The 44,009-nt window shown below is 53.0% G+C and carries 39 protein-coding genes; 28 read left to right on the top strand and 11 right to left on the bottom strand.

All coding sequences use genetic code 11. From position 1 onward, the window contains the following. Nucleotides 1-145 precede the first annotated feature (145 nt). Genes B2U47_RS08075 through B2U47_RS08090 form a run of 4 tightly spaced genes read left to right on the top strand, consistent with a single transcriptional unit; the run spans nucleotide 146 to nucleotide 6,709 of the window. The gene (locus tag B2U47_RS08075) at nucleotides 146-4,264 is read left to right on the top strand and encodes a hypothetical protein (RefSeq protein WP_296677169.1); all 4,119 of its coding nucleotides are present in this window, start codon (nucleotides 146-148) and stop codon (nucleotides 4,262-4,264) included. 11 nt (nucleotides 4,265-4,275) lie between these two features. Further along, nucleotides 4,276-4,959, top strand: a complete 684-nt coding sequence (locus B2U47_RS08080; RefSeq protein ID WP_296677171.1) for a hypothetical protein — start codon at nucleotides 4,276-4,278, stop codon at nucleotides 4,957-4,959. 3 nt (nucleotides 4,960-4,962) lie between these two features. Then, nucleotides 4,963-5,568, top strand: coding sequence for a DUF1461 domain-containing protein (locus B2U47_RS08085; RefSeq protein ID WP_296677174.1), 606 nt, complete (start codon nucleotides 4,963-4,965; stop codon nucleotides 5,566-5,568). Beyond that, the gene (locus tag B2U47_RS08090) at nucleotides 5,549-6,709 is read left to right on the top strand and encodes a GNAT family N-acetyltransferase (RefSeq protein ID WP_296677177.1); all 1,161 of its coding nucleotides are present in this window, start codon (nucleotides 5,549-5,551) and stop codon (nucleotides 6,707-6,709) included. The genes B2U47_RS08085 and B2U47_RS08090 overlap by 20 nt, the downstream gene beginning before the upstream one ends. Before the next feature lie 56 nt (nucleotides 6,710-6,765). Here the strand turns inward: B2U47_RS08090 and B2U47_RS08095 are convergent, their stop codons facing one another. The 6 genes from B2U47_RS08095 to B2U47_RS08120 form a co-directional block, all read right to left on the bottom strand. Then, nucleotides 6,766-7,989, bottom strand: a complete 1,224-nt coding sequence (locus B2U47_RS08095; RefSeq protein WP_296677180.1) for an N-acetylmuramoyl-L-alanine amidase — start codon at nucleotides 7,987-7,989, stop codon at nucleotides 6,766-6,768. Between the two features lie 173 nt (nucleotides 7,990-8,162). Further along, complete coding sequence (gene tsaE / locus B2U47_RS08100) at nucleotides 8,163-8,576, bottom strand: tRNA (adenosine(37)-N6)-threonylcarbamoyltransferase complex ATPase subunit type 1 TsaE (protein WP_296677185.1); 414 nt, start codon at nucleotides 8,574-8,576, stop codon at nucleotides 8,163-8,165. Then, the gene (locus tag B2U47_RS08105) at nucleotides 8,573-10,045 is read right to left on the bottom strand and encodes an NAD(P)H-hydrate dehydratase (RefSeq protein ID WP_296677187.1); all 1,473 of its coding nucleotides are present in this window, start codon (nucleotides 10,043-10,045) and stop codon (nucleotides 8,573-8,575) included. Before B2U47_RS08105 ends, tsaE begins: the two co-directional genes overlap by 4 nt. Nucleotides 10,046-10,199: 154 nt before the next feature. Further along, nucleotides 10,200-11,138 (bottom strand): 4-hydroxy-3-methylbut-2-enyl diphosphate reductase, encoded by a 939-nt coding sequence (ispH, locus tag B2U47_RS08110; RefSeq protein WP_296677191.1) that lies wholly within the window; start codon nucleotides 11,136-11,138, stop codon nucleotides 10,200-10,202. A gap of 59 nt (nucleotides 11,139-11,197) precedes the next feature. Further along, nucleotides 11,198-11,632 carry an FKBP-type peptidyl-prolyl cis-trans isomerase gene (locus tag B2U47_RS08115; RefSeq protein WP_296677194.1) on the bottom strand — a complete coding sequence of 145 codons (435 nt, stop codon included), beginning with the start codon at nucleotides 11,630-11,632 and terminating at the stop codon, nucleotides 11,198-11,200. A gap of 47 nt (nucleotides 11,633-11,679) precedes the next feature. Then, a complete protein-coding gene (locus B2U47_RS08120) occupies nucleotides 11,680-12,015 on the bottom strand; it encodes a hypothetical protein (protein WP_296677196.1) in 336 nt (111 codons plus the stop codon). A 119-nt stretch (nucleotides 12,016-12,134) separates the two neighbouring features. Between B2U47_RS08120 and purD the strand changes: the two genes are divergently transcribed. Next, nucleotides 12,135-13,421: a phosphoribosylamine--glycine ligase gene (gene purD / locus B2U47_RS08125; protein ID WP_296677199.1), complete on the top strand. Its 1,287-nt coding sequence runs from the start codon at nucleotides 12,135-12,137 to the stop codon at nucleotides 13,419-13,421. A 43-nt stretch (nucleotides 13,422-13,464) separates the two neighbouring features. On the opposite strand, the gene B2U47_RS08130 is transcribed toward purD, so the two are convergent. From B2U47_RS08130 to B2U47_RS08140, 3 genes are read right to left on the bottom strand one after another with little or no spacing between them, the layout of a single operon-like run. Continuing rightward, the gene (locus B2U47_RS08130; protein WP_296677203.1) at nucleotides 13,465-13,764 is read right to left on the bottom strand and encodes a hypothetical protein; all 300 of its coding nucleotides are present in this window, start codon (nucleotides 13,762-13,764) and stop codon (nucleotides 13,465-13,467) included. Between the two features lie 16 nt (nucleotides 13,765-13,780). Further along, on the bottom strand, nucleotides 13,781-14,410 hold the full coding sequence (locus B2U47_RS08135; protein WP_296677204.1) for a hypothetical protein: 630 nt from the start codon (nucleotides 14,408-14,410) through the stop codon (nucleotides 13,781-13,783). An 11-nt stretch (nucleotides 14,411-14,421) separates the two neighbouring features. Next, nucleotides 14,422-15,411, bottom strand: coding sequence for a LysR family transcriptional regulator (locus B2U47_RS08140; protein WP_296677207.1), 990 nt, complete (start codon nucleotides 15,409-15,411; stop codon nucleotides 14,422-14,424). Nucleotides 15,412-15,529: 118 nt separating this feature from the next. Here B2U47_RS08140 and B2U47_RS08145 point away from each other — a divergent pair, with 118 nt between their 5' ends. The 7 genes from B2U47_RS08145 (at nucleotide 15,530) to B2U47_RS08175 (ending at nucleotide 19,966) form a co-directional block, all read left to right on the top strand. Further along, nucleotides 15,530-15,769 (top strand): hypothetical protein, encoded by a 240-nt coding sequence (locus tag B2U47_RS08145; protein WP_296677210.1) that lies wholly within the window; start codon nucleotides 15,530-15,532, stop codon nucleotides 15,767-15,769. Next, a complete protein-coding gene (locus tag B2U47_RS08150) occupies nucleotides 15,766-16,710 on the top strand; it encodes a sodium-dependent bicarbonate transport family permease (protein WP_296677212.1) in 945 nt (314 codons plus the stop codon). The genes B2U47_RS08145 and B2U47_RS08150 overlap by 4 nt, the downstream gene beginning before the upstream one ends. A gap of 4 nt (nucleotides 16,711-16,714) precedes the next feature. Next, nucleotides 16,715-17,017 (top strand): P-II family nitrogen regulator, encoded by a 303-nt coding sequence (locus tag B2U47_RS08155; protein WP_296677217.1) that lies wholly within the window; start codon nucleotides 16,715-16,717, stop codon nucleotides 17,015-17,017. A 7-nt stretch (nucleotides 17,018-17,024) separates the two neighbouring features. Beyond that, entirely contained in the window at nucleotides 17,025-17,942 is a 918-nt protein-coding gene (locus B2U47_RS08160; RefSeq protein WP_296677220.1) for a LysR family transcriptional regulator, read from the top strand. A 43-nt stretch (nucleotides 17,943-17,985) separates the two neighbouring features. Continuing rightward, entirely contained in the window at nucleotides 17,986-18,792 is an 807-nt protein-coding gene (locus tag B2U47_RS08165; protein WP_296677283.1) for a CbbQ/NirQ/NorQ/GpvN family protein, read from the top strand. 123 nt (nucleotides 18,793-18,915) lie between these two features. After that, nucleotides 18,916-19,479, top strand: coding sequence for an L-threonylcarbamoyladenylate synthase (locus B2U47_RS08170; RefSeq protein WP_296677224.1), 564 nt, complete (start codon nucleotides 18,916-18,918; stop codon nucleotides 19,477-19,479). Beyond that, nucleotides 19,445-19,966 carry a hypothetical protein gene (locus B2U47_RS08175; protein WP_296677228.1) on the top strand — a complete coding sequence of 174 codons (522 nt, stop codon included), beginning with the start codon at nucleotides 19,445-19,447 and terminating at the stop codon, nucleotides 19,964-19,966. Before B2U47_RS08170 ends, B2U47_RS08175 begins: the two co-directional genes overlap by 35 nt. Before the next feature lie 48 nt (nucleotides 19,967-20,014). On the opposite strand, the gene B2U47_RS08180 is transcribed toward B2U47_RS08175, so the two are convergent. Next, nucleotides 20,015-20,398: a hypothetical protein gene (locus B2U47_RS08180; RefSeq protein WP_296677231.1), complete on the bottom strand. Its 384-nt coding sequence runs from the start codon at nucleotides 20,396-20,398 to the stop codon at nucleotides 20,015-20,017. 235 nt (nucleotides 20,399-20,633) lie between these two features. On the opposite strand from B2U47_RS08180, the gene B2U47_RS08185 reads away from it, so the two are divergent. The 13 genes from B2U47_RS08185 to B2U47_RS08245 all read left to right on the top strand — a co-directional run bounded on the left by B2U47_RS08185 (nucleotide 20,634) and on the right by B2U47_RS08245 (nucleotide 33,863). After that, the gene (locus tag B2U47_RS08185; protein WP_296677234.1) at nucleotides 20,634-23,273 is read left to right on the top strand and encodes a cation-translocating P-type ATPase; all 2,640 of its coding nucleotides are present in this window, start codon (nucleotides 20,634-20,636) and stop codon (nucleotides 23,271-23,273) included. 148 nt (nucleotides 23,274-23,421) lie between these two features. Further along, entirely contained in the window at nucleotides 23,422-24,840 is a 1,419-nt protein-coding gene (locus B2U47_RS08190; protein WP_296677236.1) for a form I ribulose bisphosphate carboxylase large subunit, read from the top strand. 18 nt (nucleotides 24,841-24,858) lie between these two features. Further along, nucleotides 24,859-25,188 carry a ribulose bisphosphate carboxylase small subunit gene (locus tag B2U47_RS08195; protein ID WP_296677239.1) on the top strand — a complete coding sequence of 110 codons (330 nt, stop codon included), beginning with the start codon at nucleotides 24,859-24,861 and terminating at the stop codon, nucleotides 25,186-25,188. Between the two features lie 22 nt (nucleotides 25,189-25,210). Beyond that, the gene (locus B2U47_RS08200) at nucleotides 25,211-27,607 is read left to right on the top strand and encodes a CsoS2 family carboxysome shell protein (protein ID WP_296677241.1); all 2,397 of its coding nucleotides are present in this window, start codon (nucleotides 25,211-25,213) and stop codon (nucleotides 27,605-27,607) included. Nucleotides 27,608-27,616: 9 nt separating this feature from the next. Continuing rightward, complete coding sequence (locus B2U47_RS08205; RefSeq protein ID WP_296677244.1) at nucleotides 27,617-29,176, top strand: carboxysome shell carbonic anhydrase; 1,560 nt, start codon at nucleotides 27,617-27,619, stop codon at nucleotides 29,174-29,176. After that, a complete protein-coding gene (locus tag B2U47_RS08210; RefSeq protein WP_093066212.1) occupies nucleotides 29,173-29,424 on the top strand; it encodes a carboxysome peptide A in 252 nt (83 codons plus the stop codon). The genes B2U47_RS08205 and B2U47_RS08210 overlap by 4 nt, the downstream gene beginning before the upstream one ends. Before the next feature lie 10 nt (nucleotides 29,425-29,434). Continuing rightward, nucleotides 29,435-29,680: a carboxysome peptide B gene (locus B2U47_RS08215; RefSeq protein ID WP_093066214.1), complete on the top strand. Its 246-nt coding sequence runs from the start codon at nucleotides 29,435-29,437 to the stop codon at nucleotides 29,678-29,680. Between the two features lie 49 nt (nucleotides 29,681-29,729). After that, nucleotides 29,730-30,047, top strand: coding sequence for a BMC domain-containing protein (locus B2U47_RS08220; RefSeq protein ID WP_210229965.1), 318 nt, complete (start codon nucleotides 29,730-29,732; stop codon nucleotides 30,045-30,047). Between the two features lie 41 nt (nucleotides 30,048-30,088). After that, nucleotides 30,089-30,376 carry a BMC domain-containing protein gene (locus B2U47_RS08225; RefSeq protein WP_296677260.1) on the top strand — a complete coding sequence of 96 codons (288 nt, stop codon included), beginning with the start codon at nucleotides 30,089-30,091 and terminating at the stop codon, nucleotides 30,374-30,376. A gap of 138 nt (nucleotides 30,377-30,514) precedes the next feature. Then, nucleotides 30,515-30,775, top strand: a complete 261-nt coding sequence (locus B2U47_RS08230) for a 4a-hydroxytetrahydrobiopterin dehydratase (protein WP_296677262.1) — start codon at nucleotides 30,515-30,517, stop codon at nucleotides 30,773-30,775. A 26-nt stretch (nucleotides 30,776-30,801) separates the two neighbouring features. Then, nucleotides 30,802-31,026: a hypothetical protein gene (locus B2U47_RS08235; RefSeq protein ID WP_296677264.1), complete on the top strand. Its 225-nt coding sequence runs from the start codon at nucleotides 30,802-30,804 to the stop codon at nucleotides 31,024-31,026. A gap of 16 nt (nucleotides 31,027-31,042) precedes the next feature. Beyond that, nucleotides 31,043-31,510: an SgcJ/EcaC family oxidoreductase gene (locus B2U47_RS08240; RefSeq protein ID WP_296677267.1), complete on the top strand. Its 468-nt coding sequence runs from the start codon at nucleotides 31,043-31,045 to the stop codon at nucleotides 31,508-31,510. Between the two features lie 19 nt (nucleotides 31,511-31,529). Beyond that, nucleotides 31,530-33,863 carry a nitric oxide reductase activation protein NorD gene (locus B2U47_RS08245; RefSeq protein WP_296677269.1) on the top strand — a complete coding sequence of 778 codons (2,334 nt, stop codon included), beginning with the start codon at nucleotides 31,530-31,532 and terminating at the stop codon, nucleotides 33,861-33,863. A 16-nt stretch (nucleotides 33,864-33,879) separates the two neighbouring features. Here B2U47_RS08245 and B2U47_RS08250 read toward each other — a convergent pair whose 3' ends face one another. Next, a complete protein-coding gene (locus B2U47_RS08250; protein WP_296677272.1) occupies nucleotides 33,880-35,028 on the bottom strand; it encodes a hypothetical protein in 1,149 nt (382 codons plus the stop codon). Nucleotides 35,029-35,219: 191 nt separating this feature from the next. Here B2U47_RS08250 and B2U47_RS08255 point away from each other — a divergent pair, with 191 nt between their 5' ends. From B2U47_RS08255 to B2U47_RS08265, 3 genes are read left to right on the top strand one after another with little or no spacing between them, the layout of a single operon-like run. Beyond that, nucleotides 35,220-36,686 (top strand): complex I subunit 4 family protein, encoded by a 1,467-nt coding sequence (locus B2U47_RS08255; RefSeq protein ID WP_296677274.1) that lies wholly within the window; start codon nucleotides 35,220-35,222, stop codon nucleotides 36,684-36,686. Beyond that, nucleotides 36,683-39,931: a DUF2309 domain-containing protein gene (locus B2U47_RS08260; RefSeq protein ID WP_296677277.1), complete on the top strand. Its 3,249-nt coding sequence runs from the start codon at nucleotides 36,683-36,685 to the stop codon at nucleotides 39,929-39,931. The genes B2U47_RS08255 and B2U47_RS08260 overlap by 4 nt, the downstream gene beginning before the upstream one ends. Further along, the gene (locus B2U47_RS08265) at nucleotides 39,924-43,943 is read left to right on the top strand and encodes a HEAT repeat domain-containing protein (protein WP_296677279.1); all 4,020 of its coding nucleotides are present in this window, start codon (nucleotides 39,924-39,926) and stop codon (nucleotides 43,941-43,943) included. Before B2U47_RS08260 ends, B2U47_RS08265 begins: the two co-directional genes overlap by 8 nt. Nucleotides 43,944-44,009 lie beyond the last annotated feature (66 nt).

Genomic DNA, 44,009 nt, shown 5'->3' on the forward strand with positions numbered 1-44,009 from the left:
GATGGGTTCAGGGTAGGGAAAGGGCTGCTTGCTTCCTCAAGCAAGGCAACGTTTCAAGCAAAAATGTTACAGTTGCATAAATTTTGACAATCATTAGATTTTCTGCAATTGTAACAAAATGTTTTATTGCGAGGGAGTCAGGGTCATGACAACGCTGTCAGGCTACCGTTTTTGGTGGGTATCTGTTTGTCTGCTCATGCTGGCGGGTTGCATATCACCCGACAATGCTACCGTTGAGGGGGCTGGCACTCCCGATGTTACCCAGTGCAGCACCATCCCCGGTGTGGCTGATGGCGCAGACTTTGAGCCGCAAACAGCAACGGTACATGGCAGTGACGGGCGAACCCACCCCGACCTGTTCTATATTGCCTGGGCGCAACTGGATAACCGCACCGACCTGCGATTCCCCGGCAAAGGTTATGACGATGTGGGCTTTGAAGACAAACTGCTGGTTAGCCGTCGTGATCCTGAAGGCAAATACAATACCTGGCAGGTATGGCCGCCGCTGGACAATGACTGCAAGGATACTGAAAAAGTCCGTATCCACAGTTTTGATGTAGCCCCTGATGGCAAAAGCCTGTTTGTGTCCATGAGCCGCGAGGAAGCGGATAATCCGAACCGCAAGCTGGCGATTTACCGCATGGATATTGCCGCCCAAACCATCAGCAAACTGTCCAAAGACAATTCGGTGGATTTCATGTACCCCACCTACATCGGCAATGACGCGGCAAGCGGGCATGAAATGTTGCTGGTAGCCAAAACCGTGCAGGACAATGAAATCCCCATCAACTATGCCGCCCGCAGCACGCTGGCTGATGAGTATGACCGCGCCCCCACGCCACTGATCCACAAGATGGATACGCAAACCGGCGATGTTACCCGGATCGGTTTCAACAATTCCCACCAAACTGAACCAATGGTCATGACAGGCCCCGATGACACCAAACTGGTGGTGTTCAACCAGTGGGAACATCAAGAGACCACCAACCGCTTCAGTTTGTGGAAAATGCAGATTGATGGCAGTGACAATTTCACCTTTTTCGGACAAGAAGCCTCCACCGATCGTGGCAACCAGGATTTGTACTCGCCACGGGTGGTACGCTCCGGCAAATACGCAGGTTACGTGCTGATGGGGCAAAGGGCGCGTAGCAACCACCCCTTTGTGTCGGAAGGCCATATCCTCATGACCAAGCGCGAGCATCTGGATTTGCGCAGCGACAAGGTGTTTCTGGGGAAAATGGATGGCAGCAGCGGTGTTGACCAACATATTGCCCGCACGCCGGAACATTACAACGACCAGAGTTTTACGTATGCCTACCGGGCGTCGTCTGACCACAGCTATGGCATTTACGTGAAAGATTTTCCGGCGAATGTCACTGACCCACTGGATAACACGCCAGGCACGCTGATCATCCAGAATAATGACTACCATTTTATGCAGCCGCGCAGCTTCTATCCCCCGACCAGCCAGACGGTTGCACCGGGCGAAGGTGACATCGGTGAAAACCGGGTATCGTTTACCAACACCCATTTGAATGGCAAATCCGGTTTTCTGGTGCAGAACCTTGGGCAATCGGACAATGGCGTGCAACATCAGCTCGATAATATCCCGCCCACTGATTTGCGTTTGCAATTCTTCATTCCATCCCACCACTTTGCCCATTCCAATGCAGTTGGCATGAAAAACAGCCAGGAAATGAGTATTCCTGCCAGTGATTTCATTCAGCCGGAAACCGATGGCTCACTTGGTGTGGTGATGAAAAACGGCTTGTATGTATGGAAAGTACACAAACGCTTTGAGCATACCGATGCTGCCGGGGCGAAACAGGATATTTGGGTTCCGGTACGTGCCGAGCGCCAAGAGGTCAGTTTCGTTCCCAACCGGGTAAATGCCTGTAACCAGTGCCATCAGGAACGCAATCAGGCCAATATCGACAAATACGCCACTTATAATTCCATCGCTGCCCAGAAAATGCAGGGCGACTTGAGCAATGTGCTGGGTACGGACAAGGACATCAGCACCTACAACGCCAGTGAGGATGTGCCTGATTTCCACCGTGACATCGTGCCGTTGCTGGCAAAACGGGGAAACAATGGTGGTCAGTCCTGCGTGGATTGCCACAATGCCAAGGACAAACTCAACCTGTCGAATACCACGGGGACATCCAGTATCAATTCCACCTTCCGCAACCTGTTGGCGGGTGCTCACAAGCGCAGTGATGGTAATGGGGTTGTGCCATTCCTGATTGACTCGATCAATCCGCTGGGGATGGATGACAGTTACAAGCCCGCCCCGTTCCTGTGGAGCCTGTTGCTGAACAATGACCTGAGTGTGCCACCAGAGACAGGCTACCCCAATGCAGCCAGCCGTGCCCTTGACCGTGCCGGGGATTATGGTGCTGCCTATGATGCTGTCGTGGAAACGGATATTGCTGCCATCAATACCCAGTATGATCACAGCAAGCACTGGTCGGCGGAAGATTTGCAGGCATTCATCACTTATACCACCACACAAATTCCCGTGGGATTGTCTGACCGTATCACCTTCAAGACAAACAGTATCTCCCGCACTACCCCTGCCGCGCAGAAAGCCTACCAGTCCATGGTCAGGCAGTGTTTCAGTTGCCACAGTAACAATCAGGGGGGAATTGATACGGCAGGTGTCCCCTTGCTCAAACGTTATATTTCGACCACCTGGCTGAAAGACCCTGATACCCGTTTCGTCATCGACAGTCATATGGAAAAACTGGATGGCGACCGCTTCTCGCAATACACTTGGATCAGCAACTTGACCAACGACATGAATCGAACCTTGCTGTCTGCTACTCAGCGGATCGACTTCAGCAAACCAGACGATTCCGAACTGCTGGTGTATGCACGTGGGGGCAAGGATGCGGATGGCGCATCCGGTGCATTCCACAGCAATGTTTCACCAAGCCATCCGGGCCTTGCCATTTCCTCGGAAGATTATCTGGCGTTGGCAAACTGGGTGAAAGGCGTTGCTGGCAGCAATCAGTCACCGGGCATTACCACCAACGTTCCGAATATTACCTTGAAGGAATATGACGACCCCTCCTACCTGAAAGATCCGCTCACAGGTGATCCGCTTGCCATTCAATGGGCTGACCCGGATGCAGGGGATTTGTCACAGGCATTCATCAACGGCAGCGGTACAACGACCCATAGCTTTAACGACACCATGCTAGCACTGGAATACCAGTCGTTTACCAGCGCCAAACTACGAACTTACGCCATTCTCGGTGATCGTGGTGCGCAAAATCTTGAGTTCAAGGTAACGGACGGTCAGACATGGAGTGCTGTACAGCAAGTCCCTGTCACCGTCACCAGTGACTATCAGGTTCCCCGCCCTGCTAGCGCATTACCCAACTTCTACGCCTTCTACACGGTGCGGGCAACCGGTGAGTTGCACAAGGTGGATGCCAGCGGCACCGACACGCTGGTTGGTATCATCCCCAATTACAACGGTAAAACCTGGACAACAGTTTACCGCCGCGCTGACAAAGGCTGGCTGTATTTCGTGGAACAAGCTGCGCAGGTTATCCATGTGGTGGATGAGACTAATGCCAGTTACCTGTTCAATATCCAGCTTGACCACTCCTACAACAAGGATTCCGACACTCACAAACAGACAGTTTATCTGATCTGGTGGCGGCCTGCGGAAGGCAACCGTCCTGGTGAGTTGCAAGGCTTGCTGGAAAGCAAATTGAGCAAATACAAGAATGGTGATTTCTATGTAGGCTTGGGCGATGGTGAAGCACCTACCAGTGGAACCAGCCAAACCTTCAAACTGGACAGTTATCGCACCAAACTGGTGGATGGCGGTAATACGGTTGGGGTGTATGTATGGCGACGTGCCACTTTCATGACCAAGTGGAACAATAATGCAGCAGATGCTGGAGCAATTGACCGCGTAAACGTATTGAATCTGGAAACAGGCAAGGCCAAACCACTGGCAGAGTACCGTTTCGCTGCAAAAACCGTGGATGGCGTGGACTATCCTGCCGCCGATTACCTGAACGTGCGGGCGCTTGCCGTGGCAGAAGATGGCGCATTCTACGGGTTCAACAAGGATCTGAATCAGGAGGTCAAGATTTTCAACTTTGACCCACTGGAGGGTATCCAGCAGCCTGTTGCCAACGTTCCGGCAAGCATCAAGGCATTGCTGAACGACCCGGTAACTTACGCCACACCGTTTCTGGTGGTTGAACCACGCCCAATCACCCCACCACCCGCCAGCCCGTAGGAGGCAACACGATGCACATGACAAAAATGATGTTTCCGGTTTTGCTCCTGTTGCCAGCCAGTCTGCTGGCAGGTGGCTTGGGGGGCAACATTGAAACAGGCATTTCTGCCGCCAAAATCGGCGATCTGGGCAAGAGTTACGGGCTGGAAGCCGGGTATCAGCTAACGCCTGCCCTGCGGACGCGCCTGTCATACTCCACCCTAGATTACCAGACAGACCAAACCTTCGGTTCCATCCGTTTTACGGAAGAACTGGATCAGAAAAATGCCCGCCTGACGCTGGACTGGTTTCCGCAGCGTAAAGCAGATGGTTTGTATGGCAGTGCAGGTCTGGTTCATTTGGGGGAGCCAAGCAAACTGGCAGCCACCTTGACCCCCGGATTGAACTACCCGGTGAACGGCGTGGTATACAGTGCGGCACAACTGGGACAAATCAGCGGTACGCTCGAAACCAGCAAGACCGTACCTTATGCTGGGGTTGGCTATAACCACCATTTTGGCAAAAGCAATGGCAATGGCTGGTATGTGCAGGCGGAAGCCGGAAGCGTTTTTGGCCTTGATCCGCAACTGAAGATGCAATCCACGGGTGTCTTACCTGGCTTGGCAGATAACCTGAATGCCTACGCTGCACAAGAAAGCACCAAACTGAAGGATTCTTATGCTATATATGGGATCACGATTGGCTACCGCTTTTGACCATTGAAACTATCATTCCTGTACCCACTCCTGACCAGCATGGTGATGACCGCCAGTATCATGCTGGCAGCTTTCCACCTGCTGCTGCATACCCAGCGCCCGGAGATCAGCCCTGAGTTGCAGGCCAGCAGCCAGTGGGTATGGCAATATCTATTGCATGATTCCGCACTAAACCTACCCAACACCAGCTTGCTGGACATGTCTGCCCGCCGCCACATGCTGGATGTAAAACGCATCCTTGCTACGTTCCAGCAAGCCGCCTTATTGCTGGCTGCCGTCGGTGGGCTACTGCTGATCTTGCAAGCTCGGCCTGCCGCCAATTTGCGGCGCTTGCTGGACTGGTCAGGCAGAATGGGAATGAGCCTCATGGCAGTCGGCATGGTCGCGGCAAGCGTGGATTTCCGCTGGGCATTCATCCTGCTGCACAAGCTGCTGTTTCTGGAGAGAACTTGGGTATTCCCGGATGACAGCCTGCTGATCCGCCTGTTTCCGCTGGAATATTTTCAACAATTCTTTTTGTACTGGGTATTTTTGTGTGTAATGAGCTTCCTGCTATTGTTGCTGACAGCTCATTTTTGGCGGACACCCCATGCACATCCAGATACATGACAGCATTGATGACATCCCTGCCAGCCAGTGGAATGCACTGGTACGTGACCACAACCCCTTCCTGCATCATGGCTGGCTAGCAGCGCTGGAGCAGCACGGCTGTGTCGGTGAAAATTTTGGCTGGATTCCTCGCCATATTGCAGTGCAGGAGGATGGCAAGCTGGTCGCTGCCATACCTTTGTACGAAAAACACAATTCCTATGGCGAATTCGTGTTTGACCATGCCTGGGCAGATGCCTACCAACGACAAGGCATGGCCTATTTTCCCAAGCTGGTAACGACAATCCCCTATTCGCCGGTCAGTGGACAACGCCTGCTGGCAGAAGCCGGGCGGGAAACGGAACTGTTTCCCGTGTTGCTGTCGGCTGTCCAGCAAGTGGCAAAAATCCTGCCCGCCAGCAGTTTTCACTGCCTGTTTCCACCTGCCAGCCAGCTTGAATGGCTGGCACAGCAAGGGCTAACCATCCGCCATGACTGCCAGTTCCACTGGAATAACGCAGGCTATCAGACCTTTGAGGATTTTCTGGCAGTTTTACAGCCGAAAAAGCGCAAAAACATCCGTCAGGAACGGCGCAAGATCGTGGATGCGGGGATCCGCCTGCGCCAACTGGATGGGCATACCGCCACCGCTGCTGACTGGGAACGCTTTGCCTTTTTCTACCGGCAGACTTTTGAAAGCAAATGGGGCATCCCGACCCTGAACGCAGGATTTTTCCGGGCAATGGCACAGGCACTGGGCGAACAGGTATTGCTGGTGATGGCTGACAACCATGATGGGGAATGCATTGCCGGGTCACTGATGTTACGTAGTGATACCCGCCTGTACGGCCGTCACTGGGGTTGCACGGAATATGCCGACAGCCTGCATTTCGAGGCGTGTTATTACCAAGGCATCGAGTACTGCATCCGACACGGCTTGCAGGTATTTGAACCGGGAGCACAGGGGGAACACAAGGTTCCGCGTGGTTTCATCCCAACCTTGACCCGTTCAGCCCACTGGTTAAGGGAAGAAACCTTCCAACAGGCAGTTGAACGTCACGCAGGTTATGAACGCACGTCAGTGGAGCAATACATGCAGGCCGTCAAATGCCATTTGCCTTACCGTGCAGATAGCGTGCCCGAAAAAAAGCCGGAACCTTAGCCCCGGCTAACAGAGAGATCCAACACTATCACTCCAAACATCTGTTAACACGCTTGTCAGGCACGGGCATTCTGATCGGCAGCCCAGGCAACCTGATAGCGTTTGACACCCCGAAACATGGCATCCGCCAACTGCTGCTGGTATTCAGCCGTGCGTAAACGGCGTTCCTCGGTAGGGTTGCTGATGAAAGCGGTTTCCACCAGCATGGAGGGAATATCGGGGGAACGCAGCACCACAAAGCGGGCACTTTCCACCCGGTTGCGCAACGGATTATTGACCTTGGCAAGCTCGCCCAGCACACCTTTGGCAACGTACAGACTGCGTTCAATCATGGCATTCTGACTCAAATCCAGCAGCACGGAAGCGATATGGCTGCGGGTATCGCTCAGGCTTTGCCCACCGAATTTCAGGTCGTAAGAGTTTTCACTTTCCGCCAACAAATGCGCTGCCTCACTGGACGCGCCGTTTTCCGACAGGATATAGACTGACGAACCATTCACCCGTGCATTGTTGTTGGCATCCGCATGGATGGAAATGAACAGGTTGGCTTTGTGGGCATGGGCAATGTCCATGCGGTCACGCAAAGGAATGAAACGGTCTGAATCGCGGGTCAGCACGGCTTTCATGCCCTTGCTCTGGTCAATCTGTTTTTTCAGGCGACGCGCAATCTGGAGGACAACTTCTTTTTCCTGCGTGCCATTGGGGCCAATCGCACCGGGGTCTTTACCGCCATGACCGGGGTCAATCACAACGATGAACTTGCCGCGTACCGGCTCTTCCGTTACCGGCTTTTCTTGGCTTTTTTTCTTGCTGGCGGTGGTTTTCTTGGCTTCCTGTGTTTTTTCCGCAGGACTGCTGCGTCCGCTAGACTTGAGGGAAACCACCAAGGAACTGCCTTTCATGTCTGCACTGACGCCGACAGGCTCAGACACATCCAGCACGACCCTCAAACTGCCGTCCTCACGTTCTGCATAACGGATACCGATCACAGGCGGGCGATCATGTGCACCGTTTTTGAGCTTGCCCGCCAGTCGGGTATTCAGCAGGTCGATAACCACCCGATGCGGATTTTCCAGGGTAAACGTCTTGTACGGGACGGCCTGATCCAAGGAAAGGGAAAACGTCAGGTTAGTGCTGCTACCTTCCAGGCTTGCGCCCGTAACACGCCCTTGGGAAGATGCCGCAAACGCTGCGGGAGCACCCCATCCACCAGCCACGGATGCCGCCAGTGTACCCAGTTTTAACAGAAAATCCCTTCTGCTTGCCTTATTGCTATTCATAACCCAAATCTCTCAAACATTTGCTGACCGATAGGACAAAGAAACCCGCAGTGTTGCCCATCAAGCCACTGTCATATCAAAACTTGTATGCTTCCAATTAGTATTGAACCATATCGGCTTTTTTTCAAGTGCTTTTTTATGAAAGGCCTATAACATTATGAAAATTATGAATATTAACTCAATTCAACCCGACGTTCGGAACCCGCATGGTGTATAAATACTTGCAAATCGGCAATGGGTAAAATATCGCCTGCTTTTTCGGGCCATTCCACCAGACAAAGGGCATCCGGGCGCAAATAATCACGGATGCCCATGTACTCCAGTTCTTCCGCCTCTGCCAACCGGTACAAGTCGAAATGGTAAATGTCCCGACCTGCCAGATGATAGGGTTCCACCAATGTATACGTGGGGCTTTTGACCACACCTGTATGCCCCAGTTCGCGCAACAAGCCACGCACCAAGGTGGTTTTGCCTGCCCCCAAATCGCCATGCAGGGTAATCAGCCCACCTGCCGGAAAGCGCCGCGCCAGCCTTGCCCCCAACGCCAACATTTCCGTTTCATCGTGGATCTGCAAACTTTCTGTCATGGATTCACCGCTTCCCGCAAACAGGTCAGTACATCACTTGCCAGCAACCCTCGTTCCCCGCTGGCGGCGGCTTGGTCGGATGCCCGTGCGTGGGCATAAACCCCGGTTTCGGCAGCCGCCTGTAATCCTAAACCCTGCGCCAGTAAACCTGCAATGATCCCGGTAAGAACATCGCCCATTCCACCTGAAGCCATACCAGGGTTGCCCGCCGGGCAGAATGCCATGCTGTCGGCGGAGGCAATGACCGTACCTGCCCCTTTCAATACCACCACACCACCGTATTGCTGTTGCAGGCGGCGGGCAGCACTGGGGCGATCCTGTTCCACTTGCGCCGTTTCACAACCCAGCAAGTGGGCAGCTTCCCCCGGATGCGGGGTCAGTACCCAGTCGTCACGTTTGACCGGCGTTTGCGCCAACAGGTTGAGGGCATCCGCATCCAGCACTTTGGGCATCTCGGCATTCTGTACCATCGTCAGCAGACCACGTGACCAGGCCGTTTGCGCCATGCCGGGGCCTATGCCGAGTGCATCCATTTTTTGCAGCAGGGAACGCAGGTGTACCGGCGATTCGACCGGATGCACCATCAGTTCCGGGCGGGTCAGGTTGAGCATCGCGGCATGATCCTGATGGGTAGCGATGGAAACCAGCCCGCTACCCACCCGCAAGGCCGCTTCCCCTGCCAGCCGGATGGCACCACTCATGCCGGGAGCACCACCCACCAGCAAGGTATGACCGAAATGTCCCTTGTGCGCGGTGCGATGACGGGGGGGCAAGTTGGCTTGCAGGGTATGTAATCCCAGCAGGTGCATGTTGCCAGGAATGTTGGCATAGGCTTCATCCGGCACATCCAGCCGGGCAAAATGCAGTTGCCCGCAATAATCACGCGCATCGCCAGTCAGCAAACCGGCTTTCATGCCGATGAAAGTCACGGTCAGGTCAGCCTTGACAGCACAACCACACACTTTGCCAGTGTCAGCATGGAGACCGGAAGGGATGTCCACCGCCACCACTGGCGCAGCGTGCTGGTTGAGCAGGCTGATGGCAGTGGCATGGATGCCCTCGACCGTGCGGGTCAGGCCAGTACCAAACAGCGCATCCACCAGCAGGTCGACAGGTGGCAATTCCCCATCAAACGGCCTAACTCGTCCGCCTGCCATCTGGAATTCGGCACAGGCACGCTGGGCGTCATCCCCCAGCCGCAGGATGTCACCCAAGGCCAGCACTGTCACCTGCCAGCCTGCCTGCAAAGCCAGTCTGGCAATGATGAAACCATCCCCGCCGTTATTGCCACCACCGCACAAAACGCAGACCGAGCGTGCCTCAGACCAGTGCTGCTGCATGGCGTCGAATGTGGCTTGCCCTGCCCGCGACATGAGGGTGAAGCCGGGAATGCCGCATTCCTGAATCGCCACCCGATCCAGTTCACGTACCTGTGCTGCACTATAAACCCGGTGAGAAATTGCCGTCATGATAGTCGTCCTTTGCTGATCACATCCCTAGAGCTTATGCACAAAATGGTGATATTTCCTCACCAAAAGCAACAAACAGCTACACCTGCCATAGCGGAAGCCAGCAAGATGACAAGGGCAACGGCAAAATGATGGCAAGCGGCAAGATCAGCGTTCATAGCCTGCGCAATTCCTTGGGCAAAACAAACGACACGTTTTCACTGATGCCGGAATCCTGCACCCGCACGTTAGCGCCCAGCGCCTGCAAATGGGTGATCACGCCATCCACCAGCACTTCCGGGGCAGAAGCTCCAGCAGTGACGCCGATCTGCTGTTTGCCTGTCAGCCATTCAGCGCGGATGTCTTCCGCACCGTCGATCAGATAGGCGGGCGTACCGCGTTTTTCAGCAATTTCGCGCAAACGGTTGGAATTGGAACTATTGGGGGAACCGACCACCAGCACCAGATCGGATTCGTCTGCCAACCGTTTCAGGGCATCCTGCCGGTTCTGGGTGGCGTAACAGATGTCATCCTTTTTCGGCCCGACAATCGAGGGGAAACGCTGGCGCAAAGCGTCAATCACGATGGAGGCATCATCTACCGACAAGGTGGTTTGGGTAACGAATGCCAGTTTTTCAGGATTGTACACATGCAGTGCCGCTACTTCGGCGGGGCAATCGACCCGGTAGACCGCACCGCCAAACGAAGTGTCGTATTGCCCCATTGTGCCTTCCACTTCCGGGTGGTTTTTGTGCCCGATCAGGATGGTTTCACGCCCTTCACGGCTATAACGGGTCACTTCGATATGGACTTTGGTCACCAGCGGGCAGGTAGCGTCGAACACTTTCAACCCGCGCCGCCTGGCTTCATCCTGCACCGCACGGGAAACGCCGTGGGCACTGAAAATGACGGTGGCATCATCGGGAACTTCATCCAGTTCCTGGACAAAAACCGCGCCTTTTTCGCGCAGGTTGTTGACGACAAAACGGTTGTGAACGACTTCGTGGCGCACGTATACCGGCGCACCGAGCACCTCCAGCGCCCGGTCAACGATTTCAATGGCACGGTCAACACCGGCACAAAAGCCGCGTGGATTGGCGAGAATGGCTTGCATGGTGGTTGTCTTTTCTGGTGGTTAATCTGATAGGAGCAAGCGTACAGGCGGGCTGGGGGTTAGTCCAATATCGCCAGAATCTCCAGTTCAAAGCTGATGTGCTGTCCAGCCAGCGGGTGGTTGAAATCCACTTCCACCTCATCAGCGCCGAGGCCAAGAATTTTGCCCGGAATTTCCTGCCCGGATGGCAAGGCGAAACTGATCACTTGCCCGACGGCGACATTCAGTTCAGGCGGAAACGTATCCCGCGCAAGCTGCTGGATGGCATCCGGATCTGGCATCCCGAAGGCTTCGCTTGCCAGCAGTATCAGACGGGATTTTTCTCCTTCCGGCAAGCCGACTAGGGCACTTTCGACATTCGGATGCATGTCACCGCACCCCAGTTGCAGGATGTCACCCTCCGGGTCTTCGCTGGTTTCCACCAATTGCCCGTCAGCAAGGAACAGTTTGTAACGCCAGCGGATGCGGCTGTTGGCCTGAATGGTTTTACTCATGTTGGCAGAATTAATTGCGTGTAAAAACCATCAGGATAGCAGAGCTTTCAGGAAACTGGCACAAGCTCGTTGGTATTGATGTAACAACTTGGGCGATGTCCCAGACGCGGGTAAACGTGCAGCCAGAATTGTCCCCCCTGACGCAATGTGCCCTCCTCCAGTGCCACCAGATCAACCAGTTGCCCATTGTGCAACAGCGTTACAACCGGGGCAGCAGCATCCGGCAGGCGGTAACAGGACACCGTATCGCTGGCGGAACGGGTTTCATACACCGTGGCCACAATACGTGTAGGAGGCAGTTCCACCGTTGGCTGGGATGTTTCCTGTTTGCAGCCCCCCAGCACGGCAGCAGCGATCAAAAATCCACAATAATACATATTCATCTCCCGGAGATTCCTTTTTTCCGGCATTAACCCTTTGTGGATTAAACGCATGAACTATTGAAACAGCTACCTAATCCCGCTTTAATGGTGCGTTTTTCAGGATTTAGGGAGCAAAAGGCATGAAAGTTCTGGTGGTAGGCGGTGGCGGGCGTGAACACGCACTGGCATGGAAAATTGCGCAATCCGGGCGCGTGAGTGAAGTTCTGGTGGCTCCCGGCAATGCCGGTACGGCGTTGGAACCCAACATGCGCAACCTGCCGATTGCCGCTGAGGATGTGGATGCCTTGGCAACCTATGCCAAGGAACACGCAGTTGACCTGACGGTGGTTGGCCCGGAAGCGCCCTTGTCCAGAGGGATCGTCGACAAATTCCGCGCAGCAGGCTTGCGCTGCTTTGGCCCGACCCAGCAGGCGGCACAACTGGAGTCATCCAAAGCATTTGCCAAGGATTTTCTGGCACGCCACCACATCGCCACGGCGGAATACGCCAATTTTACCGAAATCGAACCAGCGCTTGCCTACATCAAAGCCAAGGGTGCGCCGATTGTGGTCAAGGCTGACGGGCTGGCGGCTGGCAAAGGTGTCATCCTTGCCCAGACTGAGGAAGAAGCCATTGCCGCAGTGCAGGACATGCTGGCAGGCAATGCCTTCGGTGCTGCTGGCAGCCGGGTGGTCATTGAGGAATTTCTGGTGGGTGAAGAAGCCAGTTTCATCGTGATGGTGGATGGCGAGCATGTGCTGGCAATGGCGAGTTCACAAGATCACAAAGCACGCGACAACGGCGACAAGGGGCCGAATACCGGCGGCATGGGAGCGTATTCCCCGGCCCCGGTCGTAACACCCGCCATGCACGAGCGCATCATGCAGGAAGTCATTTATCCCACGGTGCGCGGTATGGCAGCCGATGGCATCCCTTACACCGGTTTCCTGTACGCAGGCGTGATGATCACCCCTGATGGTTTGCCGAAAGTGCTGGAATTCAACTGCCGCTTTGGCGACCCGGAAACCCAGCCCATCATGGTGCGCCTGCAATCCGATTTCGTCGGTCTGCTGGAAGCCGCACTGGATGAGCGCCTGGACAAGGTTTCAGCCGAATGGGACAGCCGTGCGTCTTTGGGCGTGGTACTGGCAGCGGGCGGCTACCCTGATGCTTACCGCAAAGGGGATGTCATCAGCGGGTTGGAGCAGGCGGCGCAACGCGATGGCAAGGTATTCCATGCCGGAACCAGCCAGCAGGATGGACAAGTCGTCACCAACGGCGGACGAGTGCTGTGTGCAGTCGGGCTGGGCAACACAGTGACTGAAGCACAAGCCAACGCTTATGCACTGGTCAGAGAAATCGGCTGGGATGATGTTTACTATCGTACTGACATCGGACACCGGGCAGTGGCGCGGGAACAGGGGTAAGTTACCCCGACCATGCGGCGACAAGGGCGTTGATCAAACAGGCTTAATCATCTTCGCCCAACTCGCTATCCCAGCCTTTGGCTTTTGCCTCACTAATCGCGCGGCTATGCAAGTCGCTATGCCGCTGCTGCAATTCTGGTGGCAGACGGCTCGGTAAATGCCCGTATTTCATCCACTCTGCATGGACTTTTTCATACAGGTTTTGCAGCATCCCGGCACTCCAGCCAGCGCATTGTTCGGTGTCAGGCAGCACACCAAACACCCACGCATCGCGGATCAGTCGCCCGACCGGACTCATGCCAAATTGTGAATCGTTACCCAAACCTTCGTATTTTCCACTCATGGTATTCCTGCCTGTATTAATTGGTAGCCCGTGCATTGATATTGGCAACAGCCTGTTCTGCCGCCCGCAGGGCTTGCGCCATTTCCGCTTCACTGCCCATCATGATCAGTCGCCCGAATGCACCATAGGCTTTCACATCGACCAAGGTGACATGGGCGGCTTTTTCGGCTTCGTTGGCAACGTAAACGATATAACCGGCGGGTTCGGTTTCAAAAATGAACATGCTTTTGCCCGGTTGTAACATCGAGCCGTGGCGCATTTGCCGGTTTATCAGGGTGGCGTGGTCTGGGGTAATGGCGCGGATGATTTCTTTCCAAGCGACGCGGCACGCCATACGGCTTTCGACATTGGCGTAGATTTCACGCAAGACCGCCTCACCTGCTGCGGTGACTTCACTCTGGTTGCGGTAGTGGACTTCCATTGAACCAAAAGCGCGTTCCACCACCTGTTGGCCGAGACGCACATTACTGGCTTTAAGGGCAATGTCGCTCAGGCGGTGGACTGCCATGCCCGGTGCGACTTCAATCCACAAACAGGCATCGCCGGGAATCGGCAAGAACCCTTGTGACGATGTTCCCAGATAAGAGGCAAGCTGGGGTTGCAGCGAGTCAATGAAAGAATACACACGTAAGGTCACATTATTCATCGGTATCAGGCTCAGGGCTTAGGATCAATCGGCGACATCGGATTTACATGATGGGCGGGGAAATGTAAGCGCGTTTCGTTAATGCCTTCCCAGATCCGCGCCCCGTCTTGCAGCAGGAAATCGAGAAAACGTTTGGAGGTATTGGAAAGTTTTTTGCCTTTCAGGTGTACCGCATACCATCGGCGCATCAGCGGGAAGTGCTGCACATCCAACACAGCGAGCAACCCGGCTTCCAGTTCGAGCCGCAAATTATGCCATGACAAGACAGAAATACCCAAACCTGCCATAACCGCTTGCTTGATGGCTTCGCTGCTACCGAGTTCCATATAGACATTGGCTTCCAGCCCGTGTTCGGCAAACAGGCGGATACGAGCTGCGCGTGTACCGGAGCCTTCCTCGCGTGACAAAAAACGCTCTTGGGCGATGCGTTCCAGCGTGATATTACGTTCACCAACCAAGGGGTGGTTAGGTGGGGCAATCACCACGATGGGGTTATCCAGAAAGTATTCAGCGGTTAATTCCAGATTATTGCCGGTGGGGATAGTGCCCATGATCACCAGATCGTCCAGATTGTCTTCCAGACGGCGGATGACTTTGGCCTGGTTGGTAATGGTCAGGCGCGGTTCCACCCGTGGGTAATCCTTGAGGAATGCACCGAGCAGGTGCGGCATGAAATACTTGGCAGTGGTAATGGCTGAAACGCTCAATGGGCCTTTGACACCCTCTTCCATGCCGATCATGTCTTCATTGAGTACCCGCAAACGCTCCAGGACATCACGGGATGCCTCGAACAGTTCACGTCCGGCTTCGGTGAGGAACAAGCGTTTACCGATTTGTTCGGTCAAGGGGATGCCCACACTTTCCTCCAGCCGTTTGATCTGGATGGATACTGCTGGTTGGGTCAGATGCAATTCTTCCGCTGCACGGGTAAAGGACAAATGCTTACCCACACTGTAAAACAGGCGTAACTGGTGCAGAGTGATATGGCGCAGGTTCATCATTAAGTCCGCTTTATCGAGAGCATTTACATTTACTTAGGTTAATATATCTAATATTAACGATTAACTTTAGTTGATTGTCAAGCTAATTTATAGTGCGCCTCAACTTGAGGAACTCACAATGTCGCAACCGCAACACGATGATCAACATGAGACAGACAAGATGGAAAATCCATCACCAGAAAAAGCATTAATCCTAGGCTTTGACCCGGCAGTATTGGCGGTGCTACTGGTATTTGTGTTGCTGTTTTCTGCTATTTTACCGCGTGCTTGGCCTCTGATTGTGGGTGTGGTTGGTTTGGGTTTGGCAGCCCGCTGGGGTATCCTTTGGTATGAGGGGCGTCAAAGGAGTCATTCATGAGCATAGAACCTGTCGTCTTGTTTTTTGTGTTAGGTCTTGCTGCGGGATTATTGCGGTCTGATCTGAAAATTCCCGGTAGTATTTACGACGCTCTTTCCATCTACCTGTTGTTGGCGATTGGGCTAAAAGGCGGGGTCAAACTGGCGGAACAAGCCACGCCGGGGATGTTGCTGGATGGTGTGTTGATTATCGGTGCAGCCATCCTGATACCGTTGGTAGCCTTTCCGGTGTTGCGTTACCTCGGTAAGTTGAAGCGTGCGGATGCGGCTTCGATTGCGGCACATTACGGTTCGGTCAGTGTGGTGACATTCTCTATCGGAGTGGCATTTCTGGCACAAGCCGCGCAAGAATACGAAGGCTACCTGATTGTCTTTCTGGTATTGCTAGAAGTGCCTGCCTTGGTAATCGGGGTGATGTTGGCTCGCTATGGTGCAGGGCAAGTGCGTTGGGGGCGGATGTTGCATGAAGTATTTTTCGGCAAGAGTATTTTTCTACTGTTAGGTGGCATGATTATTGGCTATGTCGCCGGGCCGCAAGGTATTGCACCGCTGGATAAAGTGTTTTTTGACCTGTTCAAAGGCGCATTGGCAATCTTCTTGCTGGAAATGGGGTTGGTAGCAGCGGGCAGGCTAGCCGATTTGCGGGCGTATGGGGTATTTTTAATAGGCTTTGGGATTGTAATGCCAATATTGTCGGCTTCACTAGGTACGGCAGTGGGTTGGGTGTTGGGTTTGTCGGTCGGTGGTACGATGTTGTTGGCGGCGCTGTATGCCAGTGCTTCTTACATTGCCGCACCTGCCGCCATGCGGATTGCTGTTCCTGAGGCGAACCCCGGATTATCTATCGGTGCGGCACTGGGTGTGACCTTTCCGTTCAATATTCTGATAGGAATTCCCCTGTATTACTGGATGGCGCAAACCATCCATCAGATTGGAGCGTAAACACGTGTCTGACCAGAACCAACGCTTGCTGACCATTGTGTGTGAATCCATGCTGGAATCATTCCTGCAAGAAGAACTGCCCCGTCTGGGAGCTAGCGGCTATACGATCACGGATGCCCGTGGTGCGGGGCGGCATGGGCGGCGTGGCGGTGCTTGGGCCAAAGAAAGTAATATCAAGGTCGATATTGTCTGTGATGCCGAGGTTGCCCAGCGGGTAGTCGAACACATTAACCGCGAGTACAAACAGCATTACGCGCTGGTGATGTATTCCACCGATGTCACCATGCATTGCGTGTCAGCAAGGTAGCGGGCTCATGCCTTATTCGCTGAGTCAGTTACGGGTGTTTGAAGCGGTGGCACGCCACGGCAATTACACCCGTGCGGCTGAGCAGTTGAACATGACCCAGCCTGCTGTTTCCATGCAGATACAGCAATTTGAAGAAGCAGTTGGCATCCCGTTATTGGAGCGCAAGAATAAACGCAGCGTCCCTACTGCTGCGGGTGCGGAAATCCTGCAATACACCAGTCAGGTATTACAAGCCTACAACGATTTACGTGCCGTGATTGACCGCCAAAAAGGCAGCGCACATAAACGCCTAACCCTGTCAGTCACCAGCAGTGCCAGCTATTTGGTGTCGCAAGTGTTACAGGCATTTTCCCAAACACGACCGGATCTTGAGGTCAGTCTGGATGTTTGTGACCACAAAACGCTGTTGGCGCAATTTGAGAATCACGAGCCAGATTTCGCCATCATGGGCGAACCACCCCGCAGTCGAGGCTTGCACTCGGAACGCTTGCTGGAAAATCCCCTGGTGGTCATTGCTTCCGCACAACACCCGTTTGCACACCAAGCACAACTGAGTATGGATACGGTACTGGCGCAACGTTTCGTGATCCGCGAACAGGGTTCAGGAACCCGTGCCAACATTGAACGCCATCTACGCGCACATGGCAAAAGCCATAGCCAAACCCTCGAAATGCGCAGCCACGAAAACGTCAAACACGCCGTCGCGGCGGGGCTAGGGCTGGGGATTGTCTCGCTGCATACAATTCAGCCAGAAATTGACAGCGGACGCTTGGTGGTGCTGGATGTGGAGCATTTCCCCATCAAGTTGCATTGGTACATTGTGATGCGCAAGGGTAAACAACTGTCCCCCTTAGCCAATGCGTTCAAACAATTTGTCATGGCAGAAGCGGCACGGTTTATCCACTGGCAAGAACCGCTGCCATGACGCACCTGCCGAACTGATTTTGCATTTTTTAGGAACAGGAATGATGAACGACCTAACTGAACAATACACCGTCAAACGTGAGCCATTTTACCGCACTGTCGCCAATGAGGTGGAATTGTTTGATGCTGCTTACAGTGCGCGGATGCCGGTCATGCTTAAAGGGCCAACCGGCTGTGGCAAATCGCGCTTTGTCGAATACGTAGCATACCGGCTGCGTCGACCTCTGATTACCGTGGCGTGTAACGAAGACATGACCGCTTCCGATCTCGTCGGGCGTTTCCTGTTGGACAAAGACGGCACAAAATGGCAAGACGGTCCGCTAACAATGGCAGCACGGATGGGCGCAATCTGCTATCTGGACGAAGTGGTCGAAGCCCGCCAGGATACCACCGTGGTTATCCACCCACTCACTGACCACCGCCGCCAGTTGCCACTGGATAAAAAAGGTGAAATGGTCGAAGCCCACCCCGATTTCCAGTTGGTGATTTCCTACAACCCCGGCTATCAAAGCCTGATGAAGGATTTGAAACAATCCACCAAACAACGTTTTGCCGCACTGGATTTTGACTACCCAGAAGCCGCCATCGAAACCGACATCGTGGCGCGTGAAACCGGCGTGGATACCAAAACGGCAGAAAAACTGGTACAAATCGCCCACCGGGCGCGTAACCTCAAAGGACACGGTTTGGATGAAGGTATTTCCACCCGTCTGTTGGTCTACGCTGCGCAATTGATCGTGAAAGGGGTAAACCCGCTGGCAGCGTGTTCCATGACGTTGGTACGCCCGCTGACCGATGACCCGGATATGCGCGACACACTGGATGCCGCAGTCAATACTTTCTTTGGTTGAAAAATAACCTTCAAGCAAAAAGGTTTCCTACAAAAACACTAACGTGCTCCGCAAAATACGGCATTCAGTGGCGGATTCTACCCCTGAGTGCTGTTAAGTGTATTGGTTAGGAGAAAGGCAGTGATGACTGTTGTTGGTGATGATGTTGCTGCTGCTTGTCAAGCAGTACAACAGGGCAAGGTGATTGCTTACCCCACAGAGGCGGTATTTGGTCTGGGGTGTAACCCCGCCCATCTCGAAGCCGTGCAGCGTATTCTGACACTGAAACAACGCCCTGCACACAAAGGGCTGATTCTGATTGCCGCTGATTTGCAACAGCTTGAACCGTGGTTATTGCCGTTAGCCCCGGAGTTGCTGGAACAGGTCTTACCTACCTGGCCGGGAGCCGTCACTTGGCTTTTGCCAGTGCGCCCTGACGTTTCCCCACTGATTCGTGGCGAACACGATACCTTGGCGGTGCGGGTCACGGCACATCCTGTTTGTCGGGCGTTGTGCCAACGTTTGGGACATCCGTTGATTTCCACCAGTGCCAATTTGAACGGGCAAGAACCCGCGCGTAGTGTGACCGAAGTCGTGCAGCAGTTTGACCAGCAACTCGGTTTTATTCTGGACGCGCCCTTGGGTGGTCAAGCACAACCAACCCAGATTCGTGATGGGCGTACTGGGCAGGTTATTCGCCCTAGCTGAAAAGAAGGTCAATTACTTACCGAAAAATATTCATTATTCATTTATTAACAAGGAAACTACCCTCATGAAACCCGTATTTACCATGACAGGACTGTTACTGGCTGTATCATTGATGACCGTTGGCTGTGGGCCTGCTGAACAGGCTGCGGAAGACACCAAAAAGGCAGCGGAAAAAGCAGCCCAAACAGCTATTGAGAATACCCACAAGGCTGTGGAAAAAACCACCCAGACAACCTTTGAAGATGCAAAAAAGGCAGCGGAACAAGCAGCCAACGCAACCCTTGAAGAAGCCAGAAAAGCGGCTGAAGATGCCAAACAAGTGGCAGAAAAAGCGGCTCAGATAAGCATTGAAGAGGCCAAAAAATCGACGCAAACAGCCGTTGATGACGCGAGAAAATCCCTTGGCAATGCCATTCTTGGCGTTGACAGTGGCAAGCAAGCAGACGGGACTCCCCCTAGCAAAACAGAAAAGGAGGGCAACAATTAACTAGGCATATCAACTGGCTAGGTGTGCCACCAAATAATCGGTTATTTTTTATCCACCACAATCATGCTGTGGCTCACTATCCAGCTCGTGCACCTGCCCGTCACGCAATTCCACCTTGGCACAACTGCCCACGGCTAAATCACCTTCAGTTTGGTCAAATTGCGTGACGGCATTCACCGTGAAGCTACGCCCACCAATCTGCCATTTGCCATGAAGTGTACCCACTGGGCGACTTTCTACCACCCCGTAAAACTCGACACGTTCCCGACCATCATCTTTGCCTGATGAATGGCGGTCATCTTGTTGATGACCCCCACGCCAACCATCCACATGCTTGTCATCATTACCGTGTTTGGCATTTGCCAACCCTGACAACAACAACGATGACAATACCAAGGTGCTTGCCCAAGCAAGCAAATGCAGGATCTTCATGCACACTTCCTCCTCTTCAGCTTTGATGGTTCTGCTTAGAACGCCTTGAGTGTGTGCTTGGCAGGAGGTGAATTCAAGTAATAAGTGGTGATTCCGTCTGCCGTTTAATCAATGTGTCACGGTATCACTGAAGACACACGTCATGCCTACTAAACCTTGCGAGAGTCTGGTTTTATCCATGCTATTAACAGGTAGCGACTACTATCATGCTATCAGCCCATTCGGAGAAAACTGCATGTCTGAACCCCGTGTTGTGCTGCCTTGGCATACCCAGGCTATTGCGGCAGCACTGGCAACCCTGCAAACGGATGCGCAGCAGGGTTTGACCACAGAATCTGTCGCCACCCGTCTGAGACAATACGGCGCAAACCGGTTGCTGGAGGCAAAGCCGCGTTCTGTCTGGCTGAAGTTTCTGGATCAGTTCAAAAACCTGCTAGTGATCGTGCTGCTGATCGCTGCTGCATTGGCATGGCTGATTGGTGATTTGAAAGATGCGGTAGTAATTCTGATCGTGGTGCTGTTAAACGCCTCCCTCGGTTTTTATCAGGAACACCGTGCTGAACAAACCCTTGCCGCCTTGAAACAAATGCTGGCAGCGCAAGCGCGAGTCAGGCGCAACGGGCAGCTTGTCGATGTGGATGCCACCAGCCTAGTACCCGGCGACATTGTGCTGCTGGAAGCGGGCAACCGGATTCCAGCCGACGGACGCTTGCTGGCAGCCCATGCGCTGGAAGTAGAGGAAGCCGCACTCACGGGTGAATCACACCCAGTCGGCAAGTCGACAGATGCATTGACAGGCATGGACTTGCCGCTTGCCGAACGTACCAACGTGCTGTACATGAATACGGTCGTCACCCGTGGACGGGCAGAATTGCTGGTGACAGCCACAGGCATGGCAACCGAAATGGGTAAACTGGCAGGCATGATTGCCAGCAGCGAGGAAACGGCCACGCCCCTGCAACGCCAATTGGATACCCTAGGCAAGAAATTGGCGGCGATTGCCGGGGCGGTCGTGCTGGTCATTTTTACACTGGATTACCTGCGAGGTCTGGATCTGGTGCAATCCGCCATGACAGCGGTAGCCCTAGCAGTGGCGGCGATTCCCGAAGGTTTGCCAGCGGTAGTCACCGTCACCTTGGCTATCGGCATGTGGCGCATGGCACAGCACCGCGCCATCCTCAAAAAACTCGCCGCAGTAGAAACGCTTGGCTCGACCAATGTCATTTGTTCTGATAAAACCGGCACGCTGACCCTCAACCAGATGACGGCACGGGCGGGTTGGTTTGCTGGGCAACGTTTCAGCGTCAGCGGCGAAGGCTACCAGCCGCACGGGGAAATCAAGGGTATTGCCGGTGGGCAAGCCGCTTTGCACCCCTTGTTGCTGCCGATGGCATTGTGCAATGAATCACGGGTGCGTGACGGGGTACTGATCGGCGACCCTACCGAAGGCGCACTATGGGTATTGGCGCAAAAAGGTGGGCTAGACCCGGAACAGTGCCAACAAGCACAACCCCGGATTGCCGAAATCCCCTTCGATTCCACCTATAAATTCATGGCAACCTTCCACCATGCCGGTGATGTTGTGCAAATGTATATCAAAGGTGCGCCGGATGTGTTGCTGGCACGTTCCATAGCAGATGCCGCCATTTGCCAGCACATCGAGGCTGAAAACAGCTATCTGGCGCAACAGGCATTGCGGGTGTTGGCAGTGGCACAGCGTACCATTCCCGTTGCACAGTTCGACCCAGCGGGGGATTTGATGGTGTGGGCGCAGGATTGGGCATTCATCGGGTTGGTAGGTCTGATGGATCCGCCACGCCCAGAAGCCCAGCAAGCCATCGCTGCCTGCCAACACGCCGGGATTCAGGTCAAAATGATTACCGGTGATCATCCCTTAACCGCATCTGCCATCGGGCAGGAGCTAGGGCTGAACGGGCGGTCAATCAGTGGGGCGGAACTGGATCAACTGGATGATGCCACATTAGCCGCAAACATTGATGACATCAGCATGTTTGCGCGAGTTTCCCCCGAACACAAGGTCAGGCTGGTCAATACGTTGCGCAGTCGTGGTTATGTCACTGCGATGACGGGGGACGGGGTGAATGATGCGCCCGCCCTGAAAGCGGCTGACATCGGCGTGGCAATGGGGATTACCGGGACGGCTGTCACCAGAGAAGCTGCGACACTGGTCTTGACCGATGATAATTTCGCCACCATTGTCAAGGCAGTGAAAGAGGGGCGAGTCATTTATGACAATATCATCAAGTTTGTGCGTTTCCAGCTTTCCACCAATATTGGTGCCATTCTGACCGTTTTGGTAGCCACGTTATTGAGTATGCCCTCACCGTTTACCGCCATTCAGTTATTGTGGGTCAACATCATCATGGACGGACCACCCGCCATGACACTGGGGGTTGAACCGGCACGACCGGGTATCATGCGTGACCCGCCGCGTTCACAAACCGCGCAGATACTCACGTTGCCACGGCTAGGGCGCTTGTTATTGTACGGCATCACCATGATGGTCGGTACACTGTTCCTGTTTGACTATGCGTTAGCGAACCATTCACAGCAATATGCGCTGACACTGGCGTTCACCACGTTTGTTATGTTCCAGTTGTTTAATGCCTTCAATGCGCGGGCAGAACACAGTAGCGTGTTCAACCGTAACTTTTTCAGGAATGGTAAATTCTGGCTGGCATTAGCTGGGGTACTGGTTCTGCAAGCGTTAGCCGTTCACTGGACACCCGCGCAAGCCATTTTCGCCACCACCGATTTGCACTGGCAAGACTGGGTAATGGCAGTATTGACGGCAGCCAGCGTGCTGGTGCTGGATGAGGCACGCAAAGCCATTCGTACCATTTACGCGGGTTAATACTGGCTATAAACATTAACCATTATTTATTAATACAATTTTTACAATTAACTGTAGTTCATAATTCGCCTTACTTATAGTTGCCGCATCTGGCACACACCACAGCCAGAGCAAGATTCCCTAGAGCAACTTCTGCAAGGAGAAGATGATGGCAAAGAAATACGAAGCCGGGGTGAAGGAATACCGGCAAACCTATTGGCAGCCTGATTATATTCCGTTGGATACGGATATTCTGGCGTGCTTCAAAATCACCCCGCAAGCGGGTGTTGACCGTGAAGAAGCGGCTGCGGCGGTAGCGGCGGAATCTTCTACCGGTACCTGGACAACCGTGTGGACAGACTTGCTGACCGACATGGACTACTACCGTGGTCGTGCGTACATGATTGAAGATGTACCGGGCGACGACACCTGTTTCTATGCTTTCATCGCCTACCCGATTGACCTGTTTGAAGAAGGCTCTGTCGTCAACGTCTTCACCTCATTGGTGGGTAACGTGTTCGGCTTTAAAGCCATCCGCGCTCTGCGTCTGGAAGACGTGCGCTTCCCGATTGCTTACGTCAAAACCTGTAACGGCCCACCACACGGTATCCAGGTTGAACGTGACAAGATGAACAAGTACGGTCGCCCGATGCTGGGTTGTACCATCAAGCCTAAGCTGGGCTTGTCGGCGAAGAACTACGGTCGTGCGGTTTATGAATGCTTGCGCGGTGGTTTGGACTTCACCAAAGATGACGAAAACATCAACTCACAACCGTTCATGCGCTGGCGTGACCGCTTCCTGTTTGTGCAAGACGCGATTGAAACCGCCGAAGCACAAACCGGCGAACGCAAAGGTCACTACCTGAACGTGACAGCCCCTTCCCCAGAAGAAATGTACGAGCGTGCGGAATTTGCCAAAGAAATCGGCACACCGATCATCATGCACGACTTCCTGACTGGCGGTTTCACTGCCAACACTGGTCTGGCGCGTTGGTGCCGCAAGAACGGCATGTTGCTGCACATCCACCGCGCAATGCACGCGGTACTCGACCGTAACCCGCACCACGGTATCCACTTCCGCGTCCTGACCAAGGCACTGCGTTTGTCCGGTGGCGACCACCTGCATACCGGTACGGTTGTAGGCAAGCTGGAAGGCGACCGCGCTTCCACACTGGGCTGGATTGACCTGTTACGCGAATCCTACGTACCAGAAGACCGTTCACGCGGCATCTTCTTCGACCAAGACTGGGGTTCAATGCCGGGTGCATTCGCAGTTGCTTCCGGTGGTATCCACGTTTGGCACATGCCTGCACTGGTGAACATCTTCGGTGATGAGTCTGTTCTGCAATTCGGTGGCGGTACATTGGGTCACCCATGGGGCAACGCGGCAGGTGCAGCGGCTAACCGTGTCGCCTTGGAAGCGTGCGTTGAAGCGCGTAACCGTGGGGTGGAACTGGAGCGTAACGGTAAGGAAATCCTCACCAAAGCGGCACAATCCAGCCCTGAACTCAAGATTGCCATGGAAACATGGAAAGAAATCAAGTTCGAGTTCGACACCGTTGACAAACTTGATGTTCAGAACCGCTAATCACAGGAGTTGCAAACCATGGCTGATTTTCAGGATTACAAACAAACCGTCAAGTACGAAACCTTTTCTTACTTGCCTGCGCTGACGGCAGACCAAACCCGCCAGCAAATTCAATACATTGTGTCACAGGGCTGGAACCCGGCGATTGAACACGTCGAGCCTTCCCGTTCACACCAGTATTACTGGTTCATGTGGAAACTGCCGATGTTCGGTGAACAAAACGTTGATCGTATCCTGTCAGAACTCGAAGCGTGCCGCCGGGAATACCCTAACCACCACGTGCGTCTGATCGGTTACGACAACTACACCCAAAGCCAAGGCACATCCTTTGTTGTGTATCGCGGCTAATCACTGACAGGGAGGAGGCACCATGCCTGCACAAACTGCAAACAGCGCGGAAAAAGCCCGCGAAGCAGCCGCCGCACGTCGGCGAGCTGCTGCCCAGCGCAGTGCCGGTCAGTCACGCCCGGTAGCTGCTGTTAAAGCAGCCCCTGTGGCATCCGCCCAACCTGAACCTGTACAAGCTGCCCCTGCGGCAGCTTATGCAGCCCCGTCTACTCCTGTTGCTGTCAGTAATGCCAGTGCGAATAAAGCGCGGGAAGCGGCTGAACGCCGCCGTATCGCTGCCCAACGCAGTGGTGCACAAGCCCGGCAGCGTTCACGTCCGGCTGTAGCCCCCGCACCTGCGGTTGCCGCTTACCCCGTCAGCACTGCTTTGGATGACAATCTGGGCAGCCTGTTTGGCAGTGAGCCGGTGACAGAAGAAACGATGGATGCACTATGCGAACTGGTTGAAGCTGACCCGAACGCTTTGGGTGTGAGTGGCAACAGTGTCCGTGCCATTTGCCGAAACCGTCGCCAACAACTGGCAGCGCAAGGCAAAGCCGCCGCACCACGTCGCCCCGGCAGCCGTCCTAACGGTCGTAACCCACGCTTGGGTGTCGTCCCGCAAGGGCGCGATGCAGCTCGCCAGCACCGTGTACAAGCGGCTCGCGGGCAACGTCCTGATGCACCAGCAGCACCACGCCCCACCGGGCGGATGCGTCCGCAGCGTGTTCCCCCCAAAGTTGAGGTTGACGAGACCCTGTTGGGAAACGCAGTGACCGGTACTCAGGTTAGCCGTATTACCGCTAATACGGTGACTGGGGGCGAAGCCGGTACATGCCGCACGGTGACAGGAACGGAATACTTGGGTACTGACCATTTCGATACCATTTGCGGGACACGTCCCGAACCGAATCCGCCGAAAGTCGGGTTAACGGTGACAGGTGGCGGTCTGGCAGTTTCCGGTACCGAAGTCGGTCGCTCCAGCAAAGTGACGGGTGATGAAAATGGCAGTTGCCGGGCAGTGACAGGTACAGAATACCTAGGGCTGGAGCAGTTCTCGGCTTTTTGTGAAAACAAAGGCTTAACGACTCGCGCCCCCAAGGTAGTGGCTGGTACAACGGCACGCAAAAAGCTAACCGTAACAGGGGTTGATGAAGCCCGCCTGCAACCTGTCACTGGCAATGAGCCGGGCGCAGGACGCAGCATTACGGGTTCGCAATACGCCGATGCCGGTGCGTCACGTCTGACCATCAATGGCCCGCAGAAAGTTGCCCTGACTCACACCATCGCGGGTCGTGAAGTGACCGGCACCGAAGTGGGACGTTCGGTCAAGGTAACGGGTGATGAATACGGCAGTTGCCGCCCGGTAACGGGGACGGAATACGTGTCCAGTGAGCAATTCCAATCCATTTGCAATACGCAAGCACCTGTGCGTTCTGCCAAAGTGGGTGAGGATAACAGCCAGAAAGGGCAGCGTATTACCGGCAATCTCGTCAATCGTACTGAAAAAGTCACAGGAAACGAGGCAACCGCAGTGGGTAAAGTCACCGGTTCACAGTATGGCGACAGCCAAGTGGCAAAGCGTGCGCCACCGAAAGCGTATCCGATGCAAACCCTTGCGGGGCGCAGTCTGACAGGCAATCGGGTTGACCATAGCCCAAAGCTTACCGGTGATGATCGTGGCGGCTGCTTGCCCGTCACCGGGACGGAATACTACGGCAAGGAACACTTTGCCGAGCATTGTGCAAGCGAACCGCCACACGACCATGCGCAGGGTCACGACCACCCTCATGACCATGCACACGGCGAAGGTGAACACGGCTTTTGCTGTGACGAGTGCGCGGCTGACCATTTCGCGAAAGTGAAAGTGGCGCAGGCGCGGCGCATGTTGCCACCGCCGCCGGTGATGTGCCACGGCTGTGCTGACAGTGCGGTAGCGGAAATGAAACAGGCAGATCAACAAGCGGCAGCCGGTTTCAGCATCCAGTCACCGGCACGGGCAGCATTGGGGCGTGTCACGGGCAGTGCTTACGACGGCGCAGGGCGCATTACCGGCCCTGGCAATCGTGGCAACCAGACCGTTTCCGGCACACCGGAATTCCGTTACCAGCCGCCAGCAGCCGCCACGGTTGCCAGCGAACCGGTCGCGGCAAGTGCCGAACCAACAGCCTCACGAGTAACGGGTGACGGGCGTGACAACCTGCGCATCACCGGTGATGACTGGGGTCGCAGCCAACGCATGACAGGTACAGAAGGGAAATGGGCGCAAAACCGTAACCCGACCTTACGGGGGATGCAGCAGGCGATGGCAATGGTGAATGCCCACGCCAACAAGTCATTGGAACGCCCCGAAGCTCCCCCTGTCGCGAAAGTGACCGGTAGCAGCGGCAACAGTGGCAAGGGTGCAGTCATCACCGTTTCCGGTGGAGCAAGAGGTTAGGAGGCATAGATGAACAGCCGTCAAGCCCAGCAAGCCTTGCGTATGGCAAGCCGCACTCAAGGCAAACCACAAACGTTACGCAAGGCAACACGCCAAGCAACTCCGATTGCCTTGGCGGTGGAGCCGGGAACACGGTTAACACCTGTCGCAAACGGGGCAGCGGTGAGTTCTCACCGCCACCCCTTGGCTAACCAATATGCCAATGCCCGTTTGGCGCATTGTGAAGAAAGTGTCAAAGGGCGTTTTGATGCCATTACCCCGGCACTGCAAGCCATCGCTGGTTTGCATCTAGGGGAAGGTTTCAGCGCACAGGCACAAGCGATTGCCCAAGCCCAATTGGGCTACCGCTTGCCGGAACGCATCCTCAACGATGCGTGGGTCAGTGGCGTGGACATGAAAGCCCTGTATGCGTATTGCACGTTTCAGGCTTTGAAGCTGGCAACCGAACAGTTTGCCAACGATTTACGCCAACAGGTGGAAGCGGTGCAGGATACCCGCAACTTCTTCCTCGACTGTGGCTTTCACGCGGTGGACATCAGCCCCTGTGCTGATGGTCGCCTCAAAGGTTTGATGCGTTACATTTTGCGTCTGCCTTTGACTTCGTTTACCCGGCGCAAGGCGTATGCCGGGGCTTTATTCGACGTAGAAACGGACGTGCGTCACTGGATGGCAACCGAGTTACGCCGTTTCCGCGAAGGTGTGCCAACCACCGTGGATGCAGGGACACGTTACCTGAAAATCGCGGTGTACCACACCAGTAGCAGTTCCCCCTGCCATGAGGGATGTGCTGCCCACGGGAGTAACGACCATCAAGCTGTGGCAGCGGCACTGGATCGCCTAAACCAGTTCCGCCAGGCCATTGAGAATTCGTTCTGCTGTGGTGCCAGCACGGATATTTTGTTGATCGGGGTAGATACCGACACCGATGCCATCCGGGTACATATTCCCGACGGCGAAGGTGAGCTTTCCCCACAACGCTTTGTGGATAACAAGGTGCTGTTCCATGCCACGCTGGGTTTGTCAGCAGATCAGGCAAGGTTGGCAGTACACGAGGCGGTCGAAGCCGCGATTAACCAGCATGGCTGGGGAACCGGCAAAGGTTCGCCTCACGACGGGATGCGACGGCTGGTGACTAACCTGCTGATCAACAACCTGTCACAGATGGATTACGTGATGGATTTGCACAACGGGCAATACGCCGACATCGGTCACGCCGAACGCTACATCAGCGTCGGGGATGGCTTCGAGGAAGTGCAAATCCGCAACGTGGCGTATTACGCCCATCTGCACACGCTGGAAGAAGGCGTGGCAGACATGGATGTCGGCATCAAGATTTTCAAAGGCTTGAACGTGAAACACGGTCTGCCTGTGCCGGTAGCGATTCACTACCGTTACGATGCCCGCGTACCGGGGTCACGCGAACGCACAGTGGCGAAAGCCCAGCAGGTTGCCGCAGCCATCCGCAGCCGTTACGCGGCATTGGTGGAACAAGGTTTGTTGCTGTGCCATTTGTCAGTGCAGGACACACCGACAGGTAGCCCAGTCGAAGTCGTGGAGGATGTGGCATGAAGATCATGCGCGTAGAAAAAACGCTGGTATCCACCAACCGCCTTGCCGAACTGGGGCATAAGGGTTTGTTGGTGGTACAGGAAAAAGTCGGCGGAGCGCGGCAAGTGGCAGTGGATGCCATCGGTTGCGTCCCCGGTGACTGGGTGATTTGTGTGGGTTCCTCTGCCGCTCGCGAAGCCGCAGGCAGTAAGGAATACCCTTCCGACCTCACCATCGTCGGCATTATCGACCGATGGAATGGCGAGTAAGGAGCAGCAAATGGAAATCATGCGGGTACAGTCTGATTTGGTCGCCACCCAGCGTGTACCTGGCTTGAAGGCTATGTCCTTGCGGGTTTTGGTGGACAGCAAGGGCGCTAAGAATGTGGCTTGCGATCCGGTGGGCGCACCGCCCGGAGCGTGGGTTTTCACCATCAGCGGATCAGCGGCGCGTTACGCGCTCAAAGACCCGAAGGTGCTAACGGATTTGACCATCGGCGGCATCATCGACCATTGGGAAGAATGACCGACGTTGTGTTGATTAATGACTGATTTTATTACGAGAGGATACTCAAATGGCTGAAGTAACTGGTATTGCATTAGGCATGATTGAAACACGCGGTCTGGTACCGGCTATCGAAGCCGCTGATGCCATGACCAAAGCGGCAGAAGTACGTCTGATTGGTCGCCAGTTCGTTGGTGGCGGTTACGTGACTGTACTGGTACGCGGTGAAACAGGTGCGGTTAACGCTGCTGTGCGTGCCGGTGCTGACGCCTGTGAGCGGGTTGGCGACGGTCTGGTGGCTGCCCACATTATTGCGCGTGTTCACTCTGAAGTGGAAGGCATCCTGCCTAAAGCAGGCGAAACCCCTGACAACGCTGTTATCGGCTAAGTCACTAGATTGATCGTTAATCGTTTTTAAGGAGAATAAACATGGCACAAGTAACTGGTGTTGCTTTAGGTATGATTGAAACACGCGGTCTGGTTCCGGCTATCGAAGCAGCCGATGCGATGACCAAAGCCGCTGAAGTGAAGCTGATCGGTCGTCAATTCGTTGGCGGCGGTTATGTGACGGTTTTGGTTCGCGGCGAAACGGGCGCGGTTAACGCAGCCGTGCGTGCCGGTGCTGACGCTTGTGAGCGCGTGGGTGACGGTTTGGTAGCGGCGCACATCATTGCCCGTGTTCACTCCGAAGTCGAAACCATTCTGCCTAAGGCGTAGTAAAACCTGACCCCTCACCCCAACCCCTCTCCCTCAAGGGGAGAGGGGCTAAGAAAATAACCTCTCTTGCTCCCCCTCTCCCCTTGAGGGAGAGGGGGCTGGGGGGTGAGGGGTATCCTAAATCAAAGGAGCACTATCATGACCGCAACCCAACCCAGCAGCGCATGGAATGTCCAGCAACGCCCAGCGGCAATGACTCGCCGTTATGAATTTGCCTCCTACGCTGAAACACGCACGTTTTTGGATCAACTCGCCGCGCTTTCCGAACGCACGGGTTTGCATCCGAATCTGAATTTCGCCCGCAATCATGTGAGCGTGAGCATCAATGCGGAAGGTGACGCCTTAACGGATGCGGATCACGCCTACGCAGCCGAAGCTGACGCTTTAGCCCAACAATAATTTGGTTTAACCACGAGGTTTGACAGATGCCATCAGCAAAATCGAGCAAACCCAAAGCCGTGAAAGCTACCCCGGCTGACGTGCCTGAAGCACCCGAAGCCGCAGTAGTACAAGAAGAGACCGTTCCAGCCGTTGCTGATATACCGCAACCGCCGCAAGCACCCACAACGCCACCAGCCACGCCAGCAGCAGCCGACGACCTGAACCAACCGGGTTTCCCGTTGCACCCTGAGCGTATCTGGCCTGATTAACCTGCGAGAAGACACCATGACTTCCAGAGTAACCACTTCTGCCTCGATGCAGTCACGCGCCCCGCGCAGTGCCGTCACCGGTGCGTATGTCGGCAATACCACCCCGCCCCCCGTGGATGTGGATGCCCTGTTCAAACGCTGGGATGCTGCCTTGCACACCCGCAGTGTCGATGCGGTGGTTGCCTGTTACAGCCATGATGCGGTATTGCTGCCTACGGTTGCCGATGAGCCACACGTTGGGCACAACTCTATTGCGGAATACTTCAAGCATTTCCTCGCCGGTGCGCCACGCGGCACTGTCACCGAGCGCCATGTGCAAGTCGGCTGGGATATGGCGGTGGATATGGGTACGTATTCCTTCGTGTTCGCAGACGGGCGCAAAGTGACCGCACGTTATACCTTTGTGTACCGTCCGCGTGCCGGAGAGTGGCTGATTACCCATCACCATTCTTCCGTCCTGCCAGAACAATTCTGTAAGGTGTAAGGTAACAAGGAGCACTTCGATGGCGTTACAACTCAGCGATTATCAGGACATTATTGATGATTTGGGTGATACCACCAAAGAAGTGCTGGAAGCCAACTGGCAGGAAGCCGCACGGGTGTTTTCCCCGCGTGGGCTGGATACTTATTTGCGCGGTGCTGCTGGGCTGAAATCGCTGGGGCGTGGCACGGATTTGGTCGAATCCTTTCTGGAAGCTGCACCACTGGTGGCGAAAGAAGTCGGTGAGCAAGCCGTTGCAGAATTACTGTCAGAATCCATCAAAATGTTCTCCAAAACCAGTGCCAGTGTCTTGGTGCTGCTGTTTTCCACCGCACCCACCGCAGCAGCGCGGATGGGCGAACTCGAACTGTTCAAAGGCTACCTGAGCCTGTTGAACCATCTGCTGGCACAAGCACCGCGTGCGTTGCGCCCCATGCTGGAAAAGCTCGATGTGTTGCTGGCACACCTGACGCTGGGCGGCTTGCGCCGCTGGGCAATGTGGGGGATTTCCGCTTACCGCAACGATTTCAACGGGCAGGCGGAATATTTCGGGCTGCAAAACGACGCGGCCATGAACGTGCTGAAGAAAGAACAGCGCGGGGTATTGTTCGTCGATGTGCAACGCCGCCTGATTATGTATTTACGCGCCTTGTGGGGACGTGATTTTTTCCTGCGCCCGACTTCCGGCGACTTTGAAACCCGCGAAGGCTACCGCCCGTATATCGAAGCCAGCTTTATCCACCTGCCGGATGCGTTTGACGATTTCACCCTGCCCAATGGCGAAAAAGCCAAGGGCATGGATGTGTACCGCGCTGCCGCTGCCCATACTGCCGCGCATATCGTGTATTCCCGTTATTATGACGATGCCCAAGGTTTGACCCCGCTGCAACAAGCAATGGTTGGGGTAGTGGAAGACGCACGGGTGGAAACACTGGCGGTGAAGGACTTTCCCGGCTTGCTGACCTTGTGGAAAAACCTGTTACCGGCGGATTCGCAAGACAACAGTGCCGCCAGTGTGTTGGGGCGCATGGCGCGTGGCTTGCTGGACAACGATTACCGCGATGATCACCCGCTGGTGGAAGCAGCCACTGCTTTGTTTGCGCAACACAGCCAGCGTTTACACGACCAAACCTTGGCGTTGGACATTGGCTTGCAACTGGCGGAACAAGCAAAAGCCTTGGATTTCAAATACAACCCGCGTCAGGATCAGCCCACCAACCCCTACCGTGACGATAACCGCTACCTGTGGCAATCCCCCGACGACCCTGAAAATACCGTGCTGTTACCGGGGCAAACCCAGCAGGTGCGCAAATACGTCAGCGTCATGGAAATGGTCATGGGGCTGGACGTGGAATACGCAGGCGATGACGCGCAAGAAATTTGGGTGTTGGAAACCGAATTTTTCCATGACGACGGCACGACCCTCAATGAAAAAGAGGGCAAAGAGCCGGTGGCATCGCCCGTGCATTACCCCGAATGGGATTACCAAACCCAACTGGAACGCCCCAACTGGGTAACAGTGCTGGAGAAACGCCCCAAGCGCGGTGATACCGACCTAATTGACCAGGCAGTGGAAAAAAACAAGCCGATTATCCAGCGTCTGAAACGCCTGATCGAAGCCGCGCAACCGCAAGGTGTGATCCGCCAGCGCAATCTGGAGGATGGTGACACCATCGACTTGAATGCTGCGGTGCAAGCGATGATCGACATCCGCCTGGGGCGACAACCCAACCCACGCATCAATATCCGTACCCGTTTGCAAATCCGTGATCTTTCGGTGCTACTGCTGATTGATTTGTCAGAATCGACCAATGATCAGGCACGTGGCGCGACGGAAGGAGTAAAAGTCATCGACCTGGCCCGTGAAGCCGCTGCCCTGCTGGCGGAAGCCCTGCACAGGATCGGCGACCCATTTGCCATTCATGGTTTCGACTCCAACGGGCGACATGATGTGGAGTATTACCGCTTCAAGGACTTCGATGCACCCTACAACGACACGGTAAAGGGGCGACTGGCGGCAATGGGCGGAAAACTTTCCACCCGTATGGGCGCGGCCTTACGCCATGCAGCCAACCTGTTGTCACAGCGCCCTAGCCAGAAAAAGCTGATCCTGTTGTTGACCGACGGCGAACCGGCTGACAATGACGTGCGCGACCCGCAATACCTGCGCCATGACACCAAACGCGCGGTGGAAGAGTTGGCACGCAACGGTATCCGCACCTTTTGCATGACGCTAGACCCGCAAGCCGACCAGTATGTGGAACGCATTTTCGGCGCAAAACATTATCTGGTGCTGGATAACATCACCCGCTTGCCGGAGAAATTGCCTGCCTTGTATCTGGGGCTCACCCATTGACAGACCGCCACCAGCATCAGTACGGCAGATGCAGGTAAATTTCTTCCTCGCCCTCCATCATGTGAATCGCCTCATCCAGTGGTAGCTGTTGGGGGTTTTCCGGGCTGCTGGCCTTGATCTTTTCAAACAGCGCATCCTGTTCCAACAGGTAGCGCTCCCCACTTGCCAATTGCACATAAGCTGCCCAGGGAATGAACTTGGTCAGGACAAACGTCTGCTCCGGTGAGGGCGAAATGTCGACATGTAGCCCCGCGATATACACGAGGTTGCGTCCACGATAGGCTTTGTCCTGTGAAATGCTGCGGTAAGCACGGTCAAATTCTGCCTGGGTATTGGCTTGCGCGGCGGTCAACATCGGCTCAGCGGAAGTAACAATCCACGGCATTGCGCCAATCAGGTTTTGTTCGAGCTGGCGACTACCATCCACGTCTTCGCGCAAGCTGGTGTGAAACGTGAAATATTCCGGTAACAGTGCATCCCCAATGGGTTGACGATCTCCTGCCTTGAAAAACCAGCTCATGTGTTGGCAGAAGGTTGGCGTTGCCATGAATGTGCGTGACGTGCTCTGAATCGACAGCGGAATCATTTCACCATCAAGGTTGTGTTCCACAATTTTCGCCAGATGCAACACCAGGCTGCGTTCGCGGCTGCGTGATAGGTACTGGTTATCCAGCGTCACCCGGCAATGGTCTGAGCGCATGTCGATGGTGATATTGCGGCAGGCAAATTCGTATTCACGCAAATACCAATCAATCGTGGCGTGGATTTTGCCGCAATTGCTCGAACAGCGGTGGTTGACGGACTGAATGCGCCGGTATGTACCAAAGGTATAGGCTTCAGGGTCATAACCGACGTGGCTAGCGTGCACAATCACCAAGTCTTTACCGTGATGCGCGTGCGGGCCATGACGGTCACACGCCATAATGCCGCCGACCTGCCCATGATTAAAGGGGAAAGTACCGAAATGCTTTGCCAGCAAAATGATGGGGTAGCCTTGGCTTTCGTCCGAACAAAATGCACGTGAAGGCATGATTTTGCCCGGTTCAAAGCCTAACTCAAGACACCAGTTATACAGACGCGGGACGAAACTGCTGTAACGGAACCAGTAGTCTTCCATGCGAAAATGACCGAGGCTGGCTTGCACATGCTGATGGACGTTGTACATGACGAGTTTCCAATAATAACCAGAATAATAAAGTGTCGACATTATCAAAAATAAGCCGTCAGACAAGGGGTAATGCCCAGCCCTGACTTTTGGTTTATCCTACACATTAGGTATTATTTATCCTACCCATCACGGGTCAATCATTGTATTATCGCCCGCTAATATTCCTCCTGACCTAAAGCGTGGACTGCATGGATCCGCTCATCCTTTTGTTGCTATTGCCTGCTGTAGGGGCAGGGATTGTGGCTTTGTTGCCCGATCAACGCCCACACTTGATCCGTCATACGGCGATTGGTGTCGCAGTCGTGACCCTGCTGTATGCCTTCAGTCTGCTTGCCAGTTTTTCATTTGATAATCCGCAAATACAGCTTTATACCCACCAAGTTTGGAATGAACGGCTGGGTACGTCATTTGCGGTAGGGGTCGACGGTCTTTCGTTTCCATTGATTTTGCTGACCACGGTGCTGGTGCTGATGGCGTTATTGGCCTCGCACATGATCAACCACCATGTCAAAGGCTATTACCTGTTGATGTTGCTGTTGGAAGCCGCCACGATGGGGGTATTCATGGCGCAGGATTGGGGCTTGTTCTACGTCTTTTGGGAACTGGTGCTGATTCCGCTGTTTTTCCTGATTGATCGTTGGGGTGGAAAAAATCGTCAGACGGCTGCCTTGAATTTTGTGTTGTATACGATGGGTGGCTCGGTCTTTATGTTGCTGGCGTTGTTGGTGCTGTTTGATGCCACGCCAGCACACAGTTTCAGCTTTGCAGCAATGGCAGAGGGTGCAAAGCAATTATCCGCCAATGAACAAGTGCTAATTTTCCTCGGATTATTGATCGGTTTTGGGGTGAAAATGCCCATTTTCCCCTTGCACGGCTGGCTACCGTTGGCGCACGTGGAAGCCCCTAGTCCGGTGAGTATTTTGCTATCGGGCATTTTGCTGAAAATGGGTTCGTATGGATTATTGCGGGCGGTGGGCATTCTGCCGGACGCAGCCACTTTTATGCAAACGACTCTGTTTGTGATTGGGGCAATCGGTTTGTTGTATGGCGGCTTGTTGGCTTGGCGGCAAAGCGACATGAAAAAAATGATTGCCTATTCGTCGGTCAGCCACATGGGAGTGGTGATGATCGGCATTGCCAGCCTGAATGTTCATGGCATTACCGGCGCAGTTTACCAAATGGTGGCGCATGGCTTGGCGGCTGGGGCAATGTTCATGCTGATTGGTTTGCTGTATGAGCGCACCCACACCCGCGATATTAACGATTATGGCTCATTGATTAAGATTACGCCGCGCTTTGCCTTCCTGATTATCATGGCATTTGTTGGCGGGGTCGGGTTGCCGAGTACTGCCGGGTTTGTGGCTGAATTGCATGTGCTGATTGGCGGTTTCCAGACGTGGGGTTGGGCAATTGTGCTGTTGTCGCTGGGGGTGTTGATTACGGCGGCTTACAGCATTCGTACGGTGAAACACCTGTATACCGGTCCGGTGCGGCTGGATATGCAACAGGTGGAAGACCTGCGCCCCTTGGAAATGGTGGCTGCGGGCAGCCTGATTGTCGGCACAGTTTTGCTGGGCTTGTACCCTGCACCGTTGCTGGCAATGATGCAGGTATCGGTGCAATACTTTGTGACAGCGGGAGCATTGATGCCGTGAGTGTTGCCGGAAACTCACCTCAGCATTCCCACGACTTCCACCACCTGCTGGAGCATCTGGAACACATTTTGCCGAGTCAGGCACCGCTGCGCGACTTTGTACACCACAATACCTTGCACGGTTTACAACACCTGCCCTTCCCACAAGCCCTTGACACTGCACATGAAATAACGGGCGCTTACGGTTATTGGCCAACGGAAAAATTCCGTGAGCAATTCCGGTGTGGGCGCATTGACGCCAGCGATTTGCAGGCGGTGCTGGCGGCGGATGCGAGCCTTGCCAGTGAAGCGCTGGTCTTCACCCACAGCATCGGCGAGGTGTGCCAAGGCGATATTTACCGAACTGCTTTGGCTTGCCCCATCAAACCCATTGCCCCCAGCCAGTTTGTGTGGGAGGTGGAAGAAAACAAGGTTCTGGAGCGCGATGGCGAACGTTGGGCAGCGTGTTTGGCAGCATTACAACTCGATCATCACGTATTGCACTCTGAAGACTTGCTAAACTTTACCCCGCAACGCGCAGCGCGGTTGTTTGCCGCACAACTTGAAGATCAGGCGGAAGACATCGGCGCACAGGTGACGCACGAGGCGCATGAGGTGTTGTTGCAACTTATCCTGCACGTGGGTGAAAACATCACGTTACGCGGTTTGTTACAGGCGGTGACAGGTGAAGACATCCTGCACGATATGCGTCCATTGCTGGTGCGGCAAGTTGCTGCTTGGCTGGATCAAGGCATGTCAGCATGGCATAACGGCACGGTGGGCAATGGTTTTTTCACGGCGTGGCGCACTGCCAGCCACCACGATTTATTACCGGCGCTGGACGATTTACCCGACTGGCAGGAACACCTGGATTCCCTGCCCGACAATGCCACTGATGCAATTGTCGCGGAATTGCAGCGCATCGGCATTCCGCAAGAGTACTGGGATGGCTATCTGGAACGCTTGGCACTGGAGCTACCCGGTTGGTCAGGGATGTTCCTGTGGCGGCATTTTCACCCCGATTATGTCAAAACAGCGGCTAACCACGCCGATATGCTCGATTACCTTGCGGTGCGTTTGAGCATGGAACACCTGTTTGCGCGGCGTTTGTGCCGCCGTATCTGGTTGATGGAAGCCAGTCTGGACGATATTCGCGGGCGTTTCCGCCGCCACCCGGCAGAGTTTCTGGTGCGCTATTACACCTTTAACCGCCCGTTGCCGGAATACCTGCTCACCCCGGCACAGCAACTGATGTACCACCGTCGCCCCAAGGTGTACGACGAACAACCTTGGGAATTGCTGGCACACCAAATCTGGACATGGGCGCAGGTTAGTGCGGGAAGTGACGGGTTCTCCGCTTACAATCACGGCTGGCGTTTGTTCCGCCTGATGCAGCAGTTGCAGGTGGATGCAAGCAGTATCCGCAGCCTCACCCCCACGCAAATCCAGACGATTTTCACCTGTCTGGAAACGCTGGATGACGAACACAGCGGTTTCTTGTGGTTGCAGGCGTATGAACGCCATTACCGCGAACAAATTTTCAATGCACTGCTCAACAACCACGGGCGCGGCATGTGGGAACAGCGTGAGCAACGTCCACAAGCGCAGGTAGTGTTTTGCATGGATGAGCGCGAGGAAGGGATCCGTCGCCATCTGGAAGAACTGAACCCGCAGATTGAAACCCTTGGCGCGGCGGCATTTTTCAACCTGCCAATGAACTGGCAAGGGCTGGACGACAACAGCGTCACCAAACTCTGCCCTGTGCCAGTCACGCCCGTGCACTTGGTGCGGGAAATCCCCGCCGATGAAGCTGCCGCGTTACACCATGCTCACGCACAACGTACCCATTGGCGTAAACGGCTGTTTGCCGGTGTGAATCACATCACCCGCCACCACCTCTTACTCGGAACGCTCAGCCAACTGCTCCTCGCGCCGTTTTCGCTGGCGGTATTGCTGGGTAAATCGTACCTGCCATTGGGATTTGGGCAATGGGTAAAAAAACTGAGCCGCAAGGTGGATATGCCGATTCCAACCAAGTTGGAATTTATTGCCCTGCAAGCGGATGCCGAACGCTCCAGCCAGCACAATCAGATGGGCTTTACTGATGCGGAACAGGCAGAAAAAGTCGGTGGTTTCCTGCGCACTGTGGGCTTGACGGATGGTTTCGCGCCACTGGTGGTGATCATGGGGCATGGCTCAACCAGCCAGAATAATCCCCATGCTGCCGCTTACGAATGCGGGGCGTGCAGCGGTCGCCATAGCGGTCCGAATGCACGGGTCTTCGCGGCAATGGCAAACCGCCCGGAAATCCGTGAGCTGTTGGCTCAGCAAGGCATCTGCATTCCGGTGGACACATGGTTTGTGGGGGCAGAACACGACACCTGCGACGAACAGATTCCTTGGTATGACACCGATAAAGTGCCAACTGCTTTACGGGAGCGGCTCTCCCGTTTGCAAGCAACACTGGTTGAAGCCGCTCGCCATTCTGCGCACGAACGTTGTCGCAAACTGGCATCTGCCCCGCGCAAACCCACCTTGGAACAGGCTTCTCGGCACATTGCCGCGCGGGCATTCGATTACAGCCAAGCCCGCCCGGAACTGGGTCATGCGACCAATGCCAGTGCCTTGATTGGGCGGCGCTCCGTAACCCGTGGCAGTTTCCTCGACCGGCGTTGCTTCCTGATTTCCTATGACTGCACCCGCGACCCTGACGGCAGGATTTTGGAAAATATCCTGCTGAATGCGGGGCCAGTGGGCGCGGGGATCAACCTCGAATACTACTTTTCCACCATCAATAACGCGCATTACGGCGCAGGCACAAAAGTGACCCATAACCTCACCGGCTTATTCGGGGTCATGGAAGGCGTGTTCAGCGATTTGCGCACCGGTTTGCCACAACAGATGATCGAAATCCACGAACCCATGCGCCTGCTGGTGGTCGTGGAAGCGAAAACGGCGGTGGTTGGCGAGATTTATGCGCGGCAACCGCCCTTGCAGGAGTTGATCGGGGGCGGCTGGTTGCAGGTAGCGGTGAAAGACCCGGATGCGGCAAGCATTGATTTGTTCGTGCCGGGGACGGGGTTTGTGCGTTGGGCAGAAGCTGGGAGTGAATTACCAGTGGTGAATAAATCTGCGGAATGGTACAGCGGGGATTATGGGCATTTGTCGCCTGCGTTGGTGACGGCTAACGCCGTTTCCCCTCACCCCCTAGCCCCCTCTCCCTCAAGGGGCGAGGGGGAACAAGAAGGGAGAGTGCACATTGTTTAATCGTAAGCTTTATTTGGAGTCTGTTTTAAGTCAGTTGAGTGGTAAAGCTGGAGAGGATGCTTATGTCTCTACACTAGCGGATGTGGTGCAATTGGGCAGAGGACATAAGAAAGCTAAAGATAACAATCAGGATGTAAAACCACGTAGGGAATCAGTTGAGGTATTGACTGGTTTACGAGCAAATGCAGACAAGCATGTGTTGTTATTGGGTAAACCCGGTTCGGGAAAATCTACAGCTCTCAAACGCTTATTACGAGAAGATGCAGAAAAATGCTTACTAAATCCTGATTTAAAAATCCCGGTTTTACTGGAATTGCGACGGCTAAGTGCAAATACTTCGATTGAATCATTGTTAGCAAAAGCTCTTAGCGTGCGAGATTACCGAGTTAAGCCTGAAGATATTGCTGATTTACTAGATAAATACCCTTTCTTACTCTTGCTTGATGGTTTGAATGAGCTGCCATCCGGTTCTGGATTATATGACTGGAGGAGAGACTTTTCCGCCGTTTCCATGATATTTACTAGTCGGAAATTAGGAGCAGAATCTTATTTGGGTATAGATACACGTCTTTCCATGCTGCCACTAACAGAAGAGCAAACAAAAGACTTTATCAAAAACCGACTCGGTAATGATTTAGCATTCGGGATGCTACAATCCCTACATGGTCGAGTCAAAGAGCTTACTGATACACCATTATTGTTGGATATGTTATGTGACACATACTCAACATCAGAAAATGTAGCTCAAAATCAAGGGGAGTTATTTCGCCAGTTTACTCATGATCAGTATGAAAAACACAAGCCTAAAGACACGCTAACTCCGCGTCATAATGAGTTCTTTGATTTCCGTGATGAGGTATTGCAAGAAATTGCGTTCTATATGATGAATGCTGGCGGTGATGGAAAAGGCATTTGGTTACAGGTGAAACGTACTGATATAGAAAAGAGATTGGAAAAATATTTTAGAGACAAAGGTTTATCTGATGCGCCTAGCAAGGTAAAGCAATGGTTAGATGATGCACTCAATTTTTATTTGCTGCAACGTTCAGCAGATAAAGATGAAGTTGAATTTACCCATCAATTATTTCAAGAGTATTATGCTGCTGAATATTTGCAAAACAACTTTGATAATTTTACGGATGAAGAGTTTGGATCGCATTATTTAAATTCTCTCAAGTGGACGGAGACTATTAGTTTATTGATCAGTCTATTTCCTGATTGGAGTAGTATTGAAAGGTTGCTTCGTATTGCCCTTAGTATTGATTTAAAGCTTATGGCAACACTCTCAGGCAAGGTAAAAGATCAATATCAAACGATGGCATTTGATTTTTTGTTACATTGTTTTAATGTTGACACGCATCCCGGGACTGTTTTTTTACTTGGAAAAAATGCCACCACTCTTGCTGTTGGCAAGTTAACTGATTTGTTAAATAATCGTAATGTAAAAGTAAGAATTGCTGCAACTAACAGTTTGGTTGATATTTCCGATCCAAGTACGCTATCTTTTTTAATCCACTCATTAAAAGATGAAAGTCCAGAAGTTCGAGAGCTTGCGGTACTTGCAGTCGGCAACATTGGTGGTGATGATATATATCATTCGTTAATTGAGCTTATACATGATGATTTCCCGACTGTTCGTTCTTCAATAGCTTTAGCTCTAGGAATGCTAGATAACACTGATGTTTCAGATATTTTAATATCACTACTAAAAGATAAAAGTTCTGAGGTTAGAGAAAGTGCAGCAATTTCTTTAGGACACCTTCGATGTAAAAAGGCTGTTAAGCCCTTATTAGAGTTGTTGCATGGTGACGAGTTATCATCTATCGAATCATATCTGTCAGCACTAAAAGATATAGGTGATATTTCCATCCTGCAATCAATAATAGATTTCCTGCATGAACAAGGCAATGATGAGTTAACAGACTCTTGGCTTGAGTTACTTAAGGGGTTTGCTGATTCTTATTTGGAAGATATAAATAACTTAATTGAAATCTTTCAAAGCAAAGATCAGGATGTGCCAAACGGATTGGCAAATTTAATATCTAAGACAAAAGATTATCGGGCTGTCAATTTTTGCTTGTTGCTATCAAGTCACGAGAACACCAAAGTACGCTTCTGGTCAGTATACATTTTAAGTCAACTAGCAGATAAAAGATCAACAGAGACTCTTGTTGGCTTATTAAAAAATGAGGATTCAGAAATTCGTTTTTGGGCTGCATATGGACTAGGGGAAATTGGGGATTTGGCTGCATTAAAAAGCCTAGATGTGATTTCTAACGACAAAAATCTAGATGTCTATCAATCATATTTATTTGCCGCAGCGAAGTTAAAAAAACCTTTTATTGAAAGCAACATAATTGATGCTATTGTAAGCACAAAAAAGTCAGATGATCGTGCTCAATTGATTGACCTGCTAGGGGAATTGGGAACTGATGAAGCCATTGATTTTCTAGTCAAGCTAATTCATGGTAAATCATTAGCTGACCGTATATATGCAATGCACTCTTTAGCACAAGTAAAAAAATCAAATGTAGCTGGTCTTTTAATTGACACCCTAAAATATAAAAATATTGAAATTCAAGTTACTGCAATCAACTCATTATCAAATTTTAGAGGGTCAACAGTTACAAAAGCATTAATCGAAAAACTAAATAGTAAGAGCATAGAAGTTAGAGAAGCTTCCGTCCATGCACTATGGGAGATTCAAGATATTGATTCGATGAGTGCATTAATTGAAGCTTTAAATGATGCCAGTGATGAAGTACGAAATATAGCTATAAATGCATTAGGGGAGCTTAAACATCCTCTTGCTATTAGTGCTTTAATCAAAGAGCTTGCTCGCGAAAATAAGAGAGCAAAAGATGATTTAATTTATACCCTCGGTGCTACTAAAGAAATTGATGCTATCATTTCTCTGATTAAGTATTTTTCGGATGCTGATATAAACACTAAGGAAATCATATTGGAAGCACTTGGTGATATTGAAATTCCATGTGTGATTGATTTCATGATTTGCTCATTAAATGATTGCAATTCCAAAATATATAATACTGCGGCATTACACTTATCCACAATGACTTCTGAATATGCGTTTAAATCTTCTATTGAGGCATTAAGCACTGCCGACGAGGAAGTGGTTAAGCAAATTTTGTTTGGTTTTTCTAAGAAAATTAATTTAAAGCAGCTTGATGAAATTGGTAATAAATTACCTTTCAGGTTAAGCTATTTTGAATGTGCTGAAGAAACGCAGGGGCGTTGCGGCTATTATTCTTACGAATGGTTTGAAAAATATAAAGTCATTTCCAGGTACACACCAATCAAAGAGGTTAACATGTCAGGAGCCACTATTAACTTTAATGCTCCAATCAATCAGTATGGGAATGGCACTCTTACTGGTAATGTCACGAACAATCATTATGGAGACAAACCCCAAGCAGAGCATCACCCCTTGATTCTAACCGAAGGCAAAACAGACTGGAAACACCTTGAATTTGCTTTAAAAAAACTACAAGCACAAGGAAAATTTTCATCATTAAAAATTGAATTCAGCAAAACTGAAGAGCATATGGGATATGCACAAATGCTTCAACATTGCCAAGCATTATCTAAATCACCTCAAAATCGCCTACATATATGTATATTTGATAGAGATGAAGAAAAGGTTAATTCTGAATTCAAAGTAAAGAACAATAGTGACAAAGCATTCGCCTACTATGGGAACAATGTATTTATCACAAGAATCCCTCAACTCATTGATGTGGAAGATAAAATTTCCATTGAAAACTACTATTCAAATCATGATTTAGAACGTACAGACTCACAAGGAAGGAGACTTCCCCGCGCTGGTTTCAAAGTAATAAACAATCAAACACCAGAAGATTTAAGTAAAAATGACTTTGCTGACAATATAAGGAAAGAAACACATGAATTTAAAGATGTTGATGTAAGTAATTTCGCCAAAATCTTTGAACTCATCGAAACCATCATCGCGGAGGCAAAAAAACCAAGATGAAGCACACACTCCGTGATGGCAAAAATACTCTTATCCCCCCTCGCCCCTTGAGGGAGAGGGGGCTAG

The sequence above is a fragment of the Thiothrix sp. UBA5583 genome (assembly GCA_002425225.1).
In the GTDB taxonomy this organism is placed as follows: domain Bacteria; phylum Pseudomonadota; class Gammaproteobacteria; order Thiotrichales; family Thiotrichaceae; genus Thiothrix; species Thiothrix moscowensis.

Bases quoted from the DNA above. Each gene is read 5' to 3' on its own strand.
- B2U47_RS08195 (WP_296677239.1), top strand. From the start codon at position 24,859: ATGGCTGATTTTCAGGATTACAAACAAACCGTCAAGTACGAAACCTTT.
- B2U47_RS08235 (WP_296677264.1), top strand. From the start codon at position 30,802: ATGCCATCAGCAAAATCGAGCAAACCCAAAGCCGTGAAAGCTACCCCG.
- purD (WP_296677199.1), top strand. From the start codon at position 12,135: ATGAAAGTTCTGGTGGTAGGCGGTGGCGGGCGTGAACACGCACTGGCA.
- B2U47_RS08185 (WP_296677234.1), top strand. From the start codon at position 20,634: ATGTCTGAACCCCGTGTTGTGCTGCCTTGGCATACCCAGGCTATTGCG.
- B2U47_RS08215 (WP_093066214.1), top strand. From the start codon at position 29,435: ATGGAAATCATGCGGGTACAGTCTGATTTGGTCGCCACCCAGCGTGTA.
- B2U47_RS08220 (WP_210229965.1), top strand. From the start codon at position 29,730: ATGGCTGAAGTAACTGGTATTGCATTAGGCATGATTGAAACACGCGGT.
- B2U47_RS08160 (WP_296677220.1), top strand. From the start codon at position 17,025: ATGCCTTATTCGCTGAGTCAGTTACGGGTGTTTGAAGCGGTGGCACGC.
- B2U47_RS08200 (WP_296677241.1), top strand. From the start codon at position 25,211: ATGCCTGCACAAACTGCAAACAGCGCGGAAAAAGCCCGCGAAGCAGCC.
- B2U47_RS08090 (WP_296677177.1), top strand. From the start codon at position 5,549: ATGCACATCCAGATACATGACAGCATTGATGACATCCCTGCCAGCCAG.
- B2U47_RS08095 (WP_296677180.1), bottom strand. From the start codon at position 7,989: ATGAATAGCAATAAGGCAAGCAGAAGGGATTTTCTGTTAAAACTGGGT.
- B2U47_RS08080 (WP_296677171.1), top strand. From the start codon at position 4,276: ATGCACATGACAAAAATGATGTTTCCGGTTTTGCTCCTGTTGCCAGCC.
- B2U47_RS08105 (WP_296677187.1), bottom strand. From the start codon at position 10,045: ATGACGGCAATTTCTCACCGGGTTTATAGTGCAGCACAGGTACGTGAA.
- B2U47_RS08120 (WP_296677196.1), bottom strand. From the start codon at position 12,015: ATGAATATGTATTATTGTGGATTTTTGATCGCTGCTGCCGTGCTGGGG.
- B2U47_RS08250 (WP_296677272.1), bottom strand. From the start codon at position 35,028: ATGTACAACGTCCATCAGCATGTGCAAGCCAGCCTCGGTCATTTTCGC.
- B2U47_RS08140 (WP_296677207.1), bottom strand. From the start codon at position 15,411: ATGATGAACCTGCGCCATATCACTCTGCACCAGTTACGCCTGTTTTAC.
- B2U47_RS08130 (WP_296677203.1), bottom strand. From the start codon at position 13,764: ATGAGTGGAAAATACGAAGGTTTGGGTAACGATTCACAATTTGGCATG.
- B2U47_RS08190 (WP_296677236.1), top strand. From the start codon at position 23,422: ATGGCAAAGAAATACGAAGCCGGGGTGAAGGAATACCGGCAAACCTAT.
- tsaE (WP_296677185.1), bottom strand. From the start codon at position 8,576: ATGACAGAAAGTTTGCAGATCCACGATGAAACGGAAATGTTGGCGTTG.
- B2U47_RS08175 (WP_296677228.1), top strand. From the start codon at position 19,445: ATGGGCGTACTGGGCAGGTTATTCGCCCTAGCTGAAAAGAAGGTCAAT.
- ispH (WP_296677191.1), bottom strand. From the start codon at position 11,138: ATGCAAGCCATTCTCGCCAATCCACGCGGCTTTTGTGCCGGTGTTGAC.
- B2U47_RS08240 (WP_296677267.1), top strand. From the start codon at position 31,043: ATGACTTCCAGAGTAACCACTTCTGCCTCGATGCAGTCACGCGCCCCG.
- B2U47_RS08225 (WP_296677260.1), top strand. From the start codon at position 30,089: ATGGCACAAGTAACTGGTGTTGCTTTAGGTATGATTGAAACACGCGGT.
- B2U47_RS08150 (WP_296677212.1), top strand. From the start codon at position 15,766: ATGAGCATAGAACCTGTCGTCTTGTTTTTTGTGTTAGGTCTTGCTGCG.
- B2U47_RS08135 (WP_296677204.1), bottom strand. From the start codon at position 14,410: ATGAATAATGTGACCTTACGTGTGTATTCTTTCATTGACTCGCTGCAA.
- B2U47_RS08245 (WP_296677269.1), top strand. From the start codon at position 31,530: ATGGCGTTACAACTCAGCGATTATCAGGACATTATTGATGATTTGGGT.
- B2U47_RS08205 (WP_296677244.1), top strand. From the start codon at position 27,617: ATGAACAGCCGTCAAGCCCAGCAAGCCTTGCGTATGGCAAGCCGCACT.
- B2U47_RS08165 (WP_296677283.1), top strand. From the start codon at position 17,986: ATGAACGACCTAACTGAACAATACACCGTCAAACGTGAGCCATTTTAC.
- B2U47_RS08145 (WP_296677210.1), top strand. From the start codon at position 15,530: ATGTCGCAACCGCAACACGATGATCAACATGAGACAGACAAGATGGAA.
- B2U47_RS08075 (WP_296677169.1), top strand. From the start codon at position 146: ATGACAACGCTGTCAGGCTACCGTTTTTGGTGGGTATCTGTTTGTCTG.
- B2U47_RS08210 (WP_093066212.1), top strand. From the start codon at position 29,173: ATGAAGATCATGCGCGTAGAAAAAACGCTGGTATCCACCAACCGCCTT.
- B2U47_RS08180 (WP_296677231.1), bottom strand. From the start codon at position 20,398: ATGAAGATCCTGCATTTGCTTGCTTGGGCAAGCACCTTGGTATTGTCA.
- B2U47_RS08115 (WP_296677194.1), bottom strand. From the start codon at position 11,632: ATGAGTAAAACCATTCAGGCCAACAGCCGCATCCGCTGGCGTTACAAA.
- B2U47_RS08170 (WP_296677224.1), top strand. From the start codon at position 18,916: ATGACTGTTGTTGGTGATGATGTTGCTGCTGCTTGTCAAGCAGTACAA.
- B2U47_RS08255 (WP_296677274.1), top strand. From the start codon at position 35,220: ATGGATCCGCTCATCCTTTTGTTGCTATTGCCTGCTGTAGGGGCAGGG.
- B2U47_RS08230 (WP_296677262.1), top strand. From the start codon at position 30,515: ATGACCGCAACCCAACCCAGCAGCGCATGGAATGTCCAGCAACGCCCA.